Consider the following 57671-nt stretch of genomic DNA (forward strand, 5'->3'; position numbering starts at 1 on the left):
TTCTGCAGCTTTAGGTGGTATTTTCCCATTACTAGCTATGAGTCTAACTAGTGGTATTTATCGTTGGCCATCCACAATTGCCGCTGTAATCTTATCAGTCGCTATCACCGGTTATTTAAGTGCCAAGTTAGGGAACGGATTAGTTAAAACTGCTATTATTCGTAATATAATTATCGGTATTTTAACTATGGCTATTCACTTTGCACTTGGAAAATTAATGAATCAATTTTAATTAAAATCTAATATTGATTTTTTAGTTATTATCCCATAGAATTATTCTAATCATTATATGATTTTAGGAGGATGTTCTATGGAGAAAGTCGAAAAGATTCAAATTTTAAAGAACATTGTAAACATGCCCACTGTTGATGATAATGAAAATGATGTTGCAAAATATCTATCAGATACATTCCAAAAACACGGCATTAATAGCAAACTAATCATGCAATATCATGGTCGTAGTAATTTAATCGTTGAAATTGGTAATGGCGAACATCCTAAATTAGGCTTAAGTGGTCATTTAGATACTGTTCACCAAGGAGACGAACGCACTTGGCTATCAGATCCATTCAAAGCCAATATTAAGAATGGTCGCTTATATGGTCGTGGTGCTTCTGATATGAAATCAGGAATTGCACAAATGGTTATTTCAATGATTGAATTATATGAATCATCCTCTAAAATTAACGGTACCATTAGATTTATTGCCACTATTGGTGAAGAATTAAGCGCTGCTGGTGCAAAGTATTTAACTGATAAAGGCTTCGCTGATGATTTAGATGCAATGATTATTGCTGAACCTAGTGGTGTAAATCTTCATCGATTAAGAAAATATGTAAATAGTGATGGTGTAACTATTGCACCTGAAACACTAAAAGAATTGTTAAAAACATCATTCCTATCAGACGCTAATGAACAACACTTTATAGTAAGTGCTCATAAAGGATGGATGGCTTATCGAGTAACTGCCCATGGTAAAGCGGTTCACAGTTCAATGCCTCGGATGGGAATTAACGCTATTGATACTTTAATAAAATACTATTTAAAAGAAAAAGAATTTTATGCTGAATTAAAAGAATTAGATCCTGAATTAGGAAAAACTGTTTACTCCCCTGATATTTTTCGTGGTGGTAAACAAATTAATTCAGTTCCTGATTTAGCATATGAAATCGTTAAAGTTCGTACTATCCCACAAGTGGATAATGAAGAATTAACTAATCGCCTTCAATTTATGATCGATAAAATGAATACAGAACCAGGAATTGATTTAGAATTAACGATTGAGCATAGTGAAATGCCAGTAAAAAGTGATAACCACACTGGTTTAATTCAAATTTTACAGAATAATTCTAAAAACATTATGGATGAACCAATGCCTCTACCAAAAATTGGTGTTTCATTAGGTACTGATGCATCAGAATTTCGACGTCGTAATAAAGAAATGGATGTCATCATCTTAGGTCCTGGAAATACAACTGCGCATAGTCCTAATGAATATGTAGATATGCCTAGTTACTTCAATATGATTGATTTACTCGAAAAAACGATTAAAGATTTTATGAAATAAAAGAACCGCTAATCTAATTTATAGATTAGCGGTTCTTTTTATTATAACAAGGTAAAACCTTGGGCATATAATAATTCAAATAATAATTCAAATACATCCACAGCAATAAATATTCCAATCATTGTAAAGAAAGTTAATTTATTAGATTGTTGTTTTAATTTCAAGGTTTCCTTATCATACTGCCAAAGCTTTTTGATAAAATTAGTATTTTTAAATTCATTAATAATATAAATAGCTTCAATAACTATCAACGTTAAAATCATCCAATTGTTGGCAATTTGTGCATAAAAAATGCTTAAAATAAAAATTGTAAATATAATTGCAGTTAAACTATAACGAAGATTTAAACCAGTTGATTGTTTACCCTGATTATTAAATTTCGCAATTAATGCCTTATCATTCAATGAAGTTGTAATATTTTTATACACTTGCTTATTAAGTTTTCTAATTTTAGGATAAACTTCTAATAATCCAAACAATACCGCAGCTGCTAATACAAATAATAAAACAATATAAACCATAGTATTCATAAATGTCACTTCACTTTCATATGTAATTTCATTTACATTATTACACTAATTTTATAAATAAAAAACTAATTAAGATGCTTATTGAACCATTCATACACATCATTCATTCTTGTAACTCTTAAATTTGGCAAACCATTTCTTGAAAAGCCATGAAATGATTGAGGATATCTAATATAATCGCTTTCAACATTGTTACGCTTAATACCTTGAAATAAAGCTTCACTTTGATTAACGGGACAACGCATATCCCATTCACCATGCTGAATTCTAGTAGGAGTATGAATATTATTAACATATTTTAGTGGAGAATGATTCCAATAAAAATTAAGTCCATCTTTATCATACAAATCTACTCCTAATTCATTTTTTGAAAAACGTACCCCAATATCAGAAGTTCCATAAAATGAGTGCCAATCAGCAATAGGTCTTTGAACAATAGCCGCTTTGAATTTATCAGTATGTGAAATAATCCAACTAGACATGAATCCTCCATAAGATCCACCAGCTACAAAAAGATTATTCTGATCTAAATACTTAAATTTATTTAGCGCATAATCTAATCCAGTCATGATGTCTGAAAAATCTTCTTTTCCCACCCTACCGACGGATGCTTTTTCAAATGCTTGACCGTAACTACTAGAACCTCGCGGATTAATAAATAAAATTGCATATCCATGGTTAGCCAGGAATTGAAATTCATAGAAAAAGCTTTCACCATATGTTTCATGTGGCCCTCCATGGATATATAAAATAGTAGGATATTTATCTCTTTTTTGATTAGGTAATAATAACCAACCATTTATATTAAACAAGTTATCTTTAGAAATAGTAGAAAATTGATATGAACTACAGAATTCGTGATTCAAAGTAAACTGTTCATTGGGATCATATATCAATTTTTGAACATTGCTACAAAAATCAAAAATGATTAATTGATTGGGTACTTTTTGAGCAGAAACACTTAATAACAATTTTTTGTTATCTAATATACTAAAGTCATATATTTCTGTTTTATCATCATATATTTTTTGAATACTATTATTTTGGCCCAAATAAAGTTGACTTCGTCCATGATGCGTAGCATGAAAAATATATTGATGATTGTTTAACCACTTAATTCCTTGATTACTACGATTTTGTACAAAATCAGTTGCTAAACCACCATTATAACTAGGTTCTATATCACATAAAGTTTTAGTCAAATTAATTAATTTCTTTTCACTTACATTAAATAGATAAAGACTAAAAGTATTACTACTGCCGTAGTTATTATAATTTCCCACTAATAATATATTCTTGCCATCTGGAGAATATATTGCCTCATTAAAATTACCATCACTAGTAGTTATTAATTCTTTATTCATATTAACTAAGTTAATTTGGTAAATTTGCGAAATACTTTTTTCATTAGAAAAAACGCTTCTGCTAATTAAAATATTTGCGCCAACATCATCAACATCTAGAATTTTAAAATTTTGATATGTAGTTTTTAATAAATTTATTTTTCCTGTTTGAACATCTAATGCATATAAATAATAAAGTGTCTGATTATCTTTCCAACCAAAACCATCAGCACGATTATCTAGTTTATTTATATACCTGGTTTTAGGAAATTTGTTTACAGAAAATTTAGGAACGGTAAACATCTTTGTAGTCTTAAAAAATAATTTCTTTTTATTTTTAGAACTAGTCAAATTGCTTGCTGTATCACCAAAAGTAAGTTGCTTTTTGTAGTCACTGTTTAAAGACATTTTAATTAATTGCATTTTAGAATCAATATTAGCTAAATAATAAAGTGAATTGTCTATTTTAATTGGATTAATACTAAAATTTTCGTTAGTGCACTGTTCTACATTCAAGTCTGTTTTTAAGCGAAATATATTTGCAGTATATTCATTTTTAATTCTACTTATTCCATTTTTAACGAAAAATCCATCGCTATTTAATTGTGTTAATGAAAATAAATTGTAAATATCGTAAGAACTAATTTTTTGCATATAATTAACCTCTTAATTATTATCTTTGCGCCATTTTTCAGCAATTACCAACGAAGTAATTGGAATAGTTAAAATAACCCCTATTAATGAAAATAAAATGACAATTAATTGAGCATCAAAAACCTTATCATTCAAAATATCACCAAATGAATAATTTAAACTGTGAAACCAAACAAACAAAGACAAAGATCCCCCAAATAATCCAAAGAATAATGTATTCAAGGTAGTCCCAATAATTTGTTTTCCAACATAAATGCCATCGAATAATAATCTACTTGGTTTAATTTCTGAATGCTGTTCTTTAATCTCATCTAAACCAGATGCAATCGCCATAGTTGCTTCAGCAATTGCACCTAGCGTGCTTAAAATAGCAGTTGCTATTTCAATCTTAACAAAATTAATGCCAATCAAAATAGATAAGCCTTCTAAGTCATCACTATCTTCTAATCCGAATCCTTGAACTTGCGCCCAATGCTCCATTGGAACAATCAGTAAAACTAAAATAAATAAAACTAAAATTGAAGATAAAAAAGCTAATCCACTAGTATTATCATCGGTTCCGCTTAGAAAAATTGTCAAAGCTAGTACAATAACACCAGTTATAATAGTTACAATAATTGGTGGAAAATGAAAAGCAATCAAAACAATTGAAAAAAACAAAAAGCCAAAGTTTAAAATTAAACTTAAAAATGATTGTAATCCTTGTTTACCACCTACTAATAACATCAAAACAAATAAAACGATTCCTAATACAATAATTGCACTCATTTTTGACTCTCCTTAGCAAATAAACTAGTTAATGCACTAGCAACTGGTATTGCTAAAACAATTCCAATACCACTAATCAAGCTTTGTACCATGCCTAATGACATATTCATTGAAAAAGAATAACCCCAACTATTGCCGTTTTTTAAAAACAATAAGGTCATTGATAATGTCTCTCCCATAAAAATAAAGAACAATACATTAATTAGAGGCCCCATAATGGTTTTACCAATATTTCTACCAGACAAAAATATTTGTTTTTTCGATATTTGTGGACGTTCCATTTTTAATGCAAATAAAGAAGAAATAATATCAGTCGACTCATCCATGACAGCACCCAAAGATCCAATGATCGTTGATGCTAAAAACAATGGACGTGGCGGTTGAGTCACATATTGCATTGATTCATAAAAAATGCCTTTTTCATGAGTAAATTTAAAAACAATTAAACTTAGGATAATTGAAATAAAAGTACATATTATTGTTGATGCCAAGGTCACATACATTTGCCTATTATGGCCAATAATTACCAATAATGTAATAGCTGAAAAGACGGCAGCTAAAGCACTAAAAATAAGTAACACATTATTTCCATTATTAAAACCATCTAAATATATAGCCAACATAAATAAAATAGTATTAATAATAATGCTACCAACGGCCGTAATTCCAGAGAATTTTAGAAAAATACATAGCAATGCGATTGCTAAATACATTAAAAATATAATAGGCACATCTCGCTTATAATCTTTAATTGTAGCATTTAAGCCACCAGATTTATGTAATATGATAAAAGCTTTTTGTCCAGGATAATACTTATGATCCATCGCTCTAGACATAGTATAACTATTATTAATAGAAATTTTTTTACCTTTATACTGACCATTTATAATATGTCCTGTTAATTTTTGCTGATAAGTATAATCAGTATTTTGAAAACTATCTGTACTTTTGTCTGTACTAATTTTTTTAGCAGTTTCTACTTTAAAAATTGGTTTTTGATATAAGAAATCATCGTGATTAGCAAAAGTAATTAATAATATTCCACCTAATAAAAATGCTAATATCATTTTAAAAGGTAATTTGTTCAACAATTTGGCCATGCACTTTTCATCTCATTTTTTATAATTTGTACTACAATGTAATGTAGATAAAATAATTTTAACATAGTTAAAATAAATTACTAATAAAGTGCATAACTTTAAGCTATAGAAGCATTTTATCCCGTCAAATCAACTTTTCAAAATGATATATAATTTGACATAACTGTTACTTTCTTGTAATAATGTTATCTATGCGTTTACACTTATTATAGTATCTATAATTTTTAAGGAGGAATTTTATGACCAAAAAAGTTGAAGTTAAACACCTAACTAAAATTTTCGGTCATCATGCTGGTCGTGCAAAAGAAATGATCAGTGATGGTAAGTCCAAAGATGAAATCTTGGCAAAGACTAATAGTGTTGTTGGTGTTCATGACGCCAACTTCGATGTTAATGAAAATGAAATCTTTGTTATTATGGGACTATCCGGAAGTGGTAAGTCTACATTGATCAGAATGTTAAATCGTTTATATGAACCAACTAGTGGTGAAATCATCCTAGATGGTCAAAACGTTACTAATTTTGATAAAAAACAATTACGTGAATTCAGACGTAAAAAGATGAGTATGGTTTTCCAAAACTTTGCTTTATTCCCTAATCGTACAATTTTAGGTAATACATCTTATGGGTTGGAAATTCAGGGTGTTGATAAAGCTACTCGTGATAAAAAGGCTCATGAATGTCTAGAATTAGTTGGTCTTCATGGATACGATGATCGTTATCCTAGTGAATTATCAGGTGGTCAACAACAACGTGTTGGACTAGCTCGTGGATTAGCTAATGATCCTGAAATTCTATTAATGGATGAAGCTTTCTCTGCTTTAGATCCACTTAACAGAAAAGAAATGCAAGATGAATTGCTTGAACTACAAGCACATCTAAAGAAAACAATTATCTTCATTTCACATGATTTGAATGAAGCTTTACGTATTGGTGATCGTATTATGATTATGCGTGATGGTGAAATAGTTCAAATCGGTGGACCAGAAGATATCTTACAACATCCTAAAAATGAATATGTTGAAAAATTCATTGAAGGTGTTGATCGTACTAAGATTCTTACTGCTAGTCGTGTTATGATTCGTCCAAATGTTGTAAACATTGAAAAAGATGGACCAAGAACTGCATTAAGATTAATGCAACATAATGAAGTTTCAAGTGTGTTCGTTGTTGATTCACAACATCATTTCAAGGGATTAGTTGATGCTAAAGAAGTTATTAACTTAATTGAAAATGATAAACGTGATCTTACAGAAATCTTAAATACTAGCATCCCAACGACCTCTCCTGATACTCCTATTAAATCAATTTTAACTGACATTTCTAAGACTTCTGTTCCATTCTCAGTTGTTGATAATGAAGGTCGTTTATTAGGAATTATTCTTAGAAGTTCTGTTCTTGAAGCAATTTCTGGAAGTGAGGTTGAAAATGATGGCTAATTTATTCACATTAAATATGACACAAATTCCTTTGGCAGATTGGATTAACAAGTTTGTTAACTGGTTAACTCAATTTGTTGGATTCTTTAATGGTATTACCAATTTTATTGGCGGAATTGTTAACGGTTTCCAAGCTATTTTTGATATTCTACCAATCTGGTTATTTATTATTATCGTTCTTGGTATTACCTACTGGGCTTTACATGATAGTAAGCATTGGGGATTAATGTTATTTGAACTATTAGGTTTATTATTAATTGCTAACCAAGGTTACTGGCGTGATATGACTCAAACTTTAACTTTAGTTTTAACTTCTAGTTTGATCATTGTAATTATCGGTATTCCTCTTGGTATCTGGATGGCTAAAAGCAATACTGTTCATTTGATTGTTAAACCAATCTTAGACTTTATGCAAACTATGCCTGCCTTCGTTTACTTAATTCCTGCCGTATCACTATTTGGTATTGGAATGGTTCCAGGTGTTATTGCTTCAGTTATTTTCTCACTACCTCCAGTAGTTAGAATGACTGACTTAGGTATTCAACAAGTTCCTGCTGATTTAGTTGAAGCTGCTGATTCATTTGGTTCAACTGGTTGGCAAAAACTAGTTAAAGTTGAATTGCCAATTGCAAAGAGCACATTAATGTCTGGTGTAAACCAAGGTATGATGTTAGCTCTATCAATGGTTGTTATTGCTTCTATGATTGGTGCTACTGGTCTAGGTGCTCAAGTTTACTTCGCTGTTGGTAGAAATAATGCTGGTTCAGGATTCGCTGCTGGTATTGCTATTGTTATCTTAGCAATTATCTTAGACCGTATTACCCAAGCATTTAACAAAAATAAAAAGAGTTCAGACTAATTAAGGAGGATTATAATGAGAAAGAGACTTAAATTTGTTCTTGGAACTTTATCAATGTTTCTTCTTGCTACAGTATTAACTGCTTGCAGTAGTGCTACTTCACCTTATAATTCTCATAAGAAGTTAGGACCTCAAATCAATTACACAGTTACTGGAATTGATGCTGGTGCTGGTATTATGGCTTCTACTCAAAATGCTTTAAAGGAATATCCTTTAGCAAAAAATAATTGGCAATTACAAACAAGTTCTACTGCTGCTATGACAAGTACTTTAAGCAAAGCAATCAAATATAAGCAACCAATTGTTGTAACTGGTTGGCAACCACATTGGATGTTCAAAAAATTCCCTATTAAATTCTTAAAAGATCCTAAGAATGTATATGGTAAAGCTGAACAAATCCATACCATTGCAAGAGTTGGCTTGAAGAAAGATAATCCTGGTGCTTATCAACTTCTAAAACAATTCCATTGGACCCCTGCTCAAATGTCTGATGTTATGTTAAAGACAAACGCTGGAGTTGATCCTAAAAAGGCTGCTGATGATTTCATTAAGAATAATCCAAAATTAGTAGCTGAATGGACTAAAGGTGTTCCAAAGGGAAATGGTAAGCCAATTAAATTATCTTACGTAGCATGGGATTCTGAAATCGCATCTACTAATGTTATGGCTGAACTATTAAATCATTTAGGCTACAAGGCAAATATCCAAGCTCTAGAAATGCAACCAATGTTTGCATCAATTGCAACTAACGCTGCTGATGCTTCACTAGCTGCTTGGTTACCAAACACTGCTGGTCTTTACATGAAACAATATAAAGGCAAGATTGATGATGTTGGTACTAACCTAAATGGTGCTAAAGTTGGTTTGGCTGTTCCAAAATATATGAAGAATATCAATTCAATTGATGATTTAATCAATAAATAAAATTAAAAACCATTCACATAGCTTGTGAATGGTTTTTTGTATATTATAGTTTTATATAGATTGTATTTATAAAATGAGGTGTTCTAATGAATAATAATGAAATTAGCGATTCAAAAATTAGAGACAATTTTTATGACGCTGTAAACGGTGAATGGATTAAAAATGCTGCCATTCCTAGTGATCATTCATCTACTGGTGGCTTTATGGACTTAGTAGATAATATCGATAAAACATTAATGAATGATTTTGAAGACATAAAATCAGGTAAAATTAAGCCTCAAAATAATGATATGGTTGAATTTAAAAAACTATACGAATTAGCTACTGATTTTGATAAACGTGAACAAGATGGTGCAAAACCTGTTCAACCTATTTTAGAAAAAATTGAAAATATCAAATCATTTGATGATTTAAATAAACAATTAGCCAACTGGACTTTAGATGGTCTGCCCCTTCCATTCGACTTTGGTATTGAAGCTGACATGAAAAATGCTAAGTATAATGCTTTATATGCAAGTGGAGCTGGCACTTTCTTACCAGATAAAACTTACTACGATAAAGAAAATCCTGCTGGTGCCAAATTAATGCCAGTATTTAAGGATATGTCTAAGCAATTACTAGTCATGGCTGAATATAATGAAGCTCAAGCTAAAAATATTGTGGATTCTGCTGAAGAGTTTGACCGCTTAATTGCACCAAACATTAAATCAGCCGAAGAAAGTGCTGATTTTACAAAAATGTATAATCCTATGTCATTTGATTCTTTATCAAATAAAGTAGATAAATTTGATTTAAATAGCTATGTAAAAGGATTAATTGGACAAATCCCCGATCAAGTAATTGTATCAGAACCTGAATATTTTGATGCATTTAACAAAATTGTAAATGATGATACTTTTGCAATGATGAAAAACTGGATGTTAGTTAAAGCAATTAACGCTTCCACTGGTCTTTTAACTGAAGAATTTAGACAAGTTGGTGGCGAATTCTCTAGAACATTATCTGGTAAGAAAGCATCAGTTAAGAAAGAAAAAGCTGCTTATTACCTTGCATCTGGAACTTTTGATCAAGTAATTGGTGATTACTATGGTCATAAGTACTTCGGTGAAAAAGCTAAACAAAATGTTCATGACATGGTTGTTAAAATGATTAATGTTTATGAAAAACGTTTAAGCAAGAACACTTGGTTAAGTAAAGATACTAAAGAAATGGCAATTAAGAAATTAAATGCCCTACAAATTCATGTTGGTTATCCAGATAAAATTAATCCACTTTTTGATACCTTCAAAGTTAATGGTAAAGATGAAAATGGTGATTTATTTACTAATATTCATAACATTGGCAAACTAGTTATTAAACATGAATTTAGTAAATGGAATAAACCTGTCGATAAAAGCTTATGGGATATGAGTGCTAACACAGTTAATGCTTATTATTCACCATTAGAAAATGTAATCGTCTTCCCTGCTGCTATTTTACAAGCACCTTTCTATAGTCTAAAACAATCATCTAGTGAAAACTTCGGTGGTATCGGTGCTGTCATTGCCCATGAAATTTCACATGCCTTTGATAATAATGGATGTCAATTTGATGAAGATGGTAATCTAAATAATTGGTGGACTAAAGAAGATCATGAGCACTTTGATAAACTAGCTCAAAGCATGATTAAAGAATTCAATGGTATTCCATTTGCTGGACAAAAAGTTAATGGTAAACTTACAGTTTCTGAAAACATCGCTGATGGTGGTGGATTAAGTTGTGCAGAAGAAGCAGCTAAAGGCGAAGAAGATTGTAATTTACGTGATTTCTTCATTAATTGGGCTAAAATTTGGCGTACTAAGTCAACTGAACAATTTAAACAATTATTATTATCAATTGACGTGCACGCTCCTTCTGAACTAAGAGCTCAAGTTCAAGTTAAAAACTTAGCTGATTTCTATACTACGTTTGATGTTAAACCTGATGATGGTATGTATATGAAACCTGAAGATCGAGTAAATATTTGGTAATTAATATAATAAAAAGAGCTAACTTTAAAAGTTAGCTCTTTTTATTTACTTTTCACTTTCCTTTACTTTTTCTTTAAAAATCTCATCTAAAGTTGGATAATGTTGATTAAAAACTGGTATATAACCATCTTTAGTTACCTCATCAAAAATATATTTCCCAAAGCTCACATCATTTAATGTAAGTTGAGCAGAATTTTCACTAGTAATTGCCAAATCCTTAATTCCATTCATACCTTTAAATCTTTGTAGATTATTATATCCAACAATATCTAATTTAGATCTACCAAATTGATTATATATGTCTTTTAGAGTACCTTTTAAAACAGTCTTTCCATGGCTTAACATAACAACATAATCAGATAACTTTTCAACGTTTTCCATATTATGAGTAGAAAAGATAATCATTGTTCCTGACTTTTTAGCTTCCAACACTGCTTTAATTAATAGATCAGCATTAACTGGATCCAATCCTGAAAATGGTTCATCCAATATTAATAAGTCTGGATTAAACATTAAACAAGCGATTAATTGAACTTTTTGTGCATTACCTTTAGAAAGACTTTCTACTTTATCTTCGATGTCACCAACTACATTTAATTTTTCCATCCATATTTTTAATTTTTCTAAAGCTTCAACACGTTTCATTCCATGCAAAGAAGCAAAATATATCATTTGACTTTTAATACTTTCTTTTAAATATAAACCACGTTCTTCTGGCATATAACCTATATTCAAATTATTATTTCTATGGATCTGACCATTACTAGGTTTTATAAAATCTAATAACATGTGAAAAGTTGTTGATTTTCCTGCACCATTTTGACCAATTAAGCTTAATATTTCTCCTTTATGCAATTGAAATGATAAATTACTAACTGCTTGAAATCCATCATAGTTTTTTGATACGTTTTTAAATTCAATCAATGTAGACACCTCAAAATAATTATCTAAATTTAAATCCTTCTATAAAAATATTCTTCTTTTTGTTGGATAATAATCCATATTTAAAAACATGAATTGACTTAATATATAGTATATAAATAATAATAAGTTGAATAATTAATGTTGAATATGCAAATAAGTATGAAATATTTCCTGAAGCCATTAAAGGTGGTGTAAGCATTGATCCAACCGGAGGAAATAAGCAAGTAAAGTAAATCATTAAAAGCAAACCATTAACTTCATTCATCCCAGGAGCATAGTAAAGTAAAGACATAACAAAAATTTCCATCATCAAAAACATTGGAGGCATTGTAGCTGAACTAATTTGACTAGTATCAGTAATAAAACATGCAAATTGTACTGTCATTGCTAAAAATATAAACAAAGAAACAAATAATGCTAATATTGAATATACTATTAGTCCTATTTTTACATGACTTATGAATATAAATAAAAAGTTATTATGCATTATTTTACTTAAACAAAATATGAATATTATATAAAAAATAATTTGGCAAGATAATAACATATATATTCCTAACATTTTACCGTTGATTTGTTCTTTTGCATCTACAATTGACATTAACATTTCAGATAACTTAGATGTTTTATCTCTTGCAACAGAATTTGCTATCATACCTACATAAATAAAACAAAATAGGAATGTTAAAATCGGGATAGAAAGTCCCCAAACCATATTTATAAAATCAGAATTATGAAAATCAATTGTTAAATTTGCATATCTAAATAATGCTGTAATAATAATTAAGGGTATAAAGACAAGTATCCAATAAGAAAAACTCTTAATTTGATTGAAAAATTCATGTCTGGCAACTGCAAGTAGTTGTTTCATTTTAAAATTCAAAATATCACTTCCATTTAATTTCTATTTAAATAAATGCTTTTTATGTTTTTTATTAAATAATCTAGCAAATATATATATTTCCAGAAGTTGAATAATACTTTCTAAAACTAATAAATAAATATTGTAATTATCAAATAACAATACTTTGGCACCAAAAAATTGCGATAAAATTGGTAAAAATATAGAAATAATACTCAAACTTTTATCATAAAAATGAAAAACTATAAAAGCAGATATACCTATATATAAATAAATAGGAAATAAAGCGTATAAAATTTTTTTCTTGTTTTTAACAAAAATACTAATAAAAGAAGCAAATAAAACGGTCCATACAATTCCTAGTATCATTAGAATAAATAATTGGATTAATGTTATTGTCCCTATATATGTATATATTTTTGAAAAAATTGTTTTAATTTCATTTTCATTAAAAATAGCGACTAAAAGTAAGACAAAATAAATTAATAAAGTAAAAAGCACTAAATTAATAACACCTAAAATTTTACCGAATATAATATTCTTGGTGTTACTAATAGAATATAAATATTCATTAATTTTTGACGAACGATCATCAATTAATTCATTACTAATGATGGGAGCAAAAAACATGGCAATAAATAATATTAAAGATACTATTATAGTTAATAAACTAAATTTAATATTATAACTATTAATAGCATTTTTATTTAACAAAAGCATTGTAAATAAAAAAATAGAAGTAGATATTGGTAGAGTAAACCAAATCCAATAAGACATTTTTTTAATATTAGTCTTAAAAGTAAATTTAGCGACTGAATTTAAATTATGCAAGTTCATATTAATACCATCCTATGTCTAATTATCATTAGATTAAAACTAATGATAATATAAGTCAATACAAAAAAGGCTTCTTAAAAATTATTTAAGAAGCCTTTTAATAAAAACATTTATTTTGCTTTTTTAGTATTTTTCAACATCAAAGCCATTATTAATCCAATAATTTCAATTATAAAGAATGTAATGAAAACAACATGATAACCACTTTGTTGTGCTAATGCATGACTCATTCCACTAGATACATTATTAGTCATAACATTTGATAATATCAATGTTGCGACCAACACTCCAGTAGATCCTAAAATTTGTCTAAAGGTACTAACCACTGCAGTTCCATCTGAAATAAATTCATTAGGTAGTGAATTAGCTCCCATTGTTACCGCTGGCATCATAACAAAGGCATTGCCACCTTCAATTAGGGCTGCAAGAATCATCATTGGCACTAAACTAATTGTGGCACCAACAATGCTTAATGTTCCCCAACCGATTAGGATCATTATCATTCCAATTAACATTACACGTTTAAAGCCAATCTTATCAGCTAATTTACCAGTAATTGGATTTAATAAACTTAGTAAAATTGCTCCTGGTGCTAATGCTAAACCAGAAATGGTCTTAGAAACACCTAGAACATTTTGATAATATAATGGAAAAATAACTGTAACTACAATTAAAGCAATATAAGAAGCTCCAGTTAATCCAATTGATAAATCATAATTAAAACTCTTTAATACTCTTAATTGTAGTAATGGTTGTTTAATTTTGAATTGTCTAAATACAAATACAACAATCATTAAAATACTTACGATCAATATAATCAAAGCGAGTGTTAAATCAATGTTAGCCTTCCCAATCATATTAACTACATACAAGATTCCAATTAGTCCGAATGACATAATAACTGATGTAATATCTAAATGACTTTCTTTTTGAGGCATAACATCTTTGATTGCATATAAAGAAATAATAAATAGTATACTGATAATCACCATAAATACTATAAATAAACCTTTCCATGCAGAAAAATGTAGAACAATTGCTGAAAGAATAGGTCCACAAGCAAGTGCAGACCCCATAATCAATCCAGCATATCCCATTGTAGAACCACGTTTTTCTTCAGGCGTGATATACAATAGAACTGATTGATAAGAAGGAAATAAAATTCCAACTGCCACTGCTTCTAATGCACGCCCTAACATCATAATAGCGAAGTTAGGTGCAAGGACAACAATTAAAGTTCCCACATCAAAAATTGCCAGTATCATTAAAAATAATTGCTTAAACTTTATATTATTTAATAACCAAGGGCTAACTGGCATCATGACACACATAATTAACATAAAACCAGTAGTTAACCATTGGACTGTTGAGGCATCGATACCGAAAAATTGCATTAAAGTTGGATAAGCTGTTGAAATAGACGATTGACTAATCGACATTGTAAAACTACCCAACAACATAACAAAAACAAAAAGGACTCGACTGTATGGCTTACCATTTAAATCATAGTTCTTCACAAATTTCACCTTCCAGTTTAGAATGTTTATAATTTAATAACAATATTAATTCTATACCAAAAATGAAATAAGTAAAATATCTTGTTTTTTAATTTTGATCAAATAAGAAACGAGCAATAATATGATCAACGACAATATTATTATGAAGTTTTGAATGTTGTCCATTAACGCCAAAAATTGGGATTTCTTGGTAATCTTTTACTCTCTTAGAAATTAAGTATTTCATTGATCTAGCAGAAGAAGTTGAAACAATGCCATCAGAGTTAGTATTACTATTGTCATTACCATAAATGTTTAAAATTTGAACATTAGTAGGAAAATCTTTGCAGTCATTCAATAACGATGTATAAGCTGGATACCATTTATTAGCTGGATACATAATACTTGGTTTACCATTGCTATTAACATAGTTATTATTTGGTCGATCATTAATTGTTAAAATCCCATCATATGGACCTGCAATCGATACAAATTTTTGTAGTTTTGGCATATCACTATCTTTATTATGTTTTGCAACATTCTCAAGAATTGATACTGCCCCGGTTGAATGCCCTACGGCATTGTAAACATTAAATCCATAATGGTCTTTCAATCTTTTTAAGATTTCGTGAAGCCATTTTGTTTGTTGTTTGACCGGTGTAAATTTTTTCTTAAATATCACTTGAATAAGTGGTTTACTAGTTTTTAAATTTAAATTTCCTTTATAATTAATGGTTCCATCTTTTTCTACAAAAACTGCTAGTGCTTTATGTCCACCATCACGACTAGCTATTTTAGTTAAATGAGATGTAGATTTAGTGGAACCACGCATTCCATGAACATAAAGTGTTGGAACATTGTCTCCACCAAAAGATCCATTATTTTTACTATTGTTTATAATACGATCACTACGAATTGCAAAAAATACTGCAAAAAAAGCAACTATAATTGTAATAATTATTAAAATAACATTAGTTCTTGCTGTCTTACTCAAGAAAAAACTCCTCCTTTGCTCCTATTATTATGATACTAGAAAATGAAAAAAATTACATTAATTATTATAATTAGCCAAATCATCTAAATTGTAGTAGATTAGAGATATAGATTCATTATTCAATATCAAAGGAGAATTTATTTTGATTACATTAAAATCACCAAGAGAAATTGAAATGATGGCTAAATCAGGTGCTGTTTTAGCTGGTGTCCACAAAGGACTAAGAAAAATGATTAAACCAGGATTAGATACTTGGGAAATTGAAGAATTTGCTAACAAATATATTACTGAACATGGTGCAACTCCTTCAGAAAAAGGATTTGACGGATACAAATTTGCTACTTGTGTTTCAATCAATGATGAAGTCGCTCATGGTATTCCACGTAAAGGTCTTTTATTAAAAGAAGGCGACGTCTTAAAAGTTGATATGACTGTTAATAAAGATGGGTTTGAAAGTGATTCATGTTGGACTTACAAAGTTGGTAAAATGTCAGCTGAAGATGAAAAGCTTATGCAAGTATGTCATGATGCATTATATCGTGGTATTGACCAAGCTGTTATTGGTAATCGTCTAGGTGATATTGGTTTTGCTTGCCAAGATTATATCGAAAATCAAAATCATATGGGTGATGTTCGTGAATTGATTGGTCATGGTATTCAACCTACTATGCATGAAAAACCAAACGTCCCAGCCTACGGTGAAAAAGGACAAGGTCTTCGTCTAAAAGAAGGTATGACTATCACCATTGAACCCATGGTAAACTTGGGTACTTGGGAAATCACTGATCGTTATGACAAAAAAGATGACTGGACATATTATGTTTCAGCTGATGGCACTAATTCAGCTCAATATGAACATACTATTGCTATTACAAAAGATGGTCCTAAGATCTTAACATCACAAGATGATGATATCGATGAAAAATATAAATTAAACTTTTAATATAAAAAATAACCACTAACAATTGTTAGTGGTTATTTTATTTTTATAGTCCATTTACACAATGATCAGGTTTTTCACCATTTAAAACTTTATTAATCTCACTAACATCCATATTAGCAATTTTAGTAAATGATTCGATTGAGTTACTTGCACTGTGTGGGGTCAAAAATACATTATCTAATTTTCTTAATTCACTATCCATTGGAAGTGGTTCTGTTTCATAAACATCTAAACCAGCGCCAGAAATTTCACCATTTTTTAAAGCATTGACTAAATCAGCTTGGTTAATAACGGCACCACGAGCAAAGTTTATAATATATGCTGAATTTTTCATCATTTTAAAGGATTCTTTATTAATTGATCCAATGGTTCCTTTAACTGCTGGGAGATGTAATGAAACGAAATCTGATTGTTTAAGTAAATCATCCCATTCCACGAATGTGCCATATTGAGATTCTTTCTTAGTGCGATTCCAAATTAAAATATTAACGCCAAAACTAGAAAGTAATTTAGCGACATATTTTCCAATATTACCATAGCCAATAATCCCCACAGTTTTACCTCTTAGATCTCTTGAAGGATTGTCAAAAGCATATGCATTATCACCATTACGCATATGTTTAGATACATTGTATAAGTCTTTTGATATTAAAAGCATATCAGTTACAGCATTTTCGGCAACTGAAACCTCATTTCCAGCTGGTGTATTGGTTACATATATTCCTCTTTTATTAGTATAATCTAAATCGACATTATTATAACCGACCCCAAAACGAGAAATAATTTTTAAATTAGGCATTTGATCCAAAATTTCTTTAGACAAAGGAGAAGTATTAATTACAATTCCAGAAGCATCTTTATGTTCTAAAATTGCACTTTTATTCTCACTAACCAATGAAATCACTTCAAAGCCCTTTGCTTCTAATGATGATCTTAAATACTTTTCAAATTCTTTAGGAACAATAACTTTTTTAGTCATTTTGATACCTCCGTTATTTATATAGTATATAAATATTATCATAAAAAGAAAAGAATCACTTATTAAATTACTTAATAAGTGATTCTTATTGTTTTTATTTAGGTTTTTTATTAATTGTATTTTTAGGCCATAAAATTAATTTACCCTTAATAGCACTTCTTCTTTCAGCAGTAGCCTTCTTTTTACGACGTCTACGGTTAATATAACTTTTAGTACTAATAATTGATTTATCTTGTGTAATCATTTTAAATACAGACATGATTATCAAAATACATACAAACATCAATGGGAAACCTGCTAACGTACAGAATGTCTGAACAGTCTCAAATCCACCAACAAGTACCAAACTAAATGAGAAGATAATGAAAACGACCACCCAAGTCATTCTATTAACACGACTAGGTTCTTTACCAGGTTTTAAAGGTAAACTAGTAAATGATGAAAGGACAAATGCTGATGAAGAAATAGTAGTTGCTAAGAATACAAAACAAGACAAGAAATAAATAGCAAACATTAAATATTTCATTGGCAGCGAGCCTACAACTGCTGAAATAACAGCTGCTTGACCTTGCGTATTCAAAATATGGACTAAATCAACAGTTCCAGTCTTTTGTAGCCATAATGAATAGCCACCTAAAACTGCATAGAAACTCATACACCCTAGAGCTCCATATGTTAGCATTCCTACTAAGACCTGACGAATTGTACGGCCACGTGATAATTTGGCAATAAATAATCCCATAAATGGCATATATGACAACCACCAACCCCAATAGAAAATGGTTTCTTGTTGTTCAATACTAGGATTCCCATTAGGAACAGTATTTAAACTCATTGGGATAAATTTTTGAATTAATACACCAACACTATTGGTTTCAGATTTAAGAATATAAACAGTTGGTCCTAATAAAAGTACAATTGCTAAGAAAATAATGGCAGTCCATATATGGGCATTACTTAACTTATCAATTCCACCATTAAGTCCCTTAAATACGGCAGCAGAGAAAATAACAAATAGAACAAAGAATAATCCTATTTTCATAGCTAAATTATCTGGTAGTCCGGTTAAAGAACTTAAAACATTTGATATAATAGGAATTTCTAGGCCGACAGATGCACCTACACCACCCATAATTCCAAATACAACCAAAATATTTACAATCTTTTTAGTAATATTCTTCCAAAGTGAATCACCATCTAAAATTGTAATTGCATCACTTAATGATTGAATTTTACGTTTCTTGTTGTACATCATATAACCAATAGCAATTGTAGGAGCTCCGAACATTAACCATGCCATAGGTCCCCAATCATATTGACCATACATATGTGCTAAATTATAAGCAGCTTCAGAAAATGGTTTAACGTTACCTTCAGGACTTTGAACGTATCTTAAAGGGTCAACCATACTTAACATTAAAATACTTGCATCAATCGCTGTAGCAAAGACCATACTTCCCCACTGGAAGTTACTATATGCAGGTTTTTCATCAGCAGCACCTAAACGAATATTTCCATATTTAGAAAAAATTAAGTACCCGAAGAAAATAAAATTAATTATGTAAATCCACATATAACCCCATCCCATATTACCGGTTACCCAGTTTAGGACAGTTTGCAAAACTCCCTGTAGTGAAGATCCACCAATCATTAGAAAAATGGAAACTGCAAAGAATAAAATTACAGTAGGAATAAAGACTAGTTTGTCAATATTTTTACTTTTAAAAATAGTAATCCTCCTCATGATATTCATGATATTTATAAACCCATTTTACGCAAAAAGCTGCCAAAAAGTGATTCGAAATGACGAATAACTATTTGCACAGCTTTGCTAAGGTTATACAAAATAAGTTGATTTTATATTTACATATCAATTACATTATACACAAATAAGTAAATATGTAAAATGCTTTAGGTAAGGGATTTATAGTTTATTTTACTGTTTTAATTACACGTGCGGGATTTCCCACTAAAACAACGTTATCACCAAAAGATTTAGTAACAACTGATCCGGCTCCTACAACAACGTTCTCGCCTAGTGTGACTCCTGGCAATACGGTAACATGACCACCGAACCAACAATTGTTACCAATGGTGATTGGCTTTCCTGATTCGACATCAGCTTTTCTTTGATCTGGATCAACCGGATGAACTGGTGTATATAAGCCCACATCAGGACCAAAGTAACAATTATCACCAATAGTAATTGGACAAGTATCCAACAAAGTTAAATGATAATTGCCATAAAAAGAATCTCCAATATGAATATTATATCCATAGTCGAATTCTAGTCCATCTTCAATCCATAATTTTTTACCACAATCACCTAATAATTGAGCAATAAGTTCATTTTGTTTTGCATTATCGTCAATTTTAGAAATTGCTTTTAATTGTTTACGAATAAAACGGCGACGAGCTTGTAATTCTTCGTCAAATTGTTCGTAGTTTTCCCCATCAGTCATCTTTTGTCGTTCAGTTTTCATGCAAGATCCCACTTTCATATATTTAAAATTAATTATATCACAATAATATAATTAACTAAAAAATCCCATTTTTTTCAAATTTGCTTCTATATTATTAACAGATTTTTCTCTATCAATATACTTATCTGTATTTTTACTTTTATCTTTGATTTTTGCATTATCTGCAGGTTTAGTTTCATCTATTTTAGTCAATTGTTTTAAACCTGTCTTTTTGCCATTTTCTAAATTATCCATTGTTTTATTTAATAAATGGTCTACAAAGTTATTTCCTTCATCATTAGCATGACCTTTAGTCCAATAGAAATTAATATTGGAGAATTTAGGTAATAAGTCGGCTAATTGAATGAATTCTGCTTTATTCTTAATCGTTTCGCCACTACTTTTACGCCAACCACGTCTTTTCCAACCATATATCCATTTATTATTAATTGAATTCAATACATATTTAGAATCTAAAATAGCATCGATATTGCAATGATTTAAATGCATTTTTAGTAAATAGTCTAATGCATTAACTAGCCCTAAAACTTCCATTTTATTGTTAGTTGCGCCAAATTCACCAGCAGAATTAGAATATTTTTTACCATTATTATTAATTAAATATGCCCAAGCTGCTGGATCATTATTTTTAACATGTTGGCCTAATTTATTACCATGATTTCTGGAGCCACCATCGGTATAAACAATAATTTCACTACTTTGATTAGATTTTTTAGCATCATTAGGTTTGATAAATGTTTGTGCTTCTTTTTTAGTTGCAAAACTTTTAAATTGCGCTCCTGAAAATCCACTTACTTGTTTTTGCGTATCTGACCAGGTTTGATAAATACCAGGTTTTCTACCTTTTTTAACGGCATAATATTTTTTCTTAGCCATCTAAATTCTCCTTTGATATACAAAAAAAGACTCAGTAACATACTGAGTCCCTAAAAATTTATTTAGCAGGTGATGACTTCAAGAATTTTCTTAAGTCAGCTACTTCTTTTTGTTTTTTATTACGTTTGTTGGTGTTAATTGGACGACGTCCTTGTACACCATTTGGATGACAAGCTCTCATTTCAATTACTCCTTTATCTAAAAACTTAACTCATGTCATTATAATACAATAACGACATTTAACGCAAATTAGTCTTAATCAAATATTATTATATATATAATGATTGAATTTATCAAGTTTATGTTAGAATGTTATTAATTTAAATATCAGGGGTGTGTTTATTTATGGTAAATGAATTTCCGCAAGCTTTAACAATTGCAGGTTCAGACAGTGATGGTAGCGCTGGAATGCAGGCTGATTTACATACTTTCTTCGTAAGAAAAACTTATGGGACATCGGTAATCACTGCCTGTGTTGCTGGTAACTCTTATGGAATTCATGACAGCGTGACAATGCCTGAACATTTTATTAACCAAGAATTTAAAGATTTAGCTGATGACTTTAAAATTAGAGCCGCTAAAACTGGCATGTTAGATGATACTAATATGATTAATATTGTTGTTAATAATTATAAAAAATACGATTTTGGCCCATTAATTGTCGACCCCGTAATCGTTACAAAACATGGTAACATGTTGTTAAAACAAGATGCTTTGAAAACATTAAAGGACAAATTACTGCCATTAGCCACTGTGATTACACCTAACTTCTATGAAGCCGAAAAATTAACTGATAAAGAAATTAAATCCGATAATGATATCGAAGAAGCAGCCATTAAATTAATAAAAATGGGTGCCAAAAATGTCATTATTAAAGGCAAACACATTGCTGGAGAAACCGATAAAGTGAGAGACTATGTATTATTAGAATCTGGAAAAAATTTTTGGATTGATGGTCCTTATTATAATACTACTCATAAAAACGGTACTGGTGATTCATTATCAGCGGCAATTACCGCTGAAATTGCTAAAGATAATGATATTGAACAAGCCATTCGTATTGCTGATGAATATGTAGATAAGGCTATTAAAAATGGGATTGAAGTCGGTCATAAATTTGGTCCAATTAACCATTGGTCTTAATAAAATTGTATATAAAAAGCCAATCATAATGATTGGCTTTTTTGTTTACCATTTATCTGGGCTCCAAGTTCTTCCATCTAGTTCATCTTGTGCTTGCTGTAATCTTTTAGCCTGTTCAGCAGCCAATGATTTGGTCCCCTCTAAAATGGAAATCAATTTAAAACTAGTCTCATCTTTTTTTAAGTCGTTAATTTCTTGATCTAACCATTTATTAGTTTCCATTATTAATCTTCTTCTTTCTTAATCATATCTAGTTCCCATTTTATTTCATCAAGTCGATCATAATTATCTTGCAAATAATCAATAATAATGTCTAGCTTAGCTTGTTTTGTTGAGCTTAAATTGCTTCTTAATTGTTTTAACTGTGATAAATACCAAAGTTGTTTACTACCGAAACCATTAATATCTTTATTAGTTAAATAATTACGATAGTCTACTAATAATTTGCCCTTTTCATCATCAGTCATATATGCAAATTGGTCCACCATAAATGGTTTTATAAATTTCATACCTGATTTAAAAGCTAACGCTTGATATGGTTTTAATATTTCATTAATACTGAATCCTTCACTACCACCAACGGTATAATTTTTTAAAGGTTCACCTAAAGTAGTAATGATACCTAATTCTTTGCCCTTTAATTTTCCATCTTCGTTCGCATAAGTAAAACTTCTGGTGAAAATATCATCCTCATATTTCTTTAAAAGCGCTGGTGAACTATACCAATACATTGGAAATTGAAAGAGAATTCGATCATATTTAATTAAACGTTTTTTCTCTTTATCTACATCAAATTCATAATTATTAGTTAAATGATCCAGGACTAACCAATCTACTTCATCGATATCATTTTGACATTGTTGCAAAAATGATTCGGTCATTGAGTTGTCATATTCGGGATGTGAAACAATTACTAATGTTTTCATTTATATATCTCCTTAGTTTACTTGTGTTGATAATTTTAAATGATTTAGTTTAAATAATAAATAATTTGTGCCTTTAAAATATATCAAATACTGTTTATTATAATATATTAAATTTATTTCAAAATTTGTTTGACAATAAATGTTCTATAGGGTATATTATTAACTAATGTGTTACAGAGGTTCGAGTTTCTAAGGTTACTTGTTTTATAGTTTTATGAAATAACTTCCTTGATTCAGGCTTTATGATACATTAGAATTTAAGCACATCTAGTGCGATTTTATGGAGGTTTCATATTATGAAACAAGGTACAGTTAAATGGTTCAACGCTGATAAGGGTTACGGTTTCATCACTACTGATGATGGTGACGTATTCGTTCACTTCTCAGCTATCAACAAAGAAGGTTTCAAGACTTTAGACGAAGGCGAAAAGGTTACATTGGACGTTGAAGAAGGCGACCGTGGCCCACAAGCTGCTAACGTTACTCCTGTTGAAGGTTAATGTTTAGATAAAAAGTTTTTTAAAAAAGAGTTCTTAGATTAAATCTAAGAACTCTTTTTTATTGCTTAATTAATTTTAAAGTGCATATACTTAGAAACAAAAATAACTAGTGATTGAACTGGTTCAGACATCCCATCTTCAGTCCATGTAATTATAATTTCAGTTAATCCCCCTGCTATTAAGGAAACCAACATTTTAGATGATTCTTCCCTAGTTTCTAAAACATCTTCATCAATTAAATCAGATATATAATATTTTAATCTTTCAAGTAAAATCATTGAAAGGTTATTGTTAATGATCATTTCCATCATATCTTGATCTTCTTTTACAATTTCAAAGAAAATGGTAGCAATGTCTGATAAATTATGCGAATGACTAGATGCCAGTCTTTGCACGAAAGTTGTAAATGAACTATCAAAACGATAGATAATAATATCTTTTTTGTTATGAAAATTACGATAATAAGTCATTCGTGAAACATCAGCTTGAGAACATATATCTTTCACATTAATCTCATCGAATGGCGTCGTCTTAAGTAATTCAAACATTCCATTAACAATTTTATTTTTTGTTGCAAACTTATCTCTCATCACTTTTGCCTCGCTTTATTATAGTTAAAAATATATACGAAATTATTCATAAATGCAAGTCATCATCAATGAATTATCAATCCATATATTTTTTATAATAATTTTGAGTATATATATTAACATAATAGCTCAATAGAACTATAATAGAAATTGAGCTAAATTTTAAGGAGGAATTAATTATGGCAGAAACTGCAGAAGAAAAAGTAGAAGAAAGAGAACGTGTATTAGATACACCTATGGATAAAGAATTTGACTGGGCTAAGAAAGACGATACAACCCCAGTTAGAGATGCTCTTTGGGATCACTACATGGAAGCTGATGGCAGAGATACAATGAAGACAGAAGCTAAAATGCACCCATACTTAGACATGTCAAACGACGAAGTCGCTGCAAATGCCGAAAAGTTACTAAAGAACTAGTTTCTTTATCTAATTAATTTTTTCGACGCTTTAACTACAAAGCTCAACTTATTTTTTAAGCTCAACTTGGCAATAAAACGCCAATGAAAAAGACTTGATGATTATTCATCAAGTCTTTTTTTAGCTTCATCTAAAACATCATTAGAAATATATTCACTAGTAAACCTTTGTAAAGGTGTAAAATTATGACGATTATTGAACTTCACTGGATAAGTAGCAATCACTGCTACCATCATATTATTCTCAGTTAAAAAGATTTGTCCTAATGATTTGTAATTTCCCTTGGTATGTTTACCAGTTCGCCAATCATGTAATTTAAAATCATTATGATCATCTTTTTTTATTATATAATTACCGGAAGCATCACTTTCGATAGGTATTCCTTTGTACCTTGTTACTTTGTATTTACCTTTCATTTTAATCATCCTTCATGAATTTTTATAAAAACTATCTTTTTATTGTGATAGTATAGAATTTAGTTAAATAATATTGGGAGATGTTAATTATTAGTTCTGTTAATACATTAAAAACAAGAATTTTTGCTTTAATTTTTGGATTAATTTTAAATGCATTCGGAAACTCACTAACCATTATATCAGCCAGCGGTTCAGGTATTTGGACTGCTGCAGCCGTTAATATGAATGAAATTTTTGGAATTGAAGTTGGAACTTTAATCTTTATTCTAGGAGTTATTAATGCTATTACTAATCAAATATTAATTGGCAGAATTGATGTTTTTCGATTTATTGAAGAAATCATATTTATTACCTGTTTTAGTTATTTTATCAATATTTTTACTAGTATTTTTAGAGCTTGGGGTTGGGCCGATACGTCTATCTGGATCAGAATTCCAATGGCATTACTAGGAGTTATGTGTTTTTGTACTGCTATTTCATTATATCAAAGAGCAAATATATTCATGCATCCAAATGATGATACTTCTAACATTCTACGTTTTAAATTTTTAAAAGGTAGTGCAATTAAATCACAGTTATTAGATATGACCCCACCAATCATCATCATTATACTCTGTGCTATCAAATTAGGTCATGTCGATTCAATTGGTATTGGAACCATCTTTTCTGTAGCCTGCAATGGCATTTTAATTGAGGCTGCTGATAAATGGGTATTTCCAAAACTTAAGCATAATAAAAATATTAATCAAGAACTTGCTGAACATAACAGTAAAAAATAGCTTATAAAAAGGCGCTTTTATAGCGCCTTTTTTAGTTTATATAAATATCTATACATAGTATATGAAATTAGTATAATCCAACTAATAACTGTAACCCAAAGCATCATAATCAATAATTTAGATCCATGATAATAAATTTCTAGCTGATTTTCCCCTACTTTAGAATTGACAATTACACTCCCAATATTAGTTAAGGATACATCACTAATATGTTTACCATTTAAAATAATGTTACTATCTTTATATTTTACAATTGGTAATTGTATTTTATCGTTGTTATTACTATGCCAAGTCAAAATTAAATGTCCAGCTTTATTAACATGTTTTTTTACACTTACAGAATCATCAATAATTTGTTCAGTATAACTACCATATGGATGATAATTAAAGTAATTGAAAGGCGTTACTTTATATTGAACCGGTAAGTAATCTGGAGTACTTTTGGTTAAATATTTCAATACTTTTCCCGTATCTTTATCATATAAACTTCTTCTAATCTTGTCAGTATCATGAGTATGATAATTTAAATTATAGTCGTTTTGTACTACCTCAGGTGAAAAATAAGCTTTAACACCATTTTGGACAGATTTTGCAGCATTCAATGCTATTAAAACAACAATTACAAATGTTCCTAAATATTTTACATAGTTAAGCCATTTGTTTTTAAATGAATCGTTAATCATAACCCCAAAACAAATAATCAAAAGAACAAATGTAATTACTGTAAATCGACGAGGCATCTGAATTAAATATGAAATACTTGGAAATCTATCATCCAAAAATTGCCATGGGAAAAATGTCGATGAAATCCAAAAAAACAAAATTCCAGTAACAAAAATAATACGACGATATGTAGAAATTTTCTTCCAATTATATACAAAATAAATAATAGTTAAAATCAATATTAATGAATAAATTGATGGTAGGACAAATACGTTGTGACCAAAAAATGCAATTGAATCAGAATTCATATCTAATTGAGGTGCAACCGGTAATGCATGATTTGTGAAATCAATTTGAATCATCCCATACCACACGTTTGCAGTTAAACAGAGTGTAATTAACACTGAGTAAATTGCATTAAGTAACATTTTTCTTCGATTGTCAGTTTCTAAATAGCCAACAATAAAGAATGGTATCAGTGCAAGTGCCCCAATTAAACTAGTCATAATGTGCGTTTGTAACATAAAAGTCATCGGTATTGCTAAACGCAAAACATTGATTTTTTTATAGTCGACCATATCAAAACCGGCATTTAATAACCAAGGTAATAAAGCAGCCGCTAACCCCGTAAACTGATTACCAACTATCCATCCCATTACAATATAAGATAGCATATAAACAATTGCTACAACTAACGAATAAATTTTACTAATTCTTGTTCTTATTGCCAAATGGTACATTAATGATCCACCAATAATCATCACTGCCAATGATGATAAAATTTGAAATCTTACCCAATTACCAGCAATTATTAAAAGTAAACCATTAAAGTAAGCAGCTAGTGGACCATATAGTGCATTAATGATTCTGCCTGATTGTTGGTATCCATAAATAGATAAGAAATAACTAAAATGACCTGTTTTTATCTGCATTGCTGCTTCATAAAAACGATTCATGTGAAAAATTGAATCCACACCTAAGATATATGAACCAGTCACAATTTGTGGAAGTAGAATTAAAATTGCAACTAGTGATATCAATAAATAAGGCCATAGTTTTTTTATTGCTTTTTGCATACACAATAACTTCCTCAATCTTTAAAATTAAAAAACAACATATTAATAATATAACATAAAAAAAGTTGTACCCGAAAAGTTTCAGATACAACTTAAGATCAATTATTCTTCGCTATGTTTATCAATCGTTAATTTACGATGTGAATTTTGTAAAACAAATATTGCCAAAATAACTAATAAAGCACCAATAATTTTAATTAGGTTAATTCCTGTGTTAAAGAAAATAATGCTTAAAATAAATGTAACCACTGGCTGGGTAGCATCAACTAAACTAACTACTTCTGAAGGTGCAAAATTTAATGAATGCAATAAAATTATGAAAGGTAAAATTGTACCAAGTAATATTATTGCACCCACACCTAAAACAATTCCAGTAGTTAAATGAGGAGCATCAACCCATAAAGGTTGTCTAATGTTAAAAATAATTCCAGAAATTAAGGTTCCCCAACCTAAAATAACCATTGGTGAACTAGTTTTAACAATTGGACGAGGTAAAACTACATATAAAGCAGCAGTAACTCCCGAAAGGATTCCCCAAATTAATGATTCCATTGAAATAGATAGCTTACTAAAATCACCTTGTGTTAAAGATAAAATGATTCCGGAAATCGCAATTACGAAAACTATCACATCAATGGGCAAAGGTTTTCTTTTTTGAAAAATCATGGATCCTAATAAAATAAACAGTGGCGATAAGTATTGTAAAATAGTTGAAGCATCTGCATTACCAGTTTGAACACTCATAAAGAATGTATATAAATTAGCCCCAATTCCAAAAACTCCATAAGCCACAATACATAAAAATGACTTCCAAGAACCAAATACATTAAATATATGTCCCTTGTAGACAATTGCAGAAATGACTAACAATATTATTCCAGCAATCATAGTCCTAGTAGATAAAAACCAATTTGCTTCTAATTTTTCTTGTTGCGAAACAAATTGAAGTACAGTTCCGGAAACTCCCCAAAGGGCAGAAGCAATAAATGCCCAAAAGATTCCCTTTAAAACGTTAGTTTCCAAAACACCTTTTTCATTATTCATAATTACACCTCAATAAATATATGTATAAAACGTGTTATTTACTATTTTTATAAAATAAATCGTACATTAAATACATTATCATATTTATATTAAATAAACCATTAAAAAAAGCCATTATTTAAATGGCTTTTTAATCTATCTAATATCAGGTGCTTTTTTAGCACGTTTTTGATGTGATCTTTGTAAGAAGTAAATTGATACAATAATGATAACTGCACCTAGTGCTTCAAAGAAACTTGGTATTTGTTTGAAGACAATGATACTTAAAATAATTGTTACAACTGGTTCCACAGCATCTACAATACTTGAAACTTCAGATGGTGCAAATTTCAAACTGTATAGCACAGATGAGAATGCAAAAATAGTACCAATCAAAATAATTCCACCAATTCCTAAAACAATTCCAGTATTTAGCTTAGGAGCATCATTCCAGAATGGATGATAAAGGTTAAAACCAATTCCGGCAATTAAAGTACCCCATCCTAAAACAACAAATGGTGAGTTATTTTGTGTTAGAGGCTTTGGAACTGAGTAATAAATTGCAGCTGAAACAGCTGAAAACAAACCAAATACTACGGCAATTAATGGAACTGATAATTCACTAAAACTACCCTTAGTAATAATCATAAAAACACCAACTAATGCAAATAAGAACGAAATAATATCAGCTTTAAGTGGCTTTTTGTGTAAAAAGATTAATCCGTATAACACAATAAATACAGGTGCTAAATACTGCAAAATAGTTGCAGTCGAGGCATTTCCCTCTTGAATACTTACATAAAAAGTTGACATATTAACAGCTAAACCAAAAATGGCATATATAAATAGCCTAATAATTGATTCTTTTGATTTAAATACATCAAAGATATGTTTTCCAACAAATGAAGCTCCAATAATCAACAATAAAATTCCAGCAAATAAAGTTCTAACTGAAATAAACCAAGTTGTTGGCACTGCTTCATTTTGAGAAACAAATTGCATAATAACCCCTGAAATACCCCAAAGAGTTGAAGCCATTGATGACCAAAAAATACCTTTTACAACATTTTCTGACGTTTTGTTTTGCTTTTCCATTTTCAAAACTCCCAAATATTATATTTATAATTTATTTTTCATTATTAGTACGACTATGTTTAATACCATATCCAAAGTAAATTACTAAACCAATTATAAACCATACAATTGCTGTTAACCATGTTTCTAATGATAATTGAGTTAACAAATAGATACATGCTAAAGCAGATACAATTGGTAAAATTGGATAAAATGGTACTTTAAATCCATTAGAATTATTGATATCTTTTCTTTTTCTAAGTGGAATAATTCCAATTGACATAAAAGTAAAAGCTATTAAAGTTCCTATATTAACTAAACTAGCTAACTTGTCTAATGAAACCAATCCACCCATAAAAGCAATAATGATAGTAACGAATATGATACTACGCTTAGGAACATTATTTTTCTTATTAATTTTACTTAATTTCTGTGGTAATAATCCATCCCTACCAATAGAGTATATTAAGCGAGAACTACTATAAATCATATTAATCATCATAGTAAACATTCCAGCTAATGCACCTAAAGATATTAAAACACTTAATTTATCTAAATGAATTACTTGTAAGGCATATGTTACTGGATCAGACACATTTAAATCTGTGTAAGGAACAATTCCTGTTAAAACAATTGATACCAAAATATATAACACTGTACAAATTAATAATGTACCAATAATCCCAATTGGCATTGTTCTCTCAGGTTTTTTAACTTCACCAGCTGATGATGCAATTACATCAAAGCCTAAATAAGCAAAAAATACCAGCGATGAACCTTTGAAAATACCATGAACTCCAAATGGTAAAAATGGATTCCAATTACCTGGCTTAACAAAGAAAATTCCTGCAACTACGAAGATAATAATGATAGCAATCTTCACTAATACCATAATGTCATTTAGCTTTGTAGATGACTTAACATTATTAGTCAAAATCCATGAAATAAATACAACGATTAAAATAGCAATTACATCAACATATGTACCTTTACTTGGATTATAGTTTGCAGAAATGGCTTTAGGTATGACAATCCCAAAGCTACGCAAAAAAGACTGCAAATATGCTGACCAGCCAGAAGAAACCGTGGCCACTGACAACATATATTCAAGAATTAATCCCCAGCCTATTACCCAGCCGGTTAGTTCACCAAAAATAACATTCCCAAATGAGTAAGCACTTCCAGCAATTGGTAATGCTGAAGAAAATTCTGCATAACACATCGCGCAAAGTGAACATACAATTGTTGCTAAAACAAAAGAAAGTATAATTCCTGGACCCGCTGTAGTGGCAGCAACTGTACCTGGTAAAATAAAAATACCAGTACCAATAACTGCTCCGATTCCCATCATTATTAAATCTTTTGTATCAATAGTTCTTTTTAGATTCTCATCTCGATCAATGAACTTAGATAATGATGTCTTACGATTCACCTTTGAAAGTAAACTCATAGAATTCCCCCCATCCTAATAAACAAATAAAAAACGCACCGGTTATTCTTAACCAGTGCGATTAAAAAAGCACCAGAAAGAATAACTGTTACCAGCTATTTTTCTAGTGCTCGAAGTTTGAATCATAACAAAATAATTTCTTCTGCGTACTATACTTAACAGCTAGTAATGTTAAAGAAGAAATTATTATTATCTCGTTTTATAGTCTCAATTCTATAAACAATCGTCATGATTTAAACCTCCTAATATTCGTTTATTTATTATAGTTATTTTAACTAATATCTTATTAAAATGCAAGAACTATTTATTATTGGTTTTATTCTTTCTTTCTTTTAGCTCATCCTTCAATGAATCTAACCTCTTTTGCAAAATAATAGAAACTTGTTCATTTTTTCTAATATTATCATTGGTTCGATTAATTAGTTCTTCAATTTCTGCCTCAGAATATCCAGACATATTCTTTTGCATAGTATAAGTGTTTTGATAAGCATGTAATACAATATTATAACCATTTTTACCTAATTCCAATAATCCACCAGAAACATTATGGAAACTTGGTTTTTCACTAAAATGATCAATGTGAATCATAATTCCACGACTAATAGTATTATTCCAAAAATTAATTAAAGAACCTGCAAAAAATGCTGTAAATAAGGTCATAATTCCAAATGGCCCTGCAAATAGTACGGCAATTATCATTATAATGATATCTTGGGCACTTCTAACAATTTGATATTTAACATGAATTTTATCAGATATAATAGGAGCAATTGCATCATATGGAGAAACTCCTAATTTAGTAGACATGTAAAGTGAAGTTCCTAGCGTAAAAAGTGAAATTCCAATAATTGCATCAACAATCATCATTGGAATATTCAAATTACCTTGAAATAAATGTTGATACAATCCTGAAAAGTAATCAATTTCATATCCAACTAAAAACATATTAAATATAGTGCCAATGCCAATTTGTTTTCGATCAAAAATTAATACAAAAATAAATAATACAAAGTTAACAATTAACTGGAGTACCCCTAAAGAAATACCTAACTTATTAGATATTCCAGTATTCATTGCGGTAAAAGGATCCATCCCAATATGTCCTTCTAACAAAAATGTAGCTCCAACGGAAATTAACATTATTCCAATTAAGGAGCAAATTGATTTTAATAAAATATCTAAAGGCTTATTAATAACACTTTTAGAATTATCATATGGTACATTATCCATTTTTCATTACCCTCTTAAATTTTGATTGCAATTTAATTATATAACTATTTAATAATAAAAGAAAAAGATTAAAATTAGTTACAACATTCACAATAGTAACCAAGATGTGATAAAATTATTATGTTTCGCTAATTGAATAAACCAATAGGAGGTAAAATGATTAAAAAAAGATTTATCTATGCATTAATAGTTTTACCAACAATCATCTTAACTGGATTCAATAAGCCACAAGAAATCATTCATAATAATAAAGAGGCTCCTTGGATTGTATATGGAAATAGTACAAATGATAATAATAAAGCTCCAATCGTACAAAAAAGTCATAATGGACAAGTGTATTATCAGTTTAAATGTAATAATAATTTAAAAAAAGTATTTCAAAAAGCAATTAATAAATGGAACAAATTAAATATAATCAAATTTAAACCTGCAAAGGATAATACAGATCCTAATATTCATCCAATTAAATTATATGGTGAAAGTAACTTAAGTAATCATAAAGTTATAGCATCCACATTTTCTTCAAGAACTCCAGTAACTAAAACTAAAAATGGTAATAACATATGTTACTACTATGATACTAGAGTAAAACTAAACCATGGCTTTAATAAATTAAAACAAACTGAAAAAGTTGATGTAGCTGCCCATGAATTAGGTCATTGTCTTGGATTTAATGATGATGATTCAAATCAATATATAAAAAGTGACATAATGAATCCGACACATCACAGAAATGCAAATTCTTTATCGAGGCATGAACAAAACGCTTTAAAACGTTATTACTCATTATAATAAAAAATCGCTAAACTGATATTAATCAGTTTAGCGATTTTTATTTACATAAAACTATTTAGAATGTTTAGCTTCATGTTTATTTGATTTATTATCATAAGTTAACTTAATCAAACTTGGTAGCAACATTGGAATGATAATAACTAAGATAACCAATCCAACAATAACCCCAATTGCAACTTGAATTAATGTTAATACACCTGAAGGCATTAATGCAGCAAATGTACCACCTAAAATAATTGCAGCTGAAATTACAACAGTTCCAATTACAGCAGATGCATGAATAATTTGCTTAGATGCAGTATCATCAACATCCCCAAATTCTCTATACTTCATCATTAAGAAAATACTGTAATCAACACCCAAAGCAATTAACATAACAAATGTAAAGAATGGAGTGTTCCAAGTTAGCATGTTTTGACCTAATAATGATGAACTAATTAACTTAGTAATACTTAGAGAAGTTACATAAGCAATTAATAGTGTACCAAGAATATAGAATGGTTGAAGAATTGATCTAGTAATGATCATTAAAGCAATCATAATTCCAACTACCATGATAACAGCAGTTCTAATAAAGTCTGAACTAGCGATATGTCTAGTATCAGAAGTGGATGCAGTTTGGCCACCAACTGCAACAGTTGTATGTGCCAAATCAGTACCACTCAAGTTATTTTGCACCTTGGTTTGTAAGTTATCAATTTCATTCATTGCTGCTTCAGAACTTGGATCCTTATCTAAAACAACAGTAATTTTAGCAATTTTCTTATCTTGTGATAGGTAAGATTGTACAGAGTTCTTAAATGTATCACTCTTCAATACGTTTTCTGGAATATTAAAGGAATCTGAAGCCTTAGAATCAGATAAAGTCTTCAAGTAATCATTAGCAGAGCCAATACCTTTATTAACTTTATTCATTCCTTGAGCAGCTTTAGCTAGTTTTTGTTGAGTTTCCTTCAATTGAGCCACAACTGACTTAGTATTATTACCAATGCTTTGTGTATTAGTAGCAATACCTTGTAATTGAGTCTTTAAGCCAGCCATTACATTTTGTTGTTGAGAATTAATCCCTTGTAATGTAGCTCCAACGATTTGCATTTGTTGAGCACTAAGTGGTTGTTTAGCAGCAGTCATTTTTTGTTGTAATGATTGCAATACTTGTTGTCCAGACATACCACTATTTTGACCAGATGAAGCATTAATTGTATTCAAAGAACTAGCAATACTTTGTACTGAACTACCAATATCACTTAATGGTGTTGTATCAAAGTTAGAGTTAGTAGTTCCTTTTTGAATAGTATTCAAACCTGATCTAGCAGTTTTCATTTTACCAGTTAATGTATCTAATTGATCATTCACATATAATTGTTCAATTGGCATTCCACTTGGTTGAGTTACTGAAGCAACAGTTTTAATGCCTTCTTGTTTACTCAATTGAGTAGTTAAACGATCCAATTCATTTAATGATTTTTCGTTATCTAAACGTTTGTTAGCTTTAATATAAATAGTTGAAGGTTCTGCAGTTCCCTTAGAGAAATGCTTTTGTACAACTTGGAATCCTTTTTTAGCAGGAACGTTATCATGCAATTCAACACTGTTATCATAGTTTAATTTATTGTGGTATGAAGCCATAAATGGAACCGTAGCAATTAATACTAAGATAATAGCTGGAATTGACCATTTAACTGATTTGCTTGATAAGAATCTCCAGAATTTATTTTCACCTTCGCCATCAAAATTCTTAGATGGCCAGAACATTCCTTTCCCCATTACGGACATAAAGAATGGATTTAATGTAGTTAGAACTAATAATAGTACAGCTACACCAACAGCAACTCCAACAGCAGATTGGTAAATAGAGAATTTAGCTAGTGCTAAGACTGCAAATCCAATCAATACTGATGAACCAGAATAAAGAATTGTTTTACCAGCAACTTTTCTAGCATCAATAGCAGCGGTAACTTTATCTTTACCCCGACTTAATTCCTCTTTGAATTGATTATATAGAAGAATGTTGTAATCAGTACCAATTCCGAATAGTACAACCACCATAAATACTCTAGTAAAGTTAGATAATGGGAAACCATAATATTGAACCAAATTCATTACAATACTTAGAGAAACAATGAATGAAACCCCTACTGTTAGTAATGAAACTAATGGAACAATTGGTGATCTAAATACAATAATCAATACAATCAAAATAAAGATTGCAGCAATTACTTCAGTTTTTTGAATTCCTTGTTCAGTAGATACTCTAAAATCATCGTTTAGAATATCTCCACCAGTTACATATGTATTTATGCCACCAGTTTTAACAACATCTTTCAACTGATCATTTACACTCTGAATCGAACGATCTTTAGTAACATTTAGTTGAACAAGTTCAGTAGTTTTATCTTTAGAGACTAATTGTTCTTTAGTTGCATCATTATCATATGGTGCAGTAATTCCTTTAATCCCATATTCTTTTTTATTATCACGCAACTTATTAATTGTATAATTAATTTTTTGTTGTGAATTATTATCAATCTTCTTGCTTCCATTATTGAATACAATTACTGTATCCATAGTATTACCAATGCCATGTCCCCATTTTTCTTGAATCTTTTGAGCAACTTGGCTTTGGGAAGTTGATGGAATTTTAGTTTGCCCTTTTTGAGCAACTAAAGAAGACATATTAGGTAGGAAAACAATACTTAGGATTACTACAACAATCCAAGCAATTAGACTACCTGTATACTTTTTAACAAATTTAGGCATTACTCTACCTCCTATTTCTTATTAACTTTGATTAAATCATTCGGTGCAATATATTGTGAAGCAATAATAATCTTAGCTAAATTATTAGGACTTTCCGGATGATCCTTACTAATCCAATAAACAACAATGTTCATTAAGTGATTTAACATAATTTCCTTCACATAATCTTTTGGAATTTCATCAGTAAGGGTAACTTTTCCATCAAATTGTGCAAAAGAAGCATCTGTTACATCACTAAATATTTTTTTAATGCGACCAAATAAGTAAGGATCACCATTTTCACTTAATAAAGCCGACAACAATTTCGAATTATCATAGAAATAATTTAAAGTTTTAATAACAATATCAGATGGTGTACTGATACTTTCATCTGATTGAGTAAAACTTTTCAATTCTTCCGGCATTAGATTATTTAAAACATCTTTAATATCACTAAGTAATTTATTCTCAATTTTATTAAGTAAATCAAATTTATCTAAATAGTGAATATAAAAAGTTCCTCTACCAATGCTAGCTTCTCTAGTTAAGTCAGTAACATTGATATTATTAAAACCTTTGTCATTAATTAATTTAACTAATGCATGTATAATTGCAGATTTAGTATGAACCGTTCGTTTATCTTGCCTCAATCAATTGCACCTCCTAACTTAGAATAAATTTATAATACAAATACAATTATAATAAAAATATATAATAAGTCAACACGGTGTTCATTATTTTTTAGAGCCTAAAGCTAATATAAAGACAGTACTTAAAATTAATATTCCACCAATAACTTCGTACCCATTAAATGATGTGTTTAAAAATATAATTGCACCTAAAGTAGCAGATAATGGTTCAAAAGTATCTAGCATCCCTGCAACTGTTGGTGAAATGAATTTAAGACTATTAATAAAGCATAGAAATGATGCCATAGTCCCAAAAAATACGATAAATAAAACACCCAGAATGGTACCTAAAGTAAATTTAGGTACTTCTACCCAAAATGGATGAATAATTGTAAATAGGATACCACCTACTAACATTGCCCATCCAACAACCATCAATGAACTAAATTTTTTTAACAAATTAACTGGTAACATCGTTTGGATAGCACCGGCTAAAGCTAATAACAATCCAGTCGTTAAGGCTGGGGTAGATATCGATAATTGTGTTAAATTACCTCTTGTCACTAATAACCAAGTTCCAACTAAAGCTACAATGACGGCAATAAATTCAAATTTGTTAGGTAATTTATTGTAAAAGATAGCAGTAAAGATGACAATTAATACAGTACCTAAGCTTTGTAAGATTGTTGCTGTTCCAGCATTACTTAAATTTACCGTTACTAAATATAAGTATTGTACAGCAGCTAGTCCAAAAACAGCATACATAATAAATACAAATATGTTTTTAGGCTTTTTCCATAACTGCATTAAGTGTTCTTTTCGATAAAATTTGGAAAACATTAAAATAAAGATGCCTGAAATGCCCATTTTAATTCCCATTAACCATTCCGGAGATAAATGATTATCTTGAAATAAAAATTGTGACACCGGGCCTTGAATTCCCCATAATAAAGCTCCAATAATCGCCAAAATAGATCCTAAAAGGTGATTTCTAGTTTTATTATTATCCAATATGTAAACTCCTAACTCTAAAATTAAATACATTTATCATTATAAAGCAAAAATAAAAGTGTTGTAACATAAATTACAACACTTTTATCAAAGCTATATATTAGTCTTTGTAGTTTTTAGGAGAATCGTCCCACTTATCAACGGCATCAACAACTTGGCCTTCTGGATTATGCCAGCCAAAATCGTCATACCATAAACTACGTTTTGCCTTATCGATAGCATCAATAGTTTTAATATCATCATCAGATAGTTTGAAATCAAAGATATCTGAATTTTGAATAATTCTCTTTTCATGTGATGACTTAGGAATTGTAACGATTCCTTTTTGCCAATCCCAACGAATAATTACTTGAGCAACAGATTTACTGTACTTATCGGCAATTTTCTTAATTTCAGGATTTGATAGTGCTTCACCACCACCAAGTGGAGACCATGCTTCAAGTTGAATACCTGCATGGTTGTTGAATTCAACAATTCCCTTTTCTTGGTTAATTGGGTTAAATTCCATTTGGTTAACAGCAGGAACAATATTAGTATTGTCTAACAAGTTTTGTAATCTTTCATTATCAAAGTTAGAAACACCAATTGCTCTTACCTTACCATCATGATATAACTTTTCCATTGCACGCCAAGTATCAATGTATTTACCGTCTACTGGCCAGTGGATTAAGTATAAATCAATATAAGTTAAATCTAAACGTTCTAGAGTACCATTTACAGCATCTAAAGTACTTTGGTAACCTTGGTCACCATTAAATAACTTAGTAGTAATGAATAAATCTTTACGATTCATACCAGTTTCAGCAAGGCCTTCTTTGATTCCTTCACCAACACCGGATTCGTTACCATATTGTTTTGCAGTATCAATTAAGTGGTAACCTTTAATGATACCTTCCTTAACTGATTCTTTAGCACTTGTATTATCTGTTTTCCAAACACCAAGTCCTAAACGTGGCATTTTAACACCATTATTTAAGGTTGTTGTTTCTTCAAGTCCTTCTAATCTGTTCATAAAATTCAACCTCCCTATTCATCATCAAATAATATGATAAAGGTAATTTTTTCTTATTGCAATCATCTTGAATTCATTATAATCAAATCTTAATTTTCATAGCCATTAGGATGAGATTGTTCCCATTTCCATGCACTAGCAATGATGTCTTTAACATTATCATGTTCAGGTTTCCATCCCAAAACATCCCTAGCTTTAGTTGAATCAGCAACTAATGTACTAGGATCACCGGCTCTTCTGGGTGCATCTTCAGCAGGAATTGCTTTACCGGTAATAGTACGGGCAGTTTTAAGCATCTGGCGATTAGAAAATCCAGTAGATGAGCCAAGATTAAACACTTGTGAATCGCCACCATTTAATAGACGTTGCATTGCTAAGATATGGGCATCTGCTAAGTCTAATACATGCACATAATCACGGACATTAGTTCCATCCTTGGTTGGATAATCATTCCCAAAGATTTGCAATTTGTCTCGTACTCCTTGTGCTACTTGCAAAATTATTGGAATTAAATGCGTTTCTGGATGGTGGTCTTCACCAATTGATCCATCCATTTTGGCACCACCAACATTAAAGTAACGCAATGCAGTAAATTTAATATCATGAGCAATATCAGCCCAATGCATCATCTTTTCCATCATTAACTTACTTTCACCATAAGGATTAGTAGGTTCCTTAGCATCGGTTTCTTTGATTGGAATTTGTTTAGGTTCTCCATAAACTGCTGCTGTTGATGAAAAGACAATATTTTTAACGTTATGTTGGTTCATAACTTCAAGTAAATTAATCATGCCATAAACATTATTATCAAAATATTTCATTGGTTTTTCCATTGATTCTGGAACAATGGAATTAGCAGCAAAATGAATTACTCCATCAATGGATTCTTTTTCAAAAACCTCATTTAAAAATTCTTTATCGCGAATATCACCATTATAAAAGTGGGCTTTTTTATTAATACTTGATCTGTGTCCAGTTGCTAAATTATCAACAACCACCACATCGAAATTATTTTCAATTAATCTATCAACTGTATGAGAGCCAATATATCCAGCTCCGCCTGGTACTAAAATTGCCATTTTATATCTCCTAATAAATAAGTTTAAATTCTAATATCATTATATCTCAGAAACTTAAAACAAAATAAAAAACTCCTAAATTAATAGGAGTTTTTTATTTTAATTAGTTTTAGTCATCTTCATATTTCTTAAATGCAAGCACTGCATTATGACCACCAAAGCCAAATGAATTACTAATTTCGTAATTAACTGGAGCTTTCTTGTTGTCTTCATTTACTAAGTCAACTTCAACTTCAGGATCTTTATTCTTTAGACCAACATTAACTGGCATTTGTTGACGTTGTAATGCACCAACCATAATAACAGCTTCAAGTGAACCAGCAGCACCTAGGGCATGACCAGTCATTCCCTTAGTACTACTTACCTTGATGTGATCGTTATCAGAGAATACAGATGAAATAGCTTTAGATTCAGCAGAATCATTAGCATGAGTACTTGTACCGTGAGCATTTACGTAATCAACGTCTTTAGTTGAAATACCAGCATCTTCAAGTGCTAATTTCATTGCATCCATAGCACCTGAACCATCAGGTCTAGGGGCAGTTAAATGATAAGCATCACTATTAGTACCATAACCAACAATTTCACCTAAGATGTTAGCACCACGAGCTTTAGCATGTTCTAAATCTTCTAATACTAAAGTACCAGCACCTTCACCCATAACGAAACCATTTCTATCTTTATCAAATGGCATTGAACCATCTTCTACATTTTCAGCAGTAGATAATGCAGATAATGCAGCGAAACCTGAAATACCAAGTTCGTTAACTGATGCTTCAGAACCACCAGTAATCATCATCTTAGCCTTACCATATTGGATACGTTCAAATGCATCACCGATAGCATTAGTACCAGAAGCACAAGCAGTAACAATAGCTTGACTAGTGTTTCTAGCATCTAAATTAATAGAAATGTTACCAGCAGCCATATTAATGATTGAATTAGGAACGAAGAATGGTGACACACGACCTGGTCCCTTTTTACTCATCTTAATGGCTTGTTGTTGAATAGTGGTTAAACCACCAATTCCTGAACCATAGATAACACCTAGTTCTTTAGGATCATATTCACCCTTTTTCAAACCAGCTTGTTCCATGGCTTCCATTGCTGAATATACAGCGTAGCGTGAAAAGTCATCCATACGTTTGGAAACTTTTTTGTCTAAACGTTGCAATGGATCAAAATCTTTAACTTCAGCAGCTAAAGTTACACCAGTGTTGGATGAATCAAAATGAGTGATTGGTGCAATTCCAGTTTTGGATGCAAAAACGCTGTCTAAGAAACTTTTTGCATCATTACCCATTGGACTTACAGCACCAATACCAGTAATAACTACACGATGTTGCATAAGAATTCCCTCCTATTTACGCTTTTCATTTGGAACGATGAAAGTTAATTCTGCTTGGCAAGCCTTTTTGTCGCCAACATATGCAGTACAGTCAACCATTCCCATATTGCTCTTTTGTTTACCCATAGTAACTTCAAAGCGAATAACGTCACCGGGACGAACAATTTTTCTAAATTTAGCTTTCTTAATTTCACCTAAGTAAGCAGTTTTGTCTTTGTATTTTTCACTCTTTAGAATCAAAATTGATGCAACTTGTGCCATTGATTCAATAATTAAAACACCAGGCATAACTGGGTTACCAGGAAAATGACCTTGGAAATAATTTTCATTAATTGTTACGTTTTTAGTAGCAACAATTTTTTCACCAGGAACTAATTCATCAACTTTATCAATGTATAAAATTGGAAATCTGTTAGGAATTAGATCCATAATTTCAGTTGTATTTAAAACACTCACAATAAGTTCTCCTTAATAATTATTTTATATCTTGCAAAATAATTAACTTGATTTCTAAAATTTAATAACAATAACTAGTTTAACAATGAATAAACATTTTTAAAAGAATGATAAAACGTTTTATTTAACAATGCCCAATAATATAATTAAAAAATAATAGCACTTGTGTGACAAAGTTAAGCAACTATATCAAATTTTTATTTAAAAGTGGCTAAAGTTCCTAAATAATCTGATCCTAAATCAATATTAGTTAATTTAAATTGTTGCCCTAATCGATCAGCAGAAGTTTTGAATTCAGTCTCAATATTCACACTTTTAGCTTTACCAGAAAGACCAGTGCCAAGTAATTTTAGTGTGGCTTCTTTAATTGTCCATAACTTCAAAGTCTCATTACCCTCGTTTTCCTTAGGTAATGAGCTTAAATAATTAAGTTCATTATCAGTAAAAGCACGAGTGATCCGGTGATAAGAAAATGGCCGAATCTTTTCTATATCGACACCAATATCTTCATCACTAACAACTAAAATAACCAAATCATAAGAATTAGAAATATTAAAATAGAAATCGTTAGATTTTAAATATGGTTTACCATGTTTACCGTAATTAAAGAAATCTCCATTAATTAATTCTTCAATACTAATATTCATATAATCAGCTAAAAGACAATTACCAATAATTGATTGTCTTTTATGATACTTAGTAAAATCTACATCAGCTTTTTTAAAGATATCTTGATAATTAGGATTATCAATTGTATCTGTAAATATTTGAATATTATTAGGCAAGTAAATGAACACCCTTATCAGCGTAAATCAAGTCACCAGTAACACCTGTTGATAAATCACTCATTAAGAATGTAGCAACGTTACCAACTTGTACGGTGTTAACTGATTCGCCATCAACAGTTCTAGCTTCTGATTCTCTTAATAAATCACCGTGATTCTTAATACCAGTAACAGCAAGGGTCTTAAGAGCACCAGCTGAAATAGCATTTACACGAATCTTCTTTGGTCCTAAATCAGTAGCAATGTATCTAACGTTTGCTTCTAATGCTGCTTTAGCAACTCCCATCATGTTGTATGAAGGAATAGCACGAGTTGAGCCCATGTAAGTTAGAGTAGCAATACTACCAGATGGGTTCATAATTCTGCTTGCATAACGTGATACTGAAATAAATGAGTATGCACTAACATCTTGTGCTAAATTGTAACCATCTTTTTCAACATCAATTACGCCACCTTCAAGAGTTTTCTTGTCAGCATATGCAATTGCATGAATTACACCATCAATATTGCCAAATTTTTCATGAATTTCATCAAAAGTTTTTTCAACATTTTCATCTTCTGAAACATCACATTGAATCATTGTAGTGCCTTCAGGAACAATTTTATCTAATTGACGCTTTAGACGATCATTTTGATAAGTCAAAATAACTTCAGCACCATTATCCATCAATGATTGGGCACAACCCCAAGCAATACTACGCTTGTTAGCAACACCCATAATAACAATTTTCTTTCCATCTAATAAGTTTGACATTAGATTTGTCCTCCTAAATATTCAAATCAATTTTTAAAAATTACATTAGTTGAATTTACGGTAACGTGCATGACGTTTTTCCAACAATTCTTCTTTAGGTAATTTCTTAAGTTCATTTATTTTATCAATTAATGCATTCTTAAAGTTTTGCATTGATTCACTATCTTTTACTTCAGGGACAATTTTATCAATAATTTCATTTGATAATAAATCCTTTGGAGTTAATTGCATTTGTTCAGCAGCATCGGCTGCTTTACTAGAATCTTTCCATAAAATGGTAGCATAACCTTCTGGTGAAAGGATTGAATAAACACTGTTTTCAAATGCCCAAACAGTATCTCCAACAGCTAATGCTAAAGCACCACCACTGCCACCTTCACCAACGATTACACTAATATAAGGAACTGAAAGTTTTAGGCCTTGGATAATTGATTGAGCAATCATATATCCTTGACCCTTATATTCAGCATCTACCCCTGGGTAAGCACCCGGAGTATTAATTAAATTAATGATTGGGCGATTAAATTTTTCAGCCTGCTTCATTAAACGTAAAGCTTTACGATATCCATCAGGTTCAGCTGATCCAAAATGTCTTTCAATATTTTCATCAGTATCGTTACCTTTTTGAATACTAGTAATTGTGACTGGTTGACCACCCATAGTTCCAATCCCAGCATAAACTGCGGGATCATCACCATAAGCACGATCACCATGTAGTTCAATAAAATCTTCAGTAATCCCAGCAACCAAGTTTTGGATACTAATTTTATCAGCACTTCTAGCTGCAAGAACACGATCATATGCTTTTGTCATAATATCCTCCTTAATTCCAGGCCAATAATTTGGCTAATACTGATTTCATATTAGAACGTTTTACAATCGCATCTAAGAAACCATTATTTAATAAAGTTTCCGCTCTTTGGAAATCTTTTGGTGGACGTTGTTGAATAGTTTTTTCAATTACACGACGGCCAGCAAAACCAATTAATGTATGAGGTTCTGAAAGGTTAATGTCACCTTCCATTGCATAACTAGCAGTTACTCCACCAGTTGTAGGATCGGTTAACACTGATATGTATAACAATCCTTTTGCTGAGTGGTCAGAAACTGCTTGAGATACTTTAGCCATTTGCATTAGTGAATGAATACCTTCTTGCATTCTAGCTCCACCAGAACAAGAAAATACTACTACTGGTAAACCTTTTTTAGTACATTCTTCAAATAAACGTGCTAATTTTTCACCAGTTGCAGTTCCTAAACTCCCCATGATGAAACGCCAGTCCATCACACCTAATCCAAATTCTTGATTACCAATTTTAGCAATTCCAGTTTGAACACTTTCATTTAAATCAGTAATTTTTTTGGATTTTTCTAGTTTTCCAGCGTATTTTTCATCACTTAAAAATCTCTTAGGTGCCACAACGTCTTCATTAATTGGAGTAAATTCATCACAAGTTAACTTAATACGTTCATCTGCACCAAGTCTAAAACCAAATCCACAGTTAGGACATACTTTATAAGTACCTAATTTTTTATTATAAAAATTGTCCTTACATATCGGACATTTTACAAATAAATTGTCTGGAATTTGATCCATTAATTCTTGTAAATCTTCTTTATTTTTTGACATTTTTTAACCACTCTTTCAAGAATGATTTTTCAATGTACAAATTATTAAAATCTGAGTCATTGAAATGCTTATCTAGTAATAAATCATTTAAGAATTGACGGTTTGTACTTACACCATCAATTGAAAATTCATTAATTACTCGTCTCATTTTTACAACTGCTTCTTCTTTATTAGGCATATGTACAATGATTTTGGCAATCATTGAATCATAGAAAGGCGAAATAGTATCTCCAGATTCAACTCCTGAATCAATACGAACACCCTTAGTCCCAAATGGAAAATTAACTCGTTTTAATTTACCTGGTGATGGCATAAAACCATTTTCAGGCTTTTCGGCATTAATTCGACACTCAATTGCATAACTATCAACATTAATATCTTTTTGAGTAAATGGTAATTTTTCACCTGCTGCAACTAAAATTTGATCCTTAATTAATTGCACACCGGAAACTTCTTCTGTAACAGTATGTTCAACTTGTAAACGAGTATTCATTTCCATGAAATAAAACTTGTTTGTTTTTTCATCAAGTAAAAACTCAAAAGTTCCAGTATTTTCGTAACCAATTTCTTTAGTAGCTTTAGCAACTAAACTACCTAAATAATCACGTTGATCTTGAGAAACTTCCATACATGGGGTTTCTTCAATTATTTTTTGATGTTCTCTTTGTAAAGAACAATCACGTTCAGGGAAATAAACAACATTGCCAAATTGATCAGCAATTACTTGCATTTCAATATGTTTAGCATTGCTTAAATCTTTTTCCATATATAATGAATCATCATTATAAGAAATTTTTGCTTCACGTTTAGTGGTAGTGAAAATTTCTTTTAATTGTTCTGGGTCATCACATTCGCGAATTCCCTTTCCACCACCACCAGCAGCTGCTTTTAGCATTACTGGGTATCCAATTTCATCTGCTAATTTTAGGGCTTCATCAAGCGTATCAATTGACCCATCACTACCAGGAATAGTAGGCACTCCACTATTCTTCATTGCATCCTTTGCATGTGCTTTGTTTCCCATTAAATCAATGACCTTTGAACTAGGTCCAATAAATTTAATCGAACATTTTTCACACAATTCAGCAAATTCAGCATTTTCAGATAAAAATCCATATCCAGGATGAATAGCATCACTCTTAGTTAAAATTGCAGCATCAATGATTGCAGGCATACTTAAATATGATTCATTAGGTTGTGGTCCGCCAATACATATAGCTTCATCAGCTAACTTAACAAACATGCTATCTTTATCAGCAGTTGAATAAACAGCAACAGCTTTAATATTCATTTCATGAAGTGATCTTATAATTTGCACCGCGATTTCACCACGGTTGGCAATTAAAACTTTTTTAAACATTTTAGTCATCCTTTATGAAATTCTATTCCATTGCAAAAATTAAAGTACCTTCACAAATAACTTCGCCATCTCTAACAATAGTTCCATGGCCTTCACCAATATTACGTTTTAATTTAGTCATTTCAACGTTTAGTTCTAATTGGTCACCAGGACGAAAACTATCTTTGTAAGATGCTTCTTTAATTCCACCAAAGAAAACATTTTTGCCCTTATATTCAGGCATTGATAACAATGCACAAACACCTGTTTGAGCAAGCATTTCCATAGCAATGGGTCTAGGCATCCCTAGACTATTGGATGGTTGATTTTGAAAGAACCATTCATTAACGTTTAATAATTTTAGTGCTTTCGCACTTTCACCTGGTTTTACATCGATAATTTTATCAATCATTTGAAAAGGAAAACGTTGAGGAATGAAATCATGCACATTATATTCCAAGATTAATCCTCCTCAACTTCAAAAATTGGTTGATCATATTCAACCATATCTCCGTCATTAGCTACTTGTTTAGTAATAGTTCCAGAAATAGGACTCTTAACTTCATTAATAACTTTCATTGCTTCAATCACACAAACAGTTTCGCCCTTTTTAACATGATCACCAACATTTTTATATACTGGTTTTTCAGGACTTGGTGCAAAATAAACAATTCCTACTAATGGTGCTTTAATTTTAGCAGCACTACTTTGAGCAGCTTGGTTTGATGAAGCATTTTCATTCTTAGTTGAGGCAGCATTAGATGATGCAGCTGGAGCAACATTTTGTACTGGAGCATGTTCTAATTTGCTGAAGTAAATATCAGTACCGTCATCACCAGTAACTTTAAATTCTTTCATACTGGACTTATCAAACTTGTCCATTAAATTTTCAATATCTTTTTCGTCCATCGTTAAATTTCTCCTGTTAATTAAGAATATTCTTACTGAAATCGAACTACATTGTTAATCCACCATCAACAGTAATTACTTGACCATTCATGTATTCATTGTCAATTAGGAATTCAACAACTTGAGCAACTTCGTCAGGATTACCAAAACGTCTTGCTGGAATTTGTTCTTCCCAAGCTTTAATATTCTTTTCGCTTAATTTATCGGTCATAGCTGTCTTAATCATACCTGGAGCAACTGCATTACAACGAATTCCACGAAGTGATCCTTCCTGTGCAGTAGTCTTAGTTAATCCAACAAGCCCAGCTTTAGTTGATGAATAATTAGCTTGACCTAAATTACCATGAAGGCCTGCAATACTAGACATATTAATAATGCTACCCTTACGAGCTCTTTGCATTTTCTTCATTGCAAATTTAGTCATGTTGAAAGCCCCAAATAAATTAGTATTTAAAACTTGTTTAAATGAGTCAGCTTTCATTCTAGTTAATAGTGTATCTTGAGTAATTCCGGCATTATTAACTAGAACGTCAATTTTGCCATATTCATCAATAATACTATCAATCATAGCTTTAGCATCTTCTTCAGATGCAACATCACCAGTTAAAACTTCAATTTCATTATCAAAGTTATCTTGTAATGCTTTATTTTCATCATCACTTAATTCACGGTGAGAGTTAACAATAACAATATTATTTTTATCTTTGGATAAACGAATAGCATCGGCTAATCCTAATCCTTTAGTTGCACCAGTGATTAAAATAACTCTTTTTTCAGTTTTTTCCATGATTATTCTCCTAACTTATCTAATAAGTCATTTAAGGTATCAACACTTTCTACATTATAAGTGTCAGCTTTCAATGTCTTTTTAGCAAGTTTACTTAGCGTATTACCAGGACCAATTTCAATAAATGCATCGATATTTTTATCTTCAATAGATGCAACATCTTGCATAAAATGAGTTGGATTAATTAATTGGTTAGTTAATGTTTCTTTGATTGTATCAGTGTTAAATGGTTTAACAGTAGTATTACTAATTACGTCAAATTCTGGTTCATCAAATTCAACTGATTCTAAACGCTTAGCTAATTGATCAGAAGCTGGTTGCATTAAAGGAGTATGAGAAGCAACGGCTACCTTTAATGGAATAACACGTTTAGCTCCCTTTTCCTTTAATTCAGTCATTGCTTTTTGAACGCCTTCCTTAGTACCACCAATTACAGTTTGTTTTTTAGTATTGTAGTTAGCAGGATAAACGTCATCAATTTGGTCACAAACATCTTTAACAAAATCAGGACTAACACCTAATACAGCTGCCATAGAACCTGGATTTTGATTTCCAGCTTCATCCATGTAATGTGAGCGATCATGTACTAGTTTTAGTCCTGATTGAAAAGATAGTGCTTTAGCAGCAACTAAAGCACTATACTCACCTAAACTCAATCCCATCATCGCAACAGGTTTATCCAATTTGTCAGCTAAAATACGATAAATTGCTACACTCATCGTTAAAATGGAAATTTGAGTATTATTAGGATTATCAAAAATGTCTGGATCTGCTAAGTTTAAATCTAATGTTTTAGAAGCTTCGTCAATTGTTTCTTTATAAATAGAATTACTTTTATATAAGTCTTGTCCCATTTCTTTAAATTGACTACCTTGGCCACTAAATAAATAACAAATATTCAAACTTAAACACTCCTAAATTAATATAAAAATATTATTTGTCTTCAACTTGTTTTGCAACGTAATCAACTAATTGTTGAACAGTTGTAATGTCATTGTCAGTATCAATTTCGATATCATATTCATCTTCTAGAGCATCAATGATTTCGAATAAGTCTAAACTATCTAAGTCTAGTTCATCTTGGAATTTAGTTTCCATTTTAATGTCATCAGCGTTAACGTCTGATTGATCTACAACGATTTCTTTTACTTTATCAAAAATTGCGTTCTTGTCTGCCATAATAAATACACTCCATATATAAAATAATTTTTAGTATCTTAAAATAATTGTTCCAGTGGTTAATCCACCACCAAAACCTGATAGGACAATAATATCCCCTTTAGCTATTAAACCATTTTCCATCATTTCTGACAACAATATTGGTTCACTAGCAGCCGCTGTGTTCCCATAATGATCAATGTTAATTGGAAACTTTTGGTCGTCGACTTTCATTTTACGAGCAACGTTCTTTACTATTCGAGCATTAGCTTGGTGCAAAATGAAGTATTTAACATCATTCGCATCAAGATCTGCTTCACTCAGTGCTTCTTTAATTGAATTTGGAACGTTCTTAGTGGCAAAATTAAAAACTTCACGACCATCCATATGAAAGTATTGATCAGTTTGATCATCTACTTTTCCAAAATGTTCATCACCAATCATGTGACCAGCTAATAGTGCTTTTCCTTGATCACCATAAGTTTTCAAGTTAGAAGCTAAGACTTCCCCACTACCTTGGTTTGAAACTAGCATCCCACCAGCACCATCACCGAATAACACAGCAGTTGTTCGATCATGCCAATTAATTAACTTACTTAATTGTTCACCACCAATAACAATTCCTAATGCATTAGGTTTGCTATTTAATAGCGATTGCATGGTATAAGATCCATAAACAAAACCAGAGCATGCAGCATTAATATCAAAAGCAATTGCATTATTTGCGCCAATAATACCTTGCACAGCAGCTGCAGTGGCTGGAGTTTGATAATCAGAAGACATCGTTCCAACGATGATAAAATCAATTTGTGAAGCATCAACATTGGATTTATCTAATAATTTAGATGCAACCTCAGCACATAAAGAAGTAGTAGTTTCACTAACAGCTACTCGACGTTCTTTGATTCCAGTTCTTCTGCTGATCCATTCATCAGAAGTGTCCATAATCTTAGCCAAGTCATCATTAGTAACTATCTTTTCAGGAACAGCTTTGGCAGTTGCTTTAATTGAAAAACTGCTCATGATATCTCCTCTAAACAAAATCAATATTTAATAATTTATTTTTAATATCACTCACTAAGTTTTAAATAATTTGAAACTTTTTTCAACTGATATTTATCGTAGATTGTTAATTAAAAATAAAAAATCATTTGTATCCTTGATACAACAATGATTATATCATATAGATTTCCTAATTTTTAATAAGTTACTATTTTTTTAATTTGTAACGTAATTTTTTGTACCAAACTTAGATTGTTTGAATCAAAATTCCACCTAAAATAATTATTAAAAGTCCTAATAGAGTAAAAAATATTTTTCTCTTACCTTTAACCTCATGGAATAATATCATGCCACCTAATGTAGCAACTACAACATCCATCTGAGTTAAAGTAAATCCAGTTGCTACTCCATTTAGTTTGATGGAAACCAAATAAGCAAAGGCTGCAATACCAAAAATTAATCCTAATATCATATTTTCAAAACTAAATTTACTAAATAATGGTTTTTGTACTCGATACTCCGTAATAAAAAAAGAAAAGATAATGGCTGCAATCACCATTCCAATTGCTTGTGGAAAAATAGCATCTGAACCACTAACATTAGCTAAACGTGGAAAAGCAGAGTATCCAATATAACCAAAAGTACCTATAAATAATATCCAAAAACCATATTTATAACGATGATTAGATCCAGGTGCATCCTGTTTACCATTTTTGGTGATTAAAATGATTCCAATAATAATTACTAATAATGCAAAAAAACCTTTATATTTATCCATTGCAGTAGGCCATTCTTGAAAGAAAATGACCGCAGTAATTGGATTCCCAATTAATTGCATTGCCGTGGATAAAGGTGTTCCCAATGCAATTCCCATCGATTTAAATGCTTGATACTGCGTCATTTGACCAAAAGTCCAGCACATCCCAGAAATCAGACATAATATAAATGGTCGCATCGCAATTTCTGGACGATAAATTAAGTAAACAACTAACGAAACAATAAAAGCACCATAAACAGTTCCACATAATTGGTGGATAGTAGAGCCTCTGGCTTTTAGTAAAATAATTGGCTGAATTCCCCATAATAAAGCTGGAATTAGCCCAATTAAAATATTCACTCTTAAACACTCCAATATTATTTAATATAGTAGTTCTACTTTATCACACAAAAATAGCCCATAGTTATTAACCATGGGCTATTTTAAAATGAATTACTTAATTACTTTATAGATTTCATCCATTGGTTGACGTTTCTTTGGTGTAATGTCTTGATCACGGTAACCAAATCCGGCCATTACTGAAACGCCCCATTCGTTTAAGTCAATTGCATTATATTTATTTAATATATTTTCAACTTGTTCACGATTGAAGCCTTCAATTGGGCAACTATCAATATCTAAAGTAGCAGCCGCATCCATCATATTAGCTAATGGAATGTAAGTTTGTCTTGCAGACCATTCAAACAAAGTACGTTCATCATTTAATTTAAAGTCATTATCTTGAAAATCTTGTAACTTAGCAACGAAAGCTGAGTTAGGGTCAAACGAATGATTTTGCACATCTTCACTGATATGTTGAACGTATTTAGATGTTGGAGTAACGTTCTTCTTTGCTAAAATAATAACAAATTTATCAGCACCATCTAAACTATTTTGTGCTCCCCAAGCATGATCATAAAGCTCTTTTTTTAGATCATCATTTTCAATAAGTAAAAATTTCCATGGAGCAAAACCCATTGAACTTGGTGATAAACGAGCTACTTCCATAATTGTTTGCCAATCTTTATCTGATATTTTCTTATCAGGATTGAATTTCTTTGTTGCATATCTTCTATTGGCAACCTTGATTAATTCTTCATTCTTATCCATGAATTGAATTCACCTTTCCTTTAATTACTAATTGTAAGTAGAATACCATCTAAAAAATGATATCGCAAAGAATGTGACTTAATTAAATTGACTAAAATAAAGCCATTAACTATACTAATTTTAGTAACATAATTCAGTTTATTGGAGACATTTGATATGAATTACAAAGAAGATTATCAAAATTGGCTTGCTCAAAAGGAGCTTGCTGAATCAGTTAAATTAGATTTACAAAAAATGAAAAATAATGATGAGGCAATTGAAGATGCTTTTGGTACTCAAATGTCATTTGGAACTGCCGGCATGCGTGGCTTAATGGGTGCTGGTATGAATAGAATGAATATTTATACCGTTAGACAAGCAACTGAAGGACTTGCTTCATATATGGATACCCTGGATGATAAGCAAAAACAGCGTGGTGTTGCCATTAGTTTTGACTCTAGATATCATTCAAAAGAATTTGCTTATGAAACTGCTCGTGTACTAGGTGCTCACGGAATTAAATCTTTCGTTTTTGATGATATTCGTCCTACTCCAGAACTTTCTTTTACAATTCGTCATTTAAATACTTTTGCTGGGGTAATGATTACCGCCAGCCATAATCCTATGCAATATAATGGTTACAAAATTTATGGTGAAGATGGTGGACAAATGCCACCAAAAGCTTCTGACATGATTACTACTTACGCTAGAAAAGCTTCCGATGTATTTACTATTAAAGTAGCAAATATTCGTGATTTAAGAAAACGACAATTACTTAATGTTATCGGTGAAAATGTTGATGAAGCATACTTAAATAATGCACATCAAGTTAATGTTAATCATGAATTAATCAAAGAAGTCGGTAAAGATTTAAAGTTTGTTTACACCCCACTTCATGGGACTGGAAAAGTATTATGTCGTCGTGCCTTAGAAAATGCTGGATTTAAAAATTATTCAATTGTACCAGAACAAACTATTTCTGATCCTGAATTTCCAACCGTTGATTTTCCTAATCCTGAATTCCCAGAAGCCTTTAATTTATCAATTAAATTAGGAAAAAAAGTTGGTGCAGATGTTTTAATTGCAACTGATCCTGATGCCGATCGTTTAGGTGCTGCAGTTAGACAACCAGATAATTCATATAAATTAATGACTGGTAATCAAATCGCATCCGTTCTATTAGATTACATTTTAAAAGCTAAAAAAGATAATCATGAATTACCAACAGACGGTATTGTTGTTAAATCAATTGTTTCTACTGAGTTAGCAACTAAGATTGCCAATAATTATAATATTGAAATGAAAAATGTATTAACTGGTTTTAAATACATTGCTGAACAAATTCATAATTTCGAACAAAATCATGATCATACTTTCCTATTTGGTTTTGAAGAAAGTTTTGGCTATTTAATTAAACCATTTGTTCGTGACAAAGATGCTATTCAATCAACAATGTTGTTAGCTGAAGTTGCTGCTTATTACAAGCAACAAGGTAAAACTTTGTATGATGGTCTTCAATCAATGTACGAAAAGTACGGATACTTTGAAGAAAAAACAATTTCTAAAATGTTTGAAGGCATTGATGGAAAAGATAAGATGGCTAAGATTATGGATGAATTAAGATCTAATCCAATGGATTCCTTTAATGATAGTAAAGTAGTCGCACTAGAAGACTTCGCAACTGCTACTCAAACCAATCAAGATGGGTCAACTAAACAAATTAATTTACCAAAATCAAATGTCTTAAAATATTGGCTGGAAGATGGAACTTGGATTGCTATTCGTCCTTCAGGAACTGAGCCTAAAGTTAAGTTCTATATTGGAACTGAAGATCAAACTCAAGCAAAAGCTAACCAACGACTAGCTTCATATATTAATGCCGTTAACCAGTTAATTGAAAAATTAACTAAATAAATTATATAGAGTAGTCAAAAATTCATTTTTTCGACTACTCTTTTATTTGTTAATAAATATGTAAATGAGAGGTCTTATCTTATGTCCAAACAAACTTTATCTGTTGAAATAGCCCCTGATTTGTTACAAATAAAATCAATGAGATATTACTTAAATAAGTGGCAACCAGACTTTGTATCAATCAGTAATTTAAGTCGTTTTTCATTTGATAATATTAAGCAATGTGCAAGTTATATTCAAAAAGCATTAAATATCCCTGTTGTAATACATCTTACCGGAATTAGTCATAATAAACGTGAAATTGATGAATCATTAAAAATACTGCGTCAAAATAACATTTCCAATTTACTATTATTACGTGGAGATAAACATGGTCATATCAAAAATGATTTTCCTTATGCAAGTGAATTAGTTAAGTATGTAAAAAGTAAAAATGATAAATTTAAAATTATGGGGGCATGTTACCCTGAAGTACATCCAGAAGCCCAATCTTTGGTTGAAGACATTCAGCACCTAAAAACAAAAGTTAATGCTGGATGCACTCAACTAATTAGCCAAATGTTTTTCGATAATCAAAAATATTATCAATTTATAAAAGAAACTAATAAACAAAATATCAAGGTCCCCATATTGGCTGGCATAATGCCAATTACTGAAATGCAAACTGTGAATTGGCTTAAAAAAATTAAAATGGATATACCACAATTTATTCAAAATAATAATGACCTAAAACAAGCCGGAATTAAGTTTACAATTGAACAAATCAATGATTTATATAAAAATAATGTTGATGGAATCCATTTGTATACCATGAACAACTGGTCAGCTACAGATGAAATTATTAAAAATATTAAAAGAAGTGAATTAAATGAGTGAAATAAACGCAGCTAATGAAAAACTATCTCCTGAACATCAACTAACAAAAGAACAATCTAAACTAATAAACAAAATAGAAACATTCACTAAGCATCATATTAATGATCAAAAGCATGCTGTTTTTACAATCTATGGGGATGCTGGAACTGGTAAATCTGTTATTTTAAGTAAATTATTTTATGACATTCAACAAATGAGTAAAGATAAAGATAGTAAGCTATATCATACTGATAACCATTTCCTAGTTAATCATCCCGAGATATTAAAAGTATATAAAAACATGGCTGGTGATGAAAAAAACGTATTAAAAAAGAACTTTAATCGCCCTACTTCATTTATTAATAAACTAGATAAAGAACAAAAATCAGTTGATATTACAGTCATTGATGAAGCTCATTTATTGCTGTCTAGAGGCGATCATTATAATAATTTTTATCAAGAAAACCAATTAAACGAAGTTATTAAACGTTCAAAGGTAACAATTCTAGTATTCGATCATCGCCAAGTATTAAGAACTAAATCATTTTGGAACTTAGATCGATTACATAAAATTATTGATCCATATACAAATGGTGAATATCATTTAACCCATCAATTTAGAATGACCGCCAGTGATGAGTTAGTCCATTGGATTAATCATTTTACTGATGGTAAATTAGAAGATATTCCAGAAAATGCTGATGATCAATATGATTTTAGAATCTTCGATAATGCTGAAAAAATGCGTAAAGAAATTGTTAAGCGGAATAATCAAGTTGGATTATCTAGAATTGTTTCGACATCCGGCTATCCTTCTACGCTTGATGGTGGCAAACACTATGTTATTGAATCAGATTTTAAAATGCCTTGGGATCAATATAATTATACACAAACGCCATGGGCAGAAATTCCAGAAACCATCAATGAAGTAGGATCAATGTTCACTTGTCAGGGATTTGATTTAAATTATGTCGGCGTAATTTTAGGCCCACCTATTTATTTAGATGAAAATAATGTTAAAGTTGATCTTAATAATTTTACGGATGTTGAATCTTTAAAGAAACGTAAAGACATAAATGATCCAAATGAATTTAATAAGATTAAAGCACAATTAGTCCTTAATTCGGTAAATGTTTTAATGAAACGTGGTGTTAAAGGACTTTACATTTTTGCACATGATGATAATTTAAGAAATGCCCTAATGGAACTTTACAACAAAATAAAAAGAGCATAAGTCATATGCTCTCTAAATTCTATTTACATGTAGTGCAACCATCGATAATAATGCAATCAACATGATTGCTAACATAACTAAAATATAAGTTTTTCTAGTCATCTTATCTCTAAATTTCTTTAATACAAACATGGTTACTATTAAAACTAGTAAAATAATAATGGTAATTATTTCAGGCATATAAAACACTCCTTGCTTAAAATAATACCATAATACTTAGAAGGGATATATTAAATATGAAAAAAACAATCACATCAATATTAACTGTCGTTTTACTTTCAATTTTATTTATTGGCGTTCAAAACAATCAAAAAGTAAATGTAGCTAATGCTAGTAAAACACAAAATATCATTGGCTTCGGTAAAAATACAACTGGTGGTAATACTAATAAACATAAAAATATTTATTTAGTTAAGAATGCTGAACAATTAAAAAAAGCATTAAAGAAAAAAGTAGATTCAAGAATCATTTATCTTGAAGGTAAAATTGACATGAATGATGACAAATCAATAGCTGATTATGCTAAAAATACTGGATATGATTTTCAAAAATATCTATCAAATTATAATCCAAAAACATATGGCAAGAAAGAACCAACAGGTGAACAAGAAAATGCTAGAAAATTAGCTCAAAAGAATCAGGCTAAACAAATTGAGTTAAAAATACCTGAAAATACATCAATTATCGGTAAGAAAGATGCTCAAATTAAAAATGCGAGTTTAATTCTTAAAGAAGATAATATAATTGTTCAAAATATTAAGTTCACTACCCCCTTTGACTTATTTCCACAATGGGATCCTAAAGATGGTAAAAGTGGTAATTGGAATTCTCAATATGATGCAATTTCAATAAAAAAAGCTAAAAATATTTGGCTTGATCATAATTCATTTAGTGATGGTAATGGTTATCAATCAGATAATAATGCTAATAAATATTTTGGGCGTCAATATCAACACCATGATGGAATGGTAGACATCACAGATGGAGCTAATAATATTTCTGTTAATCATAATCGATTTGCTAATCATGATAAAACTATGTTAATTGGTAGTTCTGATAGTAAAAAATCAGATGCAAATAAACTTAATGTAACCATTTCAAATAACTTTTTCTTAAATACGGTTCAAAGAAATCCTCGTGTTCGTTACGGTAAAGTTCAAGTTTTTAATAATTATTATCAAAATAATAGCGATAATGCTTATAAATTTAGTTATGTGATCGGTGCTGGATTTAAATCGAATATCATTGCACAAAATAATGTTGTCGAAGCTAAAAAAGTAAAAGCTAAAAAATTTATATCAGTCTTTAAAAATGCCCGTCTAACCAATCAAAATAATATATTTAATGGGCATAAAATTAATAATCATTTTGGTGTAAAGAAAGCAACTTGGAAACCAGAATATAAATTCAATTTATTACCTACCAATAAAGTAAAAGCCAGTGTTCTAAAAGATACTGGAAATATTTTAAATTAATAAAAAGAACCTTTCATTTTAAATTATGAAAGGTTCTT

General features: G+C 30.4%; 60 protein-coding genes (1 of these 60 running past the window's edge). 16 read left to right on the forward strand and 44 right to left on the reverse strand.

Going from position 1 to position 57671, the window contains the following annotated elements; genetic code table 11:
• Both C7N41_RS00930 and C7N41_RS00935 read left to right on the forward strand, forming a co-directional pair.
• Window positions 1-232, forward strand: partial view of a VIT1/CCC1 transporter family protein gene (locus C7N41_RS00930; RefSeq protein WP_105963864.1) — the end only. It extends 455 nt beyond the left edge of the window; the window shows 232 of its 687 coding nt (coding positions 456-687); the start codon falls outside the window, past its left edge; the stop codon is at window positions 230-232.
• Between the two features lie 78 nt (window positions 233-310).
• A complete protein-coding gene (locus C7N41_RS00935) occupies window positions 311-1567 on the forward strand; it encodes a M20/M25/M40 family metallo-hydrolase (RefSeq protein WP_105963865.1) in 1257 nt (418 codons plus the stop codon).
• Window positions 1568-1608: 41 nt separating this feature from the next.
• Here C7N41_RS00935 and C7N41_RS00940 read toward each other — a convergent pair whose 3' ends face one another.
• The 4 genes from C7N41_RS00940 to C7N41_RS00955 all read right to left on the reverse strand — a co-directional run bounded on the left by C7N41_RS00940 (window position 1609) and on the right by C7N41_RS00955 (window position 5962).
• Window positions 1609-2097, reverse strand: a complete 489-nt coding sequence (locus C7N41_RS00940) for a hypothetical protein (RefSeq protein WP_105963866.1) — start codon at window positions 2095-2097, stop codon at window positions 1609-1611.
• A 65-nt stretch (window positions 2098-2162) separates the two neighbouring features.
• On the reverse strand, window positions 2163-4094 hold the full coding sequence (locus tag C7N41_RS00945; protein ID WP_105963867.1) for a S9 family peptidase: 1932 nt from the start codon (window positions 4092-4094) through the stop codon (window positions 2163-2165).
• Between the two features lie 12 nt (window positions 4095-4106).
• Window positions 4107-4862 (reverse strand): YibE/F family protein, encoded by a 756-nt coding sequence (locus C7N41_RS00950; protein ID WP_105963868.1) that lies wholly within the window; start codon window positions 4860-4862, stop codon window positions 4107-4109.
• Window positions 4859-5962: a YibE/F family protein gene (locus C7N41_RS00955; protein ID WP_105963869.1), complete on the reverse strand. Its 1104-nt coding sequence runs from the start codon at window positions 5960-5962 to the stop codon at window positions 4859-4861. Before C7N41_RS00955 ends, C7N41_RS00950 begins: the two co-directional genes overlap by 4 nt.
• Before the next feature lie 239 nt (window positions 5963-6201).
• Here C7N41_RS00955 and C7N41_RS00960 point away from each other — a divergent pair, with 239 nt between their 5' ends.
• The 4 genes from C7N41_RS00960 (at window position 6202) to C7N41_RS00975 (ending at window position 11193) form a co-directional block, all read left to right on the forward strand.
• Entirely contained in the window at window positions 6202-7401 is a 1200-nt protein-coding gene (locus C7N41_RS00960; RefSeq protein WP_105963870.1) for a quaternary amine ABC transporter ATP-binding protein, read from the forward strand.
• Window positions 7394-8260: an ABC transporter permease gene (locus C7N41_RS00965; protein WP_105964074.1), complete on the forward strand. Its 867-nt coding sequence runs from the start codon at window positions 7394-7396 to the stop codon at window positions 8258-8260. Before C7N41_RS00960 ends, C7N41_RS00965 begins: the two co-directional genes overlap by 8 nt.
• Before the next feature lie 15 nt (window positions 8261-8275).
• Entirely contained in the window at window positions 8276-9184 is a 909-nt protein-coding gene (locus tag C7N41_RS00970) for a glycine betaine ABC transporter substrate-binding protein (RefSeq protein WP_105963871.1), read from the forward strand.
• Between the two features lie 86 nt (window positions 9185-9270).
• On the forward strand, window positions 9271-11193 hold the full coding sequence (locus tag C7N41_RS00975) for a M13 family metallopeptidase (RefSeq protein WP_105963872.1): 1923 nt from the start codon (window positions 9271-9273) through the stop codon (window positions 11191-11193).
• A 45-nt stretch (window positions 11194-11238) separates the two neighbouring features.
• On the opposite strand, the gene C7N41_RS00980 is transcribed toward C7N41_RS00975, so the two are convergent.
• The 5 genes from C7N41_RS00980 to C7N41_RS01000 form a co-directional block, all read right to left on the reverse strand.
• Window positions 11239-12117: an ABC transporter ATP-binding protein gene (locus C7N41_RS00980; protein WP_105963873.1), complete on the reverse strand. Its 879-nt coding sequence runs from the start codon at window positions 12115-12117 to the stop codon at window positions 11239-11241.
• A 19-nt stretch (window positions 12118-12136) separates the two neighbouring features.
• Window positions 12137-13000, reverse strand: coding sequence for an ABC transporter permease family protein (locus tag C7N41_RS00985; RefSeq protein ID WP_105963874.1), 864 nt, complete (start codon window positions 12998-13000; stop codon window positions 12137-12139).
• 21 nt (window positions 13001-13021) lie between these two features.
• Window positions 13022-13816 (reverse strand): ABC transporter permease family protein, encoded by a 795-nt coding sequence (locus C7N41_RS00990; protein WP_105963875.1) that lies wholly within the window; start codon window positions 13814-13816, stop codon window positions 13022-13024.
• Window positions 13817-13926: 110 nt separating this feature from the next.
• Window positions 13927-15276, reverse strand: a complete 1350-nt coding sequence (locus tag C7N41_RS00995; RefSeq protein ID WP_105964075.1) for an MFS transporter — start codon at window positions 15274-15276, stop codon at window positions 13927-13929.
• Window positions 15277-15421: 145 nt separating this feature from the next.
• Window positions 15422-16306 (reverse strand): alpha/beta hydrolase, encoded by an 885-nt coding sequence (locus tag C7N41_RS01000; RefSeq protein WP_105963876.1) that lies wholly within the window; start codon window positions 16304-16306, stop codon window positions 15422-15424.
• Between the two features lie 142 nt (window positions 16307-16448).
• Here C7N41_RS01000 and map point away from each other — a divergent pair, with 142 nt between their 5' ends.
• A complete protein-coding gene (map, locus tag C7N41_RS01005) occupies window positions 16449-17249 on the forward strand; it encodes a type I methionyl aminopeptidase (RefSeq protein WP_105963877.1) in 801 nt (266 codons plus the stop codon).
• Between the two features lie 43 nt (window positions 17250-17292).
• Here map and C7N41_RS01010 read toward each other — a convergent pair whose 3' ends face one another.
• The 5 genes from C7N41_RS01010 to C7N41_RS07835 form a co-directional block, all read right to left on the reverse strand.
• On the reverse strand, window positions 17293-18228 hold the full coding sequence (locus C7N41_RS01010) for a phosphoglycerate dehydrogenase (RefSeq protein WP_157944929.1): 936 nt from the start codon (window positions 18226-18228) through the stop codon (window positions 17293-17295).
• 94 nt (window positions 18229-18322) lie between these two features.
• Complete coding sequence (locus C7N41_RS01015; protein ID WP_105964076.1) at window positions 18323-19972, reverse strand: BCCT family transporter; 1650 nt, start codon at window positions 19970-19972, stop codon at window positions 18323-18325.
• 187 nt (window positions 19973-20159) lie between these two features.
• Window positions 20160-20711 carry a sugar O-acetyltransferase gene (locus tag C7N41_RS01020; RefSeq protein WP_105963879.1) on the reverse strand — a complete coding sequence of 184 codons (552 nt, stop codon included), beginning with the start codon at window positions 20709-20711 and terminating at the stop codon, window positions 20160-20162.
• Window positions 20712-20762: 51 nt separating this feature from the next.
• Entirely contained in the window at window positions 20763-21587 is an 825-nt protein-coding gene (locus C7N41_RS01025; protein WP_105963880.1) for a ribonuclease H family protein, read from the reverse strand.
• A gap of 58 nt (window positions 21588-21645) precedes the next feature.
• Window positions 21646-21768, reverse strand: coding sequence for a hypothetical protein (locus C7N41_RS07835; protein ID WP_263850849.1), 123 nt, complete (start codon window positions 21766-21768; stop codon window positions 21646-21648).
• Window positions 21769-21932: 164 nt separating this feature from the next.
• On the opposite strand from C7N41_RS07835, the gene thiD reads away from it, so the two are divergent.
• Window positions 21933-22730: a bifunctional hydroxymethylpyrimidine kinase/phosphomethylpyrimidine kinase gene (gene thiD, locus C7N41_RS01030; protein WP_105963881.1), complete on the forward strand. Its 798-nt coding sequence runs from the start codon at window positions 21933-21935 to the stop codon at window positions 22728-22730.
• A 45-nt stretch (window positions 22731-22775) separates the two neighbouring features.
• Here the strand turns inward: thiD and C7N41_RS01035 are convergent, their stop codons facing one another.
• Together C7N41_RS01035 and C7N41_RS01040 are read right to left on the reverse strand one after the other, a co-directional pair.
• A complete protein-coding gene (locus C7N41_RS01035; protein ID WP_306418658.1) occupies window positions 22776-22952 on the reverse strand; it encodes a hypothetical protein in 177 nt (58 codons plus the stop codon).
• 2 nt (window positions 22953-22954) lie between these two features.
• A complete protein-coding gene (locus tag C7N41_RS01040) occupies window positions 22955-23656 on the reverse strand; it encodes an NAD(P)H-dependent oxidoreductase (protein WP_105963883.1) in 702 nt (233 codons plus the stop codon).
• A gap of 296 nt (window positions 23657-23952) precedes the next feature.
• On the opposite strand from C7N41_RS01040, the gene C7N41_RS01045 reads away from it, so the two are divergent.
• Window positions 23953-24156 carry a cold-shock protein gene (locus tag C7N41_RS01045; protein ID WP_105956496.1) on the forward strand — a complete coding sequence of 68 codons (204 nt, stop codon included), beginning with the start codon at window positions 23953-23955 and terminating at the stop codon, window positions 24154-24156.
• 65 nt (window positions 24157-24221) lie between these two features.
• Here the strand turns inward: C7N41_RS01045 and C7N41_RS01050 are convergent, their stop codons facing one another.
• On the reverse strand, window positions 24222-24746 hold the full coding sequence (locus C7N41_RS01050; RefSeq protein ID WP_105963884.1) for a TetR/AcrR family transcriptional regulator: 525 nt from the start codon (window positions 24744-24746) through the stop codon (window positions 24222-24224).
• Between the two features lie 179 nt (window positions 24747-24925).
• Here C7N41_RS01050 and C7N41_RS01055 point away from each other — a divergent pair, with 179 nt between their 5' ends.
• Window positions 24926-25165 carry a P8 family protein gene (locus tag C7N41_RS01055; protein ID WP_105963885.1) on the forward strand — a complete coding sequence of 80 codons (240 nt, stop codon included), beginning with the start codon at window positions 24926-24928 and terminating at the stop codon, window positions 25163-25165.
• A 101-nt stretch (window positions 25166-25266) separates the two neighbouring features.
• Here the strand turns inward: C7N41_RS01055 and C7N41_RS01060 are convergent, their stop codons facing one another.
• On the reverse strand, window positions 25267-25581 hold the full coding sequence (locus tag C7N41_RS01060; RefSeq protein WP_181398760.1) for a DUF7671 family protein: 315 nt from the start codon (window positions 25579-25581) through the stop codon (window positions 25267-25269).
• Window positions 25582-25661: 80 nt separating this feature from the next.
• Between C7N41_RS01060 and C7N41_RS01065 the strand changes: the two genes are divergently transcribed.
• Window positions 25662-26360, forward strand: a complete 699-nt coding sequence (locus tag C7N41_RS01065; RefSeq protein WP_105963887.1) for a DUF6198 family protein — start codon at window positions 25662-25664, stop codon at window positions 26358-26360.
• 17 nt (window positions 26361-26377) lie between these two features.
• Here C7N41_RS01065 and C7N41_RS01070 read toward each other — a convergent pair whose 3' ends face one another.
• The 5 genes from C7N41_RS01070 to C7N41_RS01090 form a co-directional block, all read right to left on the reverse strand.
• Window positions 26378-28099 (reverse strand): glycosyltransferase family protein, encoded by a 1722-nt coding sequence (locus C7N41_RS01070; RefSeq protein ID WP_105963888.1) that lies wholly within the window; start codon window positions 28097-28099, stop codon window positions 26378-26380.
• Between the two features lie 102 nt (window positions 28100-28201).
• Window positions 28202-29143, reverse strand: coding sequence for a DMT family transporter (locus C7N41_RS01075; RefSeq protein ID WP_105963889.1), 942 nt, complete (start codon window positions 29141-29143; stop codon window positions 28202-28204).
• Between the two features lie 135 nt (window positions 29144-29278).
• Entirely contained in the window at window positions 29279-30217 is a 939-nt protein-coding gene (locus C7N41_RS01080; protein ID WP_105963890.1) for a DMT family transporter, read from the reverse strand.
• 31 nt (window positions 30218-30248) lie between these two features.
• Window positions 30249-31646 carry an APC family permease gene (locus C7N41_RS01085; protein ID WP_105963891.1) on the reverse strand — a complete coding sequence of 466 codons (1398 nt, stop codon included), beginning with the start codon at window positions 31644-31646 and terminating at the stop codon, window positions 30249-30251.
• 300 nt (window positions 31647-31946) lie between these two features.
• Window positions 31947-32876 carry a YczE/YyaS/YitT family protein gene (locus tag C7N41_RS01090; RefSeq protein ID WP_105963892.1) on the reverse strand — a complete coding sequence of 310 codons (930 nt, stop codon included), beginning with the start codon at window positions 32874-32876 and terminating at the stop codon, window positions 31947-31949.
• Window positions 32877-33032: 156 nt separating this feature from the next.
• On the opposite strand from C7N41_RS01090, the gene C7N41_RS01095 reads away from it, so the two are divergent.
• Window positions 33033-33668: a matrixin family metalloprotease gene (locus C7N41_RS01095; protein ID WP_105963893.1), complete on the forward strand. Its 636-nt coding sequence runs from the start codon at window positions 33033-33035 to the stop codon at window positions 33666-33668.
• 54 nt (window positions 33669-33722) lie between these two features.
• On the opposite strand, the gene C7N41_RS01100 is transcribed toward C7N41_RS01095, so the two are convergent.
• From C7N41_RS01100 to C7N41_RS01195, 20 genes are all read right to left on the reverse strand, one after another.
• Window positions 33723-36431, reverse strand: a complete 2709-nt coding sequence (locus C7N41_RS01100; protein ID WP_105963894.1) for an MMPL family transporter — start codon at window positions 36429-36431, stop codon at window positions 33723-33725.
• An 11-nt stretch (window positions 36432-36442) separates the two neighbouring features.
• Complete coding sequence (locus C7N41_RS01105; RefSeq protein ID WP_105963895.1) at window positions 36443-37060, reverse strand: TetR/AcrR family transcriptional regulator; 618 nt, start codon at window positions 37058-37060, stop codon at window positions 36443-36445.
• An 84-nt stretch (window positions 37061-37144) separates the two neighbouring features.
• Entirely contained in the window at window positions 37145-38050 is a 906-nt protein-coding gene (locus tag C7N41_RS01110; protein ID WP_225362830.1) for a DMT family transporter, read from the reverse strand.
• A 100-nt stretch (window positions 38051-38150) separates the two neighbouring features.
• Entirely contained in the window at window positions 38151-39062 is a 912-nt protein-coding gene (locus tag C7N41_RS01115) for an aldo/keto reductase (protein WP_105963897.1), read from the reverse strand.
• Window positions 39063-39151: 89 nt separating this feature from the next.
• On the reverse strand, window positions 39152-40141 hold the full coding sequence (gene galE, locus C7N41_RS01120) for a UDP-glucose 4-epimerase GalE (RefSeq protein WP_105963898.1): 990 nt from the start codon (window positions 40139-40141) through the stop codon (window positions 39152-39154).
• A 109-nt stretch (window positions 40142-40250) separates the two neighbouring features.
• On the reverse strand, window positions 40251-41489 hold the full coding sequence (gene fabF, locus C7N41_RS01125; protein ID WP_105963899.1) for a beta-ketoacyl-ACP synthase II: 1239 nt from the start codon (window positions 41487-41489) through the stop codon (window positions 40251-40253).
• 12 nt (window positions 41490-41501) lie between these two features.
• On the reverse strand, window positions 41502-41945 hold the full coding sequence (fabZ, locus tag C7N41_RS01130) for a 3-hydroxyacyl-ACP dehydratase FabZ (protein WP_105956512.1): 444 nt from the start codon (window positions 41943-41945) through the stop codon (window positions 41502-41504).
• Between the two features lie 197 nt (window positions 41946-42142).
• Window positions 42143-42730 (reverse strand): 4'-phosphopantetheinyl transferase family protein, encoded by a 588-nt coding sequence (locus C7N41_RS01135; RefSeq protein ID WP_105963900.1) that lies wholly within the window; start codon window positions 42728-42730, stop codon window positions 42143-42145.
• Entirely contained in the window at window positions 42723-43484 is a 762-nt protein-coding gene (gene fabI / locus C7N41_RS01140; protein WP_105963901.1) for an enoyl-ACP reductase FabI, read from the reverse strand. Before fabI ends, C7N41_RS01135 begins: the two co-directional genes overlap by 8 nt.
• 45 nt (window positions 43485-43529) lie before the next feature.
• On the reverse strand, window positions 43530-44297 hold the full coding sequence (gene accA / locus C7N41_RS01145; protein WP_105963902.1) for a carboxyltransferase subunit alpha: 768 nt from the start codon (window positions 44295-44297) through the stop codon (window positions 43530-43532).
• A gap of 10 nt (window positions 44298-44307) precedes the next feature.
• Entirely contained in the window at window positions 44308-45114 is an 807-nt protein-coding gene (locus C7N41_RS01150) for an acetyl-CoA carboxylase carboxyltransferase subunit beta (RefSeq protein WP_105963903.1), read from the reverse strand.
• A complete protein-coding gene (locus C7N41_RS01155; RefSeq protein ID WP_105963904.1) occupies window positions 45101-46474 on the reverse strand; it encodes an acetyl-CoA carboxylase biotin carboxylase subunit in 1374 nt (457 codons plus the stop codon). Before C7N41_RS01155 ends, C7N41_RS01150 begins: the two co-directional genes overlap by 14 nt.
• Before the next feature lie 22 nt (window positions 46475-46496).
• Window positions 46497-46865, reverse strand: coding sequence for a 3-hydroxyacyl-ACP dehydratase FabZ family protein (locus C7N41_RS01160; RefSeq protein WP_370737850.1), 369 nt, complete (start codon window positions 46863-46865; stop codon window positions 46497-46499).
• Between the two features lie 50 nt (window positions 46866-46915).
• Window positions 46916-47362 carry an acetyl-CoA carboxylase biotin carboxyl carrier protein gene (locus C7N41_RS01165; RefSeq protein WP_105963906.1) on the reverse strand — a complete coding sequence of 149 codons (447 nt, stop codon included), beginning with the start codon at window positions 47360-47362 and terminating at the stop codon, window positions 46916-46918.
• Window positions 47363-47408: 46 nt separating this feature from the next.
• On the reverse strand, window positions 47409-48149 hold the full coding sequence (fabG, locus tag C7N41_RS01170) for a 3-oxoacyl-ACP reductase FabG (protein ID WP_105963907.1): 741 nt from the start codon (window positions 48147-48149) through the stop codon (window positions 47409-47411).
• A 2-nt stretch (window positions 48150-48151) separates the two neighbouring features.
• The gene (gene fabD / locus C7N41_RS01175; protein ID WP_105963908.1) at window positions 48152-49051 is read right to left on the reverse strand and encodes an ACP S-malonyltransferase; all 900 of its coding nucleotides are present in this window, start codon (window positions 49049-49051) and stop codon (window positions 48152-48154) included.
• A 31-nt stretch (window positions 49052-49082) separates the two neighbouring features.
• On the reverse strand, window positions 49083-49328 hold the full coding sequence (locus C7N41_RS01180) for an acyl carrier protein (protein ID WP_105956522.1): 246 nt from the start codon (window positions 49326-49328) through the stop codon (window positions 49083-49085).
• Window positions 49329-49358: 30 nt separating this feature from the next.
• On the reverse strand, window positions 49359-50330 hold the full coding sequence (locus tag C7N41_RS01185; protein WP_105963909.1) for a beta-ketoacyl-ACP synthase III: 972 nt from the start codon (window positions 50328-50330) through the stop codon (window positions 49359-49361).
• A 226-nt stretch (window positions 50331-50556) separates the two neighbouring features.
• Window positions 50557-51426 carry a GRP family sugar transporter gene (locus tag C7N41_RS01190; RefSeq protein WP_157944931.1) on the reverse strand — a complete coding sequence of 290 codons (870 nt, stop codon included), beginning with the start codon at window positions 51424-51426 and terminating at the stop codon, window positions 50557-50559.
• Between the two features lie 93 nt (window positions 51427-51519).
• Window positions 51520-52176, reverse strand: coding sequence for an NAD(P)H-dependent oxidoreductase (locus C7N41_RS01195; RefSeq protein WP_105963911.1), 657 nt, complete (start codon window positions 52174-52176; stop codon window positions 51520-51522).
• Between the two features lie 156 nt (window positions 52177-52332).
• On the opposite strand from C7N41_RS01195, the gene C7N41_RS01200 reads away from it, so the two are divergent.
• The 3 genes from C7N41_RS01200 (at window position 52333) to C7N41_RS01210 (ending at window position 56158) form a co-directional block, all read left to right on the forward strand.
• A complete protein-coding gene (locus C7N41_RS01200; RefSeq protein WP_105963912.1) occupies window positions 52333-54069 on the forward strand; it encodes a phospho-sugar mutase in 1737 nt (578 codons plus the stop codon).
• A gap of 81 nt (window positions 54070-54150) precedes the next feature.
• Window positions 54151-54945 (forward strand): methylenetetrahydrofolate reductase, encoded by a 795-nt coding sequence (locus C7N41_RS01205; protein WP_105963913.1) that lies wholly within the window; start codon window positions 54151-54153, stop codon window positions 54943-54945.
• Window positions 54938-56158, forward strand: a complete 1221-nt coding sequence (locus C7N41_RS01210) for a DUF2075 domain-containing protein (protein WP_105963914.1) — start codon at window positions 54938-54940, stop codon at window positions 56156-56158. Before C7N41_RS01205 ends, C7N41_RS01210 begins: the two co-directional genes overlap by 8 nt.
• A gap of 12 nt (window positions 56159-56170) precedes the next feature.
• On the opposite strand, the gene C7N41_RS07620 is transcribed toward C7N41_RS01210, so the two are convergent.
• Window positions 56171-56338 carry a hypothetical protein gene (locus C7N41_RS07620; RefSeq protein ID WP_157944933.1) on the reverse strand — a complete coding sequence of 56 codons (168 nt, stop codon included), beginning with the start codon at window positions 56336-56338 and terminating at the stop codon, window positions 56171-56173.
• A gap of 56 nt (window positions 56339-56394) precedes the next feature.
• Between C7N41_RS07620 and C7N41_RS01215 the strand changes: the two genes are divergently transcribed.
• Window positions 56395-57633: a pectate lyase family protein gene (locus C7N41_RS01215; RefSeq protein ID WP_105963915.1), complete on the forward strand. Its 1239-nt coding sequence runs from the start codon at window positions 56395-56397 to the stop codon at window positions 57631-57633.
• The last annotated feature ends 38 nt before the right edge of the window (window positions 57634-57671 follow it).

It is taken from the genome of Apilactobacillus micheneri (assembly GCF_002993975.1).
Lineage (GTDB): Bacteria > Bacillota > Bacilli > Lactobacillales > Lactobacillaceae > Apilactobacillus > Apilactobacillus micheneri.

Excerpts from the sequence above, each read along its gene's own strand:
- C7N41_RS01205 (WP_105963913.1), top strand. The coding sequence starts at position 54,151 with ATGTCCAAACAAACTTTATCTGTTGAAATAGCCCCTGATTTGTTACAA.
- C7N41_RS01065 (WP_105963887.1), top strand. The coding sequence starts at position 25,662 with ATGTTAATTATTAGTTCTGTTAATACATTAAAAACAAGAATTTTTGCT.
- C7N41_RS01015 (WP_105964076.1), bottom strand. The coding sequence starts at position 19,972 with ATGAGGAGGATTACTATTTTTAAAAGTAAAAATATTGACAAACTAGTC.
- C7N41_RS00955 (WP_105963869.1), bottom strand. The coding sequence starts at position 5,962 with ATGGCCAAATTGTTGAACAAATTACCTTTTAAAATGATATTAGCATTT.
- C7N41_RS01075 (WP_105963889.1), bottom strand. The coding sequence starts at position 29,143 with ATGAATAATGAAAAAGGTGTTTTGGAAACTAACGTTTTAAAGGGAATC.
- C7N41_RS00935 (WP_105963865.1), top strand. The coding sequence starts at position 311 with ATGGAGAAAGTCGAAAAGATTCAAATTTTAAAGAACATTGTAAACATG.
- C7N41_RS01025 (WP_105963880.1), bottom strand. The coding sequence starts at position 21,587 with ATGGCTAAGAAAAAATATTATGCCGTTAAAAAAGGTAGAAAACCTGGT.
- C7N41_RS01160 (WP_370737850.1), bottom strand. The coding sequence starts at position 46,865 with ATGATTGATAAAATTATCGATGTAAAACCAGGTGAAAGTGCGAAAGCA.
- galE (WP_105963898.1), bottom strand. The coding sequence starts at position 40,141 with ATGGCAATTTTAGTACCAGGCGGAGCTGGATATATTGGCTCTCATACA.
- C7N41_RS07620 (WP_157944933.1), bottom strand. The coding sequence starts at position 56,338 with ATGCCTGAAATAATTACCATTATTATTTTACTAGTTTTAATAGTAACC.
- C7N41_RS01040 (WP_105963883.1), bottom strand. The coding sequence starts at position 23,656 with ATGAAAACATTAGTAATTGTTTCACATCCCGAATATGACAACTCAATG.
- C7N41_RS01195 (WP_105963911.1), bottom strand. The coding sequence starts at position 52,176 with ATGGATAAGAATGAAGAATTAATCAAGGTTGCCAATAGAAGATATGCA.
- C7N41_RS01090 (WP_105963892.1), bottom strand. The coding sequence starts at position 32,876 with ATGGATAATGTACCATATGATAATTCTAAAAGTGTTATTAATAAGCCT.
- fabF (WP_105963899.1), bottom strand. The coding sequence starts at position 41,489 with ATGCAACATCGTGTAGTTATTACTGGTATTGGTGCTGTAAGTCCAATG.
- C7N41_RS01085 (WP_105963891.1), bottom strand. The coding sequence starts at position 31,646 with ATGAGTTTACTTTCAAAGGTGAATCGTAAGACATCATTATCTAAGTTC.
- C7N41_RS00975 (WP_105963872.1), top strand. The coding sequence starts at position 9,271 with ATGAATAATAATGAAATTAGCGATTCAAAAATTAGAGACAATTTTTAT.
- C7N41_RS01200 (WP_105963912.1), top strand. The coding sequence starts at position 52,333 with ATGAATTACAAAGAAGATTATCAAAATTGGCTTGCTCAAAAGGAGCTT.
- C7N41_RS01180 (WP_105956522.1), bottom strand. The coding sequence starts at position 49,328 with ATGGCAGACAAGAACGCAATTTTTGATAAAGTAAAAGAAATCGTTGTA.
- C7N41_RS01080 (WP_105963890.1), bottom strand. The coding sequence starts at position 30,217 with ATGGAAAAGCAAAACAAAACGTCAGAAAATGTTGTAAAAGGTATTTTT.
- C7N41_RS01095 (WP_105963893.1), top strand. The coding sequence starts at position 33,033 with ATGATTAAAAAAAGATTTATCTATGCATTAATAGTTTTACCAACAATC.
- C7N41_RS01185 (WP_105963909.1), bottom strand. The coding sequence starts at position 50,330 with ATGAGCAGTTTTTCAATTAAAGCAACTGCCAAAGCTGTTCCTGAAAAG.
- C7N41_RS00970 (WP_105963871.1), top strand. The coding sequence starts at position 8,276 with ATGAGAAAGAGACTTAAATTTGTTCTTGGAACTTTATCAATGTTTCTT.
- C7N41_RS00990 (WP_105963875.1), bottom strand. The coding sequence starts at position 13,816 with ATGAACTTGCATAATTTAAATTCAGTCGCTAAATTTACTTTTAAGACT.
- C7N41_RS01050 (WP_105963884.1), bottom strand. The coding sequence starts at position 24,746 with ATGAGAGATAAGTTTGCAACAAAAAATAAAATTGTTAATGGAATGTTT.
- C7N41_RS00950 (WP_105963868.1), bottom strand. The coding sequence starts at position 4,862 with ATGAGTGCAATTATTGTATTAGGAATCGTTTTATTTGTTTTGATGTTA.
- C7N41_RS01045 (WP_105956496.1), top strand. The coding sequence starts at position 23,953 with ATGAAACAAGGTACAGTTAAATGGTTCAACGCTGATAAGGGTTACGGT.
- C7N41_RS01010 (WP_157944929.1), bottom strand. The coding sequence starts at position 18,228 with ATGACTAAAAAAGTTATTGTTCCTAAAGAATTTGAAAAGTATTTAAGA.
- C7N41_RS01070 (WP_105963888.1), bottom strand. The coding sequence starts at position 28,099 with ATGCAAAAAGCAATAAAAAAACTATGGCCTTATTTATTGATATCACTA.
- C7N41_RS01150 (WP_105963903.1), bottom strand. The coding sequence starts at position 45,114 with ATGTCAAAAAATAAAGAAGATTTACAAGAATTAATGGATCAAATTCCA.
- C7N41_RS00940 (WP_105963866.1), bottom strand. The coding sequence starts at position 2,097 with ATGAATACTATGGTTTATATTGTTTTATTATTTGTATTAGCAGCTGCG.
- C7N41_RS01215 (WP_105963915.1), top strand. The coding sequence starts at position 56,395 with ATGAAAAAAACAATCACATCAATATTAACTGTCGTTTTACTTTCAATT.
- C7N41_RS01115 (WP_105963897.1), bottom strand. The coding sequence starts at position 39,062 with ATGAACAGATTAGAAGGACTTGAAGAAACAACAACCTTAAATAATGGT.
- C7N41_RS01100 (WP_105963894.1), bottom strand. The coding sequence starts at position 36,431 with ATGCCTAAATTTGTTAAAAAGTATACAGGTAGTCTAATTGCTTGGATT.
- C7N41_RS01155 (WP_105963904.1), bottom strand. The coding sequence starts at position 46,474 with ATGTTTAAAAAAGTTTTAATTGCCAACCGTGGTGAAATCGCGGTGCAA.
- C7N41_RS01060 (WP_181398760.1), bottom strand. The coding sequence starts at position 25,581 with ATGAAAGGTAAATACAAAGTAACAAGGTACAAAGGAATACCTATCGAA.
- accA (WP_105963902.1), bottom strand. The coding sequence starts at position 44,297 with ATGACAAAAGCATATGATCGTGTTCTTGCAGCTAGAAGTGCTGATAAA.
- thiD (WP_105963881.1), top strand. The coding sequence starts at position 21,933 with ATGGTAAATGAATTTCCGCAAGCTTTAACAATTGCAGGTTCAGACAGT.
- C7N41_RS00960 (WP_105963870.1), top strand. The coding sequence starts at position 6,202 with ATGACCAAAAAAGTTGAAGTTAAACACCTAACTAAAATTTTCGGTCAT.
- fabG (WP_105963907.1), bottom strand. The coding sequence starts at position 48,149 with ATGGAAAAAACTGAAAAAAGAGTTATTTTAATCACTGGTGCAACTAAA.
- C7N41_RS01035 (WP_306418658.1), bottom strand. The coding sequence starts at position 22,952 with ATGGAAACTAATAAATGGTTAGATCAAGAAATTAACGACTTAAAAAAA.
- C7N41_RS07835 (WP_263850849.1), bottom strand. The coding sequence starts at position 21,768 with ATGAGAGCTTGTCATCCAAATGGTGTACAAGGACGTCGTCCAATTAAC.
- C7N41_RS00995 (WP_105964075.1), bottom strand. The coding sequence starts at position 15,276 with ATGTTGTTGGGTAGTTTTACAATGTCGATTAGTCAATCGTCTATTTCA.
- C7N41_RS01055 (WP_105963885.1), top strand. The coding sequence starts at position 24,926 with ATGGCAGAAACTGCAGAAGAAAAAGTAGAAGAAAGAGAACGTGTATTA.
- C7N41_RS00945 (WP_105963867.1), bottom strand. The coding sequence starts at position 4,094 with ATGCAAAAAATTAGTTCTTACGATATTTACAATTTATTTTCATTAACA.
- C7N41_RS01210 (WP_105963914.1), top strand. The coding sequence starts at position 54,938 with ATGAGTGAAATAAACGCAGCTAATGAAAAACTATCTCCTGAACATCAA.
- C7N41_RS01020 (WP_105963879.1), bottom strand. The coding sequence starts at position 20,711 with ATGAAAACTGAACGACAAAAGATGACTGATGGGGAAAACTACGAACAA.
- fabI (WP_105963901.1), bottom strand. The coding sequence starts at position 43,484 with ATGTCAAACTTATTAGATGGAAAGAAAATTGTTATTATGGGTGTTGCT.
- C7N41_RS01165 (WP_105963906.1), bottom strand. The coding sequence starts at position 47,362 with ATGGACGAAAAAGATATTGAAAATTTAATGGACAAGTTTGATAAGTCC.
- C7N41_RS00965 (WP_105964074.1), top strand. The coding sequence starts at position 7,394 with ATGGCTAATTTATTCACATTAAATATGACACAAATTCCTTTGGCAGAT.